Genomic DNA, 47,316 nt, shown 5'->3' on the forward strand with positions numbered 1-47,316 from the left:
CTGGATGTGTTCAGGCAAGAGGGGAAAACCATGGATCGGCGCATCGTGCGATCAAGACAGATGATTATGCAAGCGTTTATTGGGCTGTTGGGAGAGCAGGAATTTGAGAGGGTCACCATTCAAGGGATTGCGGATCGGGCCAATGTCAACCGCGGAACGATCTATTTGCATTTTACAGACAAATATGACCTGCTGGAACAGAGCGTGGAAACGTATCTGATGATGCTTGCTGAGAGTTGTGTTCCGGAGGATGGGCCAACCAATGAACTGTCCCGGGAACTGCTGATTCGTACGTTCACGTATCTGAAAGAGCATGCAGAAATCTATCGCGTTTTGATTACCAATAAAGGTATTCCGACGTTCAGACACCGCATGACAAAGATGATTGAAGCGAATATCACCTTGGTGGTGAACCAAATGAAGCTAGAAACCGGTATCCACAGGGATGTATTGGCGCAATTCTTATCCGTTTCCATTACGGGGTTGATTGAGTGGTGGGTCTTCCAATCTATGCCATATACGCCAGAAGAGATGGTTGAACAGATGGCTAGAGTTTTGGAAGCAAGGCTGCAGCTATGGTAAACGAATTAAATTTGAAGTGGCCGTTGCCTTGCCAGTCACCATGCAGACTACAAATGCCAATCCTTCCGAGCCGTTTCTTGGTATCAGGCTGGATCTCGACTCGAGAAGAATTTCCGAGCTTGTCCTCAAAGTATATGCTCACGGCCTGCCCCCCCTTGGTCAGCGGAGTGCGGGGTACGCCGCGAACGCCGGCTTAAGCATAATGAAGGCGGTGAGCAGACTTCTGGATTGCTTATCCGATCCTGGAGATACGGAATGGATTGCTCCGCTTGTGATGGATGAAATCTTGATACGCATCCTGCGAAGTCCCTTTGGCAAACAGGTCGCTGAAATGGGTTTCGTTGATTCCGGCGTGCAGCGAGTCGCCAAAGCGATTGCCTGGCTCCAATCCAACTTTTCCCAGCAGATGAAGGTCACAGACTTAGCCGATTTGATACATATGAGTGTTTCCTCGTTTAACGAGCATTTTAAATCCGTCACTTCCATGAGCCCGCTGCAATACCAAAAAGCGCTCCGGCTGCATGAAGCAAGGCGTCTTATGTTTTCCGATTCAAGGAATGCCAGCACGGCATCCAGACAGGTTGGATATATAAGCATTTCTCAATTCAGCCGTGATTACAGCCGTTTTTTTGGAATATCGCCAAGCAGAGATATCGCCAGATGGCGGCAGCAAGAACAAGTTCCTCACGACTGAAGCACCAAATGGGGTTGAACATTTCATAGGCGATGTGGATTCGCTTTGGATTTTTCTTCTACCCGCAGCCACAAGCCGTGCGGGTGTTATTCTTCCTGCGGTGAACCGGGACTATCCCATTTTCCAACGGATCTGGCAAAAAGCGGGGCGGAATAGGCAAACCTCCCAGGTGAGACTGAACTAAAATAAACGTATAGCGTTGCTACTTACATTGTGGGAGGAATAGATTATGCGTGTTTTTGTTACAGGAGCAACTGGTTTTATTGGTTCGGCCATAGTGCGGGAACTGATCGGAGCGGGACATGAAGTGATCGGTCTTGCCCGCTCGGAAGCGGCGGCGGCACTCACCGGAGTTGGAGTGTCGGTGCATCGCGGATCTCTAGATGACCTCGACAGTCTGCGCAGCGGGGCGGCGGCAGCGGATGGGGTGATCCATGCCGCGTTTGTTCATGACTTTAGGGATTACGCCGAGGCCAACCATCAAGATAGCCAGGTGGTTAAAGCGCTCGGGGAGGCATTAGCCGGTTCTGACCGACCCTTAGTAGTCACTTCCGTAACTGCGCTCTTAACACCTGGACGCCTGGGTACGGAGATGGATACAGCCGACCCCCATTCAGTCGCACGCGTCGCATCGGAAGAAACTGCATTGGCCATGGCTTCACAAGGCGTTCGCGCATCCGTGGTTCGTCTTCCGACATCCGTCCACGGTGACGGCGACAAGGGATTGGTCCCAACTTTGATCGATGTTGCAAGAAGAACGGGTGTCTCCGCCTATGTAGGCGATGGAACGAACCGTTGGCCCGCTGTGCACCGGCTCGATGCAGCCAAACTTTATCGACTGGCGCTCGAATCTGCATCTGCCGGCACCCGATTGCATGCGATTGGCGATGAAGGGGTAGCGCTTCGCGACATTGCCACCTTAATCGGCCGCCGCCTCAATGTGCCTGTAGTCAGCAAATCTCCAGAGGAGGCGGTTGATCACTTTAATTGGCTGATGCACTTTGTGATGATGGACAATCCTGCCTCCAGCGCTTTGACCCAAGAACGCCTCGAATGGCGTCCCGCTCAGCTAACACTCCTTGCAGATATTGACCGGCAAGCGTATTTCGGAAATTAGGGTTATTGTATATAGCGGCTGGAACGCAGGATCATTCTGCATCAAGCCGCCAGCACAATCCAATCTTAACGACCTCTCGTATTAAATGTTATGGAATAATTAGGGGCTGTCCAGAAAGTCGGCACAAACTGACTTTCTGGACAGCCCCTTTTATCCCCAATTCCTCCGCGATATCAGAAAAGGATGTACGGCAGTAACGATAAATATCTTCATCATTCAATTTCCGATTTATATTGACGACGTGGATATTACTAAGGAACTTTTTTCAATTGATCAATAGTACCAAGAATTTCAAAAATGAATTTTTCAACGATTTCTACTTCATGTCCAGTCCGAGTTGATCTTTTGTATTAAACGGATAATGAGTTCTTACCAAAAAGTCATGAAATGAGGTCCCTTTGTTCTATACTCTTGAAGACATAAAGTGTCAGTTTTTAGAGTAGCTCCTGGATTCCGTCACCGATGGCCGTCAAGCTGGTTTTTGAGGAACCAGAAATGCTAGTCATAATAGCTGTATTTCGCGATTCAGTTCGTTTTGTCTGGACAAAAAGAAAAGCCGCCAACAAGGAGATAGTCCTTATCTTTGTTAAAACGTAGTGAGCCTCTGGGAAAGGAACCAAAGATGGTGACATCTTTGATTCCTGCCAATTCAGCCTAATAAGAAAAAAAGCCTCTTTAACTCATCTTGACACATGATTCAAATAATTTATCAAGCAGCCTGTACCTTAATCTTTATATTTACTGACCCATTCTGATTGCCAAGTTTGAAAGCTCTCTTTACTCAATTCCTCTATTGTCCCTCCAGTTAATGAATACCCAAGACCCGCAGGTATCTCATCAACGTTAGTATTAGTAATCAATAAATAGCCACCAATAATTTGTTCGTCAACGACCAATAATGTTGCTTTTAATTTATCATTTTTTCTCAAGTCGAGCTTGGAAATCAAATTCTTATTTTCTACAAGATAGCTCTTTGAAATTATATCTTTATTTATGTAGGGAGTTACGTCCTTATTTTGCACGCCCCATAACGCCATGTACGGTAATTGAGTTAGCTTTTCTCTTGTTAAGACGTATTGTTTTTCCTCTCCCATTTTTTTAACAACCGTTAAGTCCCTTTCTGACAAGTATTTTTCATACATGTCCGGTTCCTTACTGCTTGTGCAAGCCGAAATTAATAGTGACATAGTCAGGAATGCATAACATATGAGGCAAATTTTAAAGAATCTCATTGCTCAACCCCTTTATAGAATATTGTTTTTCCATACATTCACAATAACATTGGAGTAAACTCCAATGTCAATTCGTTTTTTTCTATTTTTTTCACGCGGTATTCAAGCAATTCTTACAACTATCCTGCCTATCGTAAAGAAGCTGTGGAATAATCCTGCTGCCTCGTATCGCTCAAGTCTACGAAATTAAAATCGTTATTGAGTGCCATACAGATAAAGACGGTATCGATGTTTCGGGATAGGGTCCGTTACAACGTACCACCGTCAGGAAGACGCTCCCTGGCCGGTTTCTGCCTTGCGTAAATACGCACCCGTTATCGAATGCTGAGCAGCAGCAAGCTGGACAGGAGTGCCTTCGAATACAATTCGGCCACCCCGGTGGCCGCCCTCGGGACCCATATCAATGATCCAGTCTGCGCTCTTGATCACATCCAGGTTGTGTTCGATGACCACTACCGTGTTGCCCCCGTCGACCAAGCGGTTCATAATGTCCATCAGACGAGAGATATCGGACATATGTAGTCCGGTTGTCGGCTCGTCCATTACATAGAGACTGCCTTTCTTGTGAAGTTCCCCGGCCAGTTTGATGCGTTGGCATTCCCCGCCCGACAAGGTGCTCAGAGGCTGGCCCAGCGTTACATATCCGAGTCCCACATCCTCAAGCGTCCGCATTTGACGGAGCAGTTCCTTCCCGCTGAAGAACGCCGAAGCTTCCCGTACCGTCATAGCGAGGACGTCACTGATGGATTTTCCGTTCAGTTTATACTGCAGCACTTTATCGCTGAACCGCTTGCCCGCGCAAATTTCACATGTCGTCCTTACCGGCTCGAGAAAGGCCAGATCCGTGTAGATCATCCCCAGACCCTGACAGTTGGAACAGGCTCCCTTGGAGTTGAAGCTGAACAGGGAAGCGCTCACCTTGTTGGCTGCTGCGAACAGCCGGCGGATCTCGTCCATCATCCCCGTGTAGGTAGCCGGATTGGAGCGGATGGACGTGCCCACGGCCGTCTGATCGATGACAATCGCTTCCGGATGCGACGGAAGGAATGCTCCGTTAATCAGCGTACTTTTGCCAGAGCCGGCTACTCCCGTTACCACGGTCAGCACACCGACGGGTATATCGACTGTCACATCCTTCAGATTGTGCAGGCTGGCGCCGGCTATGGTCATCCGACCCTTGGGCACCCTCGTTGAATTTTTCAAGGGCAGACTTTGCTTCAAGTACTGCCCTGTCAAGGTATCCGCGCGGAGCAAGCCCGAAAAGTCGCCTTCGTAGACGATTTCTCCGCCGCGGGTTCCCGCATGAGGTCCGACATCGATGATGTAATCGGCGATCTCCATGACTTCGCGGTCATGTTCGACGACGAGTACGGTATTCCCTTTGTCCCGGAGCTGACACAGCATGCCGTTCAGGCGATGGACATCCCGCGGATGCAGCCCGACGGTCGGCTCGTCGAAAATGTAGATCATGTCGGTAAGACTGCTGCTCAGATGTCGGACCATCTTGATGCGCTGCGATTCCCCGCCCGACAATGTTGCGGTCTGTCGGTCCAGACTCAGATACTCCAGCCCGATGGAGACTAGATGGTTCAGCCGGGTCAGAATCCCGTCAATCATCGGGCCGGCAACGGGTTCCCGAATGGATTCGATCATACGTATTAGCTCTCCAATCTCCATAGCCGCGCATTGGGCTATGTTGTAACCGTTAATCCGGCAGCCCAAGACCACTTGATTAAGCCGGCTTCCCCCGCAAAGGTTACACTCCCTATTGGATAGAAAGCGGTCAAGGGTTTCGCGTTTGGCATCAGACATCTCGCTGCTGTCCCGTTTTAAATACAGGCGGGTGAGCTTGGGTAGCAGACCTTCATAATCCGATTCGATATCGCCGCCTTTGGTGCGGTATACGATCTTGCTTTCTTTGCCGTGGAGAAGGGTATTCCATTCTGCCGGCGTATAGTCGGAGAGCCGCTTGTCGTTGTCGAACAAGCCGGAATGGGTGTACGTATTCAAGTACCAACTTCCTACTTTGAATACGGGGAACAGGATCGCGCCTTCATTCAGCGATTTGGAACTGTCAAGCAGCTTGTCCACATTAAACTGCACCACCTTTCCGACTCCGGAGCATTCCGGGCACATGCCGGCTGGGTCGTTAAATGAGAAAACATGCGAATTGCCGGCAAAAGGTTTACCGATTCTGGAGAACAGCAGCCGGAACATCGCATAAATATCCGTGATTGTGCCAACCGTCGAACGGGAGTTGCCGCCGAGGCGTTTTTGATCGATCACAACCGCCGTGGACAAGTTCTCGATGAGATCGGTATCCGGTTGACTATACCGGGGGAGCCGGTTGCGGATGAATGCGGAAAACGTCTCGTTAAGCTGCCGCTGAGCTTCGGCGCTGATGGTGTCAAATACCAGGGAAGATTTGCCCGATCCCGAGACGCCGGTGAAGATCGTGATTTTTCGCTTCGGGATGCGGACATTCACGTTTTTCAGGTTATTCTCGCGTGCTCCTTTGATTATGATAGTTTCGACGTTCATAGACTCCACCTCGGATTTCCATTTTTTTAGCTTTCACGTATAACGAAATAATCGTAACAGTTTTAGACTAAACCCGATAAATGAAAAAGCGGCGGTCGAAGACCGGAAAATAAAGTCTTAGACTTGCCGCTGTTAATACGATTTTATCATTGGAATGTGCAATATGATTAGTTCCCATCCAAATGATAAATTAGTTGTACAACGCCTGAGGATAACGTTCTTGTATGAACCATTTTTAAATTCAACCTCTGTTTTATATCCACAAACAGCGGTTTCCCTTCTCCCAAAACAACAGGGTGAACAGATAATCTAAATTCATCAACAAGTCCTAAATTGATAAAAGTTGTAATAAGACTTGCTCCGCCATATAGCCAGATGTCTTTACCGGGCCTATTCTTTAATTTATTTACTTCTTCAAGAATATGATCATTTATGAATATTGCTTTGTTATCAGTCCCCTTTTGCGTTCTGGAAAACACATATTTCTCTTTACTATGAACCGATTCCCAGAATTCTCTCTCAGAATCCGAATGTTCAAGTTCCGGAGTAAATTGTCCCCATAAATCATAGCTTTTTCTTCCATACAAAATGGTATCAATTTGATTTAAAAAATGAATAAACCCCATCTCAGAGTCCATTATGCACCAATCAACTTCACCCTTTTTCCCTTCAATAAAACCATCTAAAGTAACCGCTAAATCTAAAATTATTCTTCGTTTCATGATTTGTTACTCCTTTCGTTAATCTACCACCCATTTTAAACCTCAAATACGTCACCTTATGTCATATTTAATAAGAGAGAGGATATCTTTTTAACAATGCTCTGTCCGTCAGAGAGACTCCCTAAAAGCAATACAAGCATTTCTTCTGTCAGCAGAAAATAAAGTTTTAGACTGACCAAAGAAAATAGAACAGCGACAGCTAAGGACGAGAAAATAAAGTCCTAGACTGTCGCTGTTCCATTGAACTAACGTTACCCGTCGTATTGAGAGGTCAGCCCCGTTAACTGATTGGGTAATGCAAACTACTTTACGAGGCAAGGTCATCTAACCGTCTTATAATAGAGACCAATGGCTCCGGAATCGAACGTTTTATTTTCGATAAGTTTAAGCTTGGTCTTCTCTTGAAGTCCTTGAAACAACGGCAGCCCGCTGCTGATCAGGACAGGAGAAACGGTGATTTTGTACTCATCGATAAGATCAAGACCCATCACGTGGTGCGCAAACCTGGGACTGCCGAGGATGACAATATCCTTTCCTGGCTGCTCCTTCAAGTTAAGGATTTCTTCCTTGACATTCTCTTTCACCAGTCTGGAATTGTTCCATTCCACTTTATCAAGCGACTTGGAAAAAACAATTTTGGATGTTTGCTCAATTAAGCTATCGTCTCCAGTTAGCGTAACATCGTATATGAATTTTCATATTACAAATACCGCGACAAAAGAGCCGTTCCTACATCTTGTTTATTAGGATCATTACTAAATGCAAAGATCCCACCCCCACAATCAAACCAACTATCAGGACAAAAATATGCTGCTAAGAAAACTAAAATTGTAGAGCATCCGTACCGCCGATCCGAGTCATTCACTGGATTAGCGGTTTTTTTACTCAACTTGGTCAGTCCGGCGACCGCTCTACCCCATGCACAACCGGAAAGAGTCCAGCCTTAGGGTGTACGGGGCCACGGTGCTCAGCCCTATTTACTGGCCGACCCGCCGCCGAACACCTCCTCGACGAGCCTCTGCGTCGCTTTCTGGAATGCCACTGCCAGGGACATTGCGACGTCGTCCACATAGTTCACGGAGGCGGTCAGGGTCTTGCTGCCGTCAGGCGTGCTGTACATCAGTGCCGCGTAACCCGAAATGCCGCCGTTGTGGGTGATGATGGTACCGTCGCCGTTCGGGCCGGCGTCCTGTACGAACACCCCCAAGCCATAGCCGATTTTGGGATGCGGCTTGCACATCTCGGCCAGCAGCGGGGCCGGGAGTAGCTTGCCGCCCATCAGCGCGGAGATGAACGTGTGGAGATCCTGGGTGGTCGAGATCATGTCACCGCCGGTAGAGATCCAGGAGGGGTTCTGGCTGGTGACGTCGACCGTTTTCTGCTCGCCGCCGTCCTCGTACCGGTAGTAGGCGTGGGCGTGCGGTCCGGGGATCTCCGGCTGGCTGTCTGGCACCACGGTACCTGACAGCCCAAGCGGCCCAAGAATAAGCCGCTGCATCTCCTCGGCGAGCGAGCTGCCGGTGACCTTCTCGATCAGCAGCCTGGCCAGCACGTAGTTGGTGTTGGAATAGCTCCAGTCCGTTCCCGGTTCGAATCGCACCGGCTTGGACAGTGCCAGCCGTACCAGCTCATCCGGCCGGTAGGTCTTGAACCGGTTGTCTACCCACTCCTGGCCCTGCCAGGGGATTCCCGGCACGACGGTCCCGTCTTCGTAGTACTCGCCGGTGAAGTTGAACACCCCGCTGGTGTGTTGCAGCAGCATCCGCACCGTGATCCGCCGGTCCAGCCTGAACTCGGGCAGGTAGTCTACCACCGGGTCGTCCAGCCCGATCCTGCCCTCGGCAACCAATTGCAGCACCACGGTCGCGGTGAAGGTCTTGGTGTTGCTGCCTATCCGGAAGTGCCCGTTTGTAGGCGGCTTCGCCTCCTCGCCCAACCTGCTCACCCCGGCGCTGCCGACCCACTCGCCCTTCTCATCGTGTACGCGCAGCTGCACTCCGAGGAAACCGGAATCGACTATCTCCTGGATGGCGTTCTGCAGCTCCGAGCGATCCTGCCCGGCAGCAAATCTTTTTTCCTTCATCTTTTCTGACGAACTAAAATCTTCTGTTGTTTTCTTTTCCATTTAGTATCCCCTACTTTACTTTTTTATCAGTCCTGTTGTTTTGAACTATAAACTCTCTCCCGGCTTGGCGTGTGACAATTTGGCATCCATGCCTTTGAGAGCAGCAAGTGTCAGTTTATCCATCGTCGCACCGTCAAAGCAGATCGTTTTGATCATGCGATAGTACTTCTTAGTAGCGGGTGGTTATTGTCAATTTCTGATTCATTGCATTCACATCCACACGTTTGAATCTTGATCAATTATTAATACCAACCGTTGGTATGAATAGGCTTAAAAATAAGCTGCCTTTCGGCAGTTTATTTTTCTTTCCTGACTTCTCTAGCTGAGGAACGAAACAATTCCTCGAGTCGTAGAAACATTTGTTCATCGAACAGATCAAGCCCCAGGCCTTTCAGTATTTCATCGAAAAACCTTAACTTGCGCAACATCATCTCGGGCGAAGCTTGGATGACCGCCGGGTTTAGCCATATGTTGGTGAGAATCATCAGCACTTCGCTAAGCTCCCTAGGATAGTCGGTTCGGATCGATCCGTCTCGCATACCCTCTTCGATGATGGGCTGGATGTAGATGGGTACGGCTTTATCGATGATGTTCCCGATCTGTGCCGCCAGCATCTTCGGATTGCGCAAAAGGTTCGGTGCCACCGATGCCAATTCGTCTTGGGCGGGATTGTCGAGAGAGACGTGGGAAATCTTGCGAAGCTTTTCCAGTCCGTTCAGCTCCTTGTCGTCCCGGACACCGGACAGCATATCATCAACACCTTGGAACAAATGGTCGGTGACAGCCTGCAGGATCTCCTCCTTCGACTTGAAGTGATGGTAAATTGCCCCTTTTGTCAGCCCGCCCAGCTCATTAATGATATCTTGAATGGAGGTCTGCTCGTATCCTTTTTGTATGAATAGGTTAAGAGCCACGGTTAGAATTTGGTTGATTGTTTCTTCAGGATATTTATTCCGTGCCATTCGATTCGCCCCCTCTTTTCATACATTCGGTTGGTATGTAACAAATGTATCCGATCATCCTTTTAATGTCAAGACCAAAAAACAAAACCATTTGATTTGGTTTAACCCGTATTTTTAGGCTTTTCTTGAAACGAGTGATCTCATGGATTAGCTCCACTATTCAGGTCTTGGCGTGAGGTATTGCGAATTATTTCAAAAGTATGGACAAGGGTTAGTCTATTGGCTATTGAATTATAAGATACGATCATGCTAAATTTTTGCCCATGTGTACTAAATCCTGCCTATTTATTCGGATTGAGGCTTTCCGCTTCATTGCATATAATGAAGGTACCACCCTTCGGGGAGATCGTTAAGGGAGGCCGCGATGAACGAGACCGCATTTGACGAACCATTATTTGCAAGCTTGAAGCCGGGTTTAACCACGTTTTGTTACCGTATGCTAGGCTCCATGGACGATGCGGACGATGCCGTTCAGGAGACGAGTATTCGGGTCTGGCAGAGCTGGAGCACGTTCAGACAGGATTCCTCGTTCAAAACCTGGGTTTATCGGATTGCCTCCAACCTGTGCTTGGACAAACTGAGACAATCCAAACGCCGCGCGCTTCCCGTTGACTTGTTCGACCCGGCCGTCGCCATCGTCGAGCCGCGCGGTACGCTGCCGGACTCTGTCTGGATCTGGCCGTCTCCCGACTTTGGGGGTAATCCGGAGGATCGGCTCGTCCGCAGAGATACCCTTCAACTGTGCTTCATCGCTCTCCTGCAGATCTTGCCTCCGCGGCAGCGTGCGGTACTCATTTTGAAAGATGTATTTGAATGGTCCTCCAAGCAGATCGCGGGAACGTTGACGATGTCGCCGGCAGCGGTGAACAGCGCCTTGCAAAGAGCCCGAGAGACGATGGACCGGGCGCAGCTTCGCTCGGATGAGCTCAGCAGCATGGTCGTTCAACCGGAGCAGCAGCTGCTGTCCCGGTATGTGGAGGCCTTCGAGCAATTCGATATTGCTGCGCTCGTCGCGTTGTTCCACGAGGAAGGCTGCATGTCGATGCCGCCCTTCGAGATGTGGATCCGCGGCAAGGAAGATTTGTCCGCCTTCTATTCGCTTACTCGCTGGCATTGCGAAGGTTCGCGATTTGTACCCGTTACGGTGAATGGCGGTTATCCGGCGTTGGCCCAGTATATGCCGGACAAAGAGGGCTCTGGCCTGGTACCCTGGGGCATCCATGTCATCGAAACCAAAGAAAATCAAATCCTGCACGTTCAAAACTTCATTCATACGCCATTATTTTTGCGATTTGGGCTGCCTGAGCGAATGGACCAATGAATTTCGTCATTGGCAATCCCGTCGAGTTCCAGCAAGCAGGCTGGCAAGCGATCATGGACAATTTCAAAGCCTATACCGAACAAAACTAATCATCGCGAAGAAGACGCCTGGGAAGATGCCCGGCGTCTTTCTTTTTGAACCCTAGTACGAGCGTGCTCTCCGTTAGCCTTAATCTTGTGCCGCATCTATGTTCATGTAGTTAATGGCCCACAGATGGCCGTCTAAGTCCACGAAGCCCCAATGATACATGAACCCATGATCTTCAGGTTCAGCGTGCAATTTCCCGCCCAAGGAGACCGCGGTATTCACGATTTCATCGACCTTTTCCCGGCTCTCGAAGGCCAGTGCGATTGTCATTTGCGCATACTTGCTCGTATCGACGGTTTCCTTCTCCGTGAGCGTATTAAAGAATGCTTGATTGATCAGCATGACCTGCAGGTTGTCGCCGATCACGATGGCTACCGAATTCTCGTTCTCGGGGAATTGCGGGTTGAGCTCGAATCCGATTCCGGTGAAGAACGCTTTCGATTGTTCTACGTTTTTTACAGGCAGGTTGAAGCTCGTGAATGCGGACGTTAATGCCATTTTCAAAACACCTCTTCGTCAAATTAGTTTGTGTTCATTTATGCCTTCGTTTATATAGACGACATCCGATCTTGGAATTCATCGGTCTCATGGATTCGGAAGCATAAATTTTGAAAAATAACTTGTATTGAGTGTGTTTTTCAACGGTGAAAACACCGCTTATCTCAAATAGAAAACAATGCCTGAAATATGAGAGAGCCGATAACCGCGTAATAGGGTTATCGGCTTTGTGTCTGTACGGCTAACTCTTTGACATCCGTTTATCAGCAACCTCTCGGTTATGTCACTTGTTGCTGGTCTTCTTGATCAAGTCCACGCCATCGTATGCCAGACTTTCCACACTTGCCGCCTTCTGCAGGATGTAATGATCAAAAAATTTCTTCGTATAGTCTGTAACAAGATTTCGCATCTCCATAGCATCCCGTTCGCCTCTGATTTCCTCATTAACACTGGTAAACACGATGTCGCAGTAATCTAAATGCGCAACACGATCAACAGAGAAATAATAGGTTTCCATGCTATTGTTAGCACCAATTATCGCATTCATGTTGTAGTTAGGTTCACAAAACAGTAGCAAGAAGGGTTTCTTAAGGTCGCTGCCCTGAAGGCCGAACGCACCGCTATCCAAGCCAATCCCGCAGGCGAACCGGTCGTCGTCCCGGCAAACAATCGCCGTCGTAAGCCCTCCATAAGAATGTCCGACTATGCCCATGCCGATGTCAAGCAATAATCTGCCCTTAAAGTTGGAATTCAGCTCTCCAGAGTCCAGTTTGTAAAGATAATCGGCTACATACCTTACGTCTTCTGCCTGTAATTCACTATACTCTGTTAACTTGTAAACTATCGGCAGTGTAAGCACGTTATGGCACATCTCAATGGCAGTTTCATCGTCAGGCCGCATCTCCATCTTACCAGCCAACGCCAGCATCTCCGGATCTTCAGAAAACGCCATAATGACATCCGAAAAATCCTTGGATACATTAAACAGGCGCCCATCTTTACGCTTATACATCGTGCTATTCTGATGGCCGATGCTTACCACAACATATCCCATGCTTGCCAAGTCTGTACAGATCACTGTACCCCATTCTGGAGAACCGCCCCCGCCGCAAACATAGAATAACACCGGGTAGCGCTTTTCCTTCCCGGAGAGAGCAAGGTTGTCGTAACACTGGGTCTTGATATCTATAGAGAAAGCATCCTTCAACGGAGTGACAAGTGGCTGCTCATTAAACATCTCGTAGACTTCAGGAAACATATACGTTGATGTAGCCTTACCTTCGCTGCTGTCGGACGGATAGTACACAAACGCCGTCAGTTCTCTTTTGGAGTGATCTGATGCCGTGTACTCCAAATCCATCTGGGTCCGGCCGACAGTATAGCTGCCAATTGGTTCTGGAAATGCGTCATACGTTTTCATTTTCTTGTTCCTCCTTAATTAATAAAAGTGACGAATGTGAAATACATACGTTATAAGCGCTTTTCAAAACAGTGAAACGATTACATCCTATCTTCAGTGAATCCTATCTACTCCTTGGCTTTCTTGAGATCGCTAACCATTTCAGAATATTTATGATCTTCAAGCAGCCCATGACCCATAAAGTCAGCAAAGTATTTGCTAATCTTATGTTGCAGCGTAGAGTCCTTAATATCGAATTCCCTAAAAAACATGACTAAATTAAACTGCATTGACTCAAACATAAAAGAAATCAGGTCGTCGTCAATATCAGGTCGGAGATATCCGTCAACTCTCATTCGGCGTAAAATGCCCTTGATTAAAGGGGAGGACTCGCCCTTTAGCACATTCAGATATACTTTAAGCAAAATGTTCTCAGGAATGTATAAAAATGTTTTAGTGAGTTTGATTTCCAACTCATTCAGTGGCTCGGTCACAATGCCATTAACGTTACCAAATAAGCCAGTAAGGAAAAACTGGAAAAGGGAATCTTCATTACTGTTATTAAAATACGCAGCTCTTTTCTGGGTCACATTACGTATTAAGAGACAATAAAGGTCATCTTTGTCTTCAAAATACCGATAAAATGTTCCGGGGTGCATGGACAAACAATCCAAAACCATTTTCATAGTTATATCCTCGTAAAGATTATCAACAAAAAGATGCATAGCGCTATTAGATATTTCCTCGCGCCTTGCTTCATCCAAACGAAAGAACGAATTTTTTGGCATAGGCTACTCCTTCATGTGAAGTGTGAATTGATTCACACTATATCGATAATCCATTCATGTGTCAAGTAGTATTGAAATATTAATATCATTACATCTGTTTGGGTTATTAAGATACATTTAAGTGTTGGTTTAAAGCCTCCGTAATAAGGTTACCAAACCTTTGAATATCAGATACGTAATCGAACCCATTCTTTCCGCTAAAAGTCCATAGACTATTCGTCATTCGTACAACCACCGCATTGTGTTCAGGGATTACAGTACATGAACAACCAGATGCCCCCAGGGTTTGGTATGTTCCTTCAGGAAGATCTGGTCCAATTTGTTGCCCTTATATTGCTCCCTTATTCAGATGCAAGTTCCCCAGCTTTGGAACGTAATCAAACGGCCAGGGAATGCAAAAAGGACTGTCAAAAATGACAGTCCTTTTTTTCTTTTTGATCCAGTCAATGTCCAGTCAAATCAGGAGTTCGGTAGCAAATGTTCTTGAGAGCATAAGCGGAAAACCTGGTTTTTCCAAGCGTTATTTTGGGGTTTCCAGCATTCGGAGTAAAAGAGCTGCCGCTTCCGCTCTCAACGCTGTATCTTCCGGCACGAACTTATTACCCTCGCGACCGCTGGCAATGCCTAGTGCACGAATCGCTTCCACAGAGCCTTTTGCCCACTGGGGAATCGCTTCATCATCGGCAAAGCCAGTAACCGTATTGGCTTTGAATGACAGTTTGAGCGCTCTTGCGACCATGACCGCCATTTCTACGCGGGTAATCTGTGTATGCGGACGGAAGCTTCCGTCTTCATATCCATTAATAATTCCTGCCTGTACCCCCTGGTCGATTGCTTGCTGCGCCCAGGTGCCGATCTGATCGTTATCGGTGAACGTTACTTTTGCACCTTTCTCTTCCAATTGCAAGGCACCTGTCAACATCACCATAAACTCCGCACGGGTAATGGGATGATTCGGTTTGAACGTTCCGTCCGGATAACCGCTGATAATGCCTTTCGCCGTGGCGCGTTTGATGTAACTTTCCGCCCAATGTCCAGCAATGTCGGTAAACGTGGTCACGGGCGGTTTTGCCTTCTCTGATTCCGGCGTTTTCCGTTCAATGGTGATCGTATACGTTTTTCGGGAGCCGTCTTCTGCCGTAACAATCAGAGGAATGACGTTTTCCCCTTCCTCTAATTCGATTTGGATGCCGTCGCTGAACGCTTTATCCTGCCAAGTCACTTTGGCCGCCGGGTGCGCAGCAGTTGCTCTTACCTCAATTTGTTTCGCTTCCGTTTGGGCTGTATACAAAAACGTATCTTCTATAAACGACGGCGCAAGGGAAAAGCGCTTTCCACCCGCCCGGATTTCCAGTGATTTCAGACTGGCGTTACTGGATAAATACCAGCCGCCGCCTCTCGAACCTCCGTCCGAATCACCGCCGCCGGAGGATGAGCCTGGGAGCGTCGTAGCGGTCTTGCTTAATCCAGGATTACTTTCATTATTCGCCGCATCATAGGCTTTGATGGTAAATGGATAACTCGTACCCGGAACAAGACTTGTCATCGTATACGAATAAACGTTGTCCGTGACCGAGTATTCATACTTGCCGCTTACTTGGTCCACTTTCTTTTCGTCATTCACGTAGAGGCGATATCCAATCACGGAAACATGATCTTGTGCCGCTGGCCAGGACAATCTTACGCTCGTCTGCGTGATGTCCGAAACGGTCAGCTCACTGCCCCCTGGCCATACCGGCGCTTCGGTGTCCGGATCGGGCGATTGCGGCAATGTCTTAGCCGAAGCAGTCAGTGCTTTACTTTCGTTCCCCGCCGCATCGTAGGCCATGATTTTGAATGTGTAGGTTGTGTCTGCCGTCAGGCTGTCAATGGTGGTTACATAGACACTGCCGCTTAGCGTTTCACGCTCCGTGCCATTTACGTAAATCCGGTAGCCTGCTACACCCACGTTATCCGTCGCGCTTGGCCAGGAAAGCTTGACGCTCGTTTGCGCAATGTCCGAAACGGTCAATACACTGCCCTTTGGCCATGTCGGCGCTTCGGTACCCGGTTCAGATCGTTGGGGTGTGACGCTCACTTCATTGGAAGCAGCGCTATCACCCCCTCCCGGGTTGGTTGCTTTGACAACAAAATAGTACGTCGTTCCATTGGTAAGCCCCGTGACTTCGTGCCCATAGACCGAGCTGCCTACCGTAGCGACTTCCTTTCCGTAATGGCCGGATATTTTGCTAATGTATATTTTATAGCCCGTTGCGCCGACTACAGAATTCCATGAAAGCGTGACTTTCTCATCTCCGGCGACAGGATTTTTCAGTACCGGTGCCTCGGGTGACCAAGGTGTCGTATCCACGATCGGAATGACTAGCGTCTGCGGCGCGCCCGCACTGAACGTAAACGTCAAGGTGAGCGTACGGACTGCCTGCCGTGCCAAATATTCCTTTTTGATCGTCAGCATTTCGCCCAACAGCGTATAATCCCCCTGCGCCAGCTCGTCTGAACCATTCTTGATGCTGACCAGTACGTTACCGTTCAGCCTAACGGTCGTCGTCACGTCGGCCTGGTTTGCCGGGTTCTTATCGAAGGTTCCGCTTATCGGATCGACGCTGCTGTCTTGCGGCCTAGGAAGCGTTACGGTCTTACTCTCAATCGGCGTCAAACCCAACGCTTCGAAAGTAAGCTGCGCGCCCTTCACCTCGGCTGCATTTGTTGCACCAAGATCGGTAAAGGTGACGACGCCTGCGCTGGCCGTCGCCGTTGCTGTTCCCGTCAGCGTCCAAGCCCCCGTATCTTTTTTCGATACGGTCACAACGGTGTTGTTGTCGCCTGTGCTCGTATTGCCATAAACATCGAGAAGCGTTAGGACCGGCTGATTCACGAATGTTCCCCCGATGCTGGCTGGAGCCGCAATGTCCGTGGTTAACGACATCGAATCCGCATTTCCTGCTTTCGGTGTGATGATGAGCGCATTGGCTGCCGGCATGGCCACGTCCGCCACGCTCAAGATAATGGTTTGGGCAGCCGCTTTGTTCAGTTTCAAATTTACCGTAGCTACGCCACTTGCAAATTTGACGCTGGCCGTGCTCGACGAGACGCTTAAGGCCATTCCGTCCAGACGGCCATAGGAATTGTCCGGCGCTTGCAAGTACCCGGATATCGTCACATCATGCGCATCGTTAAATGAAGTATCCGTGTTCCCTAGCGAGTTTTTTACGGTTAACGTGATCGCATTGTTGACTCCAACTCCGGGAATGGACGTTTCGGCGGATGCGATGACCGTTTGCCCGCTCAGTTTTCTGATTCGGTTATTTAACGAATCCGCTATATACAAGTCTCCGCTGCCGTCTACCGTGACTCCGAATGCGGAATTGAGTTGGGCGTATGTCGCCGGTCCTCCGTCCCCCGAGAATCCTTGAACGCCCGTACCCGTTATCGTGCTGATCTTCCCTGCCGAATCTACTTTCCGTATCCGGTTGTTTAAAGTATCCGCAATATACATATTTCCGCTGCTGTCCAGCGCCACTCCAGTCGGCCTGTTTAACTGAGCTGACGTTGCGGCTCCCCCGTCCCCCCCATATCCGGCAACGCCCGTACCCGCTACCGTACTAATCTTCCCTGACTCATCCACTTTCCGTATCCGGTGGTTATCATAGTCGGCGATATACAGAGTTCCGCTGCTGTCCACTGCCACTTCAGTCGGCATGTTTAACTGAGCTGACGTTGCGTCTCCTCCGTCCCCCCCATATCCGGCAACGCCCGTACCCGCTACCGTACTAATCTTCCCTGACGCATCCACTTTCCGTATCAGGTTGTTTAAAGTATCCGCAATATACATATTTCCGCTGCTGTCCAGCGCCACTCCATAGGGCGTATGCAATCGAGCCGACGTCGCTGCTCCTCCATCCCCCCCATACCCGGAAAAGCCTTTACCGGCTACCGTGCTGATCTTCCCTGACGGATCCACTTTCCGTATCCGGTGGTTGTAAGTATCCGCAATATACATATTTCCGCTGCTGTCCAGCGCTACTCCAATCGGATGGTTTAATCGGGCTGACGCTGCGTCTCCTCCGTCCCCTCCGTATTCTGTAACGCCCGTACCGGCTATCGTGCTAATCTTCCCTGAGGGTTCCACTTTCCGTATCCGGCTGTTTAAAGTATCCGCAATATACATATTTCCGCTGCTGTCCAGCGCCACTCCATTAGGGTAACTCAATTGGGCCGATGTCGCCGGTCCGCCGTCCCCCCCATATTCAAATTTAGAGCTTGAACCCGCTACCGTACTGATGATGAAACTGCTTGCAGCGTAGGCTTTTCCTCCGTTCAGTTCCGGAACCATTGACGTGATTAATACAAAAGCCAGCACACTGACCATTAACTTTTTTATCTGCTTACAAATGTTTTCCCTCTCCCTTTATCGTTTTTTTCGGCTATAGGTTTTTGCTATACTGTCCAGCTCCACCAGACAATTTTAATAGTATAGGACAATGATCGTAATGGTATCTCATTTTTATCGCACATTCGTCTCAGCTATCATATTCACACTTTAGTAAAGGATTGTTGCATATATTGTCGAATTCATACTGGAAATAGACGCCTCGATGGAGGGCCAAAATCCTAACTTGCCGAATGGAGGAGCATATCTGAATGCAGAAACTCGCCGAAATCCTTGATGTAGAGCGAAGCCGCCTATTTGTAGGTAGAAAATCGGAGCTTGGCCTAGTACAAGATTGGCTTAAGCGTGTGCAAGCGCCAACTGAAGTGCTGTTCCTCTCCGGCATGGGGGGCATAGGAAAATCTGCACTAATGCTTCAATTTACGAGCTTAGCGCGACAGGAAGGCGCAACCACGATCTGGCTTGATGGCCGTTCCTGTGCAGATTCCCCTGCCGGCTTTATGGAGGCTCTGCATCATTCCTATCTGTCTAATCCGCAAGCTCGTCATACATCAGACAGCTCATTTCAGGAGTTTATTACTGCAATAGCAGCAAGGAAGACGATGCTGTGTATCGATAATTACGAAGCCATACAGCGAATCGAAGGCTGGCTTCTCGAAGTATTTCTATCCAGCCTTCCTGCAGCAGACCTGCTGGTGGTAATTGCGGCCAGACAGGACTTGTCGGCTGGATGGGTAGGCAATCTGGCGTGGAGCAGCCGCTGCAGAAGAATTCATCTTGGTGCCTTTTCTCGGGAAGAAGCGGTGCTCTATTTGCGACAAAGAGGCTGGAACGATACGAATGAAATGAATCAGCTTATCAGCCATTCCCGCGGACTGCCTCTGGCTATGGCTCTATTTGTTGAACGCTTGCGATATCCGGAAGCACAACCAGGTTCATTCGCCTGGCCAGTCTCGATGCAGATCAGCGCAGGCATGCTGCGTGAAGCCGCCTCACACGAATTCAAAGATCTGATCGATCTGTTATGTATCGTCCCACATGCGACACCAGAGTGGTTGGGAAGATTTCTTGGCGCTCCGTTGACTTCGGTAGAGCTTCAACGATTCTGCCAACTTTCCTTTATTCGGCCTACGGCCGGGGGAATTGCTCTGCATGATGTTGCGCGTACCTTTCTAACCCAAGACCTTCGGCTTCGCGAGCCCGAGCGTTATCAGGCGTTGTGGCACCGTATCATTGAAGAACTAGCGATAGAACTAAAACATGCGAGCAATCATGAAAAGAGACGCATTGCTTCTGTTATGCTATCGACCTGTCAAGATAGGTTTCAATTAAATTCCGTTTCCGTATTGTCTATCCATAATCTGGATTCCCTGCATATGGAATCTTTTCAGCCCTTTGATCTGCCCCACTTGCATCAAATGATGAAAGAAGAGGCGCAATACTCCTTTTCGGTCGAAATCGATCATGCCGTTATGGATGTCTTATCCGTATATTTTCCAGAAGGTATTCGCGTGTACCGCAACCCGAAAGGGAAACCGCTAGCTTTTACGGCAGGGCTGCTGCTATATAAGGAAACCATATCGTTATTAGAATGCCTTTTTCCCGGTTTGCTTGATACTGTTTTTCCAAAGGAGATCAAAAGACTGCGGCAAACGTCAATTGAAGAAGCCGACACTTACTATCATTTGCGTGCCAGCGCGTCGCCGCACGGTCATATCTATTCCTATCACGAGCTGATCGGTGTCATCACGAAAGAGCTGATTACGCATAATTCTGTAGGAATGCGCTTTGTCATTGTAACGGCTTATGAGGAGACAAACGAGGTTCTGCAAAATGCCGGATTTCGAATGCGTACATTGCCGGATCCTATCAGGGAGCACCTTTTTCAAAGAGCGAAGGCTGCTATTCATGAACAGGATTGGCGCGGTACAAGCTTTGTCGACCAAATCCTTGATCTGATTCATTTTGCTTCGAATTACAAAGAAAACAGAGCCAAACATTTCGAACTTACGGAAAAAGAGGTCAAAGCAGCTCTCTCTTTGATTAACGATCCTGAAGCACTGGCTCAAACCGAGCTTGCGGGAAAACTATCTTGCAGCGGTTTCAAATTACAGCAAAAATTGCACAGGATTTTCTTACATCCCCCTCCCTTTCCGCTTAACGATAACAACCTTGGCTTGCTGAACCTATATGCGGAAGCACCGCAGCTTACCGTGGACTCGGCTGCCGCGCAGATGCACATGAGCCGAGCGACTTACTACCGTGTCCGAAAAGAAACGCTGCTTAATTTGAAGGATGTGCTTACCAGAAAAACAATTTGATCCGATGTATCGATTACTCCCTTTAAAAGGATTTTCCGGATTGAAAAAATCGTTCGGGCCCGAGCCGGACTAACTGGAGGAACGGAGACTCCAAAAAGAATAACCGACTCCTACGTTTTTTCTCTTACTTCATACTCCTTCGTGCGCCTGTTAAACGTAGGCTTAGTCATATTGATTTTCTGCATGGCTTTGGTCGCCGTCATATAACCAACCTTACACTCCTGGTACGTCGCATAAAGACATCGTGGTTCGTTACTACAATGAACAACAAAAAGAGGATCTGCTGCAAATAAGCTCCTCAACTAACGTTCCCATTTGCGTAATGAGGTACCATGAGAGCCAGTCACACAACTAAGCCGAGAAGCGGACATATGAGCATCTCGATCTTCCTCCAAGTGAAAACTCGTTTTAGTTAAGTAAAACCAAGGTAATAGCTTATCCGTTATCCTGCCCGTTTGTAGGATGTAAGAAGGATCCGCCGCGGCGGATCCTTCTGCTGTTTATTGAGTTATCGTACCCGTTAGTTTAACGCGACTGCTCACCAATAGACAGTCCTTTTTGATTTCTGCTCCGGGCACTCTTAATCTCGAACAAATCTCAATGATACGGAGACTTCTACTTCAAGATCCCCCCGCTCTTTCAAAAAATCACCTAGGGAAATGGGTAATAGGCCATAGCATTTTTTAGCTACCAAGTGTCTTGAAATTTCTTTTATCTTGTATTTTTCTTTCCATTCTTTTAACAACTTAACGAGATCGCATTTTTTAGAAATTCAATTTGGATACAAATCGGTCAACAAAGATTATTACTCTATGAAGAAGGACCCTCTATTTTTAGATATAATTATCAGGTAAATCTATACCTAGTAGTTATTATAGAAAAATGCATCTTCTAGCCAATTACCAAATCTATCGTAAACTTGAACAGACCCACCACCACCACTTTTTAACGCTGTAACTAGACCAGTTTTCGATACAGAAATTCCCTCCCGGATAATATATACTTCGTAGGTATAACCCTTTCCATATCCCATTTGATAGGTTTCTCCCATCCTATAAAACGCATGGTCATATTGGATTACCTGTGTGCTAACCTCTTCTGTTGTAGCAGCGTTAGCTGCACCCGAACTTAAAGCAAGCGTGAAAATGACTAACATCGAAAGGAATAATTTTTTCATCACGATACCTCCCAATTTTTTCTTAATTATACATATTATGCATTCAAACGACAAGTTGATTTTTTATGAACAGAAAAAGCATCTCTATAATTCAACTGGACATTAAAATTCGATCGGTGGCATCTGGCGAAGCATATTCTTCCATCAACTCCTTCTTTCCCAGTTGGAATCCATGTATTCACAACGCATCTTTTTACGGAAATGATACATGTTCTTTGTCTTATTCTGCTTTCTGTCCTCCGGTTTTGACACAAACATATATCGTTAAAAAACAAAAAGCCGCAAAGATGCGGCTTTTTGACGCTTACGTTAAGCTCTTTTATTTGCCGAGAAGTTGGGCAAAAACCTCTTCTAATGTTAAGGTCGGTTGCTCGCTATGATCTTCGCAACGCCAACACACAAAACCGTCCGGGCGAACGAGAACAACGCTTTTTTCCTTAGCTTGATAAGCATTCTGCCAGCCAGAATCTTTGTCAATGAAATCTCCATTCTGTCCTACGGAATAAGTATTGATTTTGACATCAAACTGTCTGGATACGTATTACGCCGCATTCTCCCACCCCTCGGCTTTTTCCCCTACAAACAAAACAAATCCTAATCCTAACAAGTCAAGCGTGGAACATTTCCTACCTGGATATTCGCCCCAAATATGAGGGGCCCGTTTACCGAGGCGCCCCTTTAGTTCAAAATGATCGAGCGATGAAGGAGCGGCATCCTGTTTAAGGATGGCTTTGGATTCGTAATGATAGCCAACCGATACAATCAGATCGTCAAACGGAGACGTTCTCTTTTCCGTCTGTTTTTTCATGGCTGAAAACACACCCGTGTCAGCGATTCGTCCGGCCTCTGAAACCGTCATTTGGGCGACGGGACGACGTTCAGTCTCATAAGTTTTCAACAGTTCAGGGTTGATAGCCGGCGCGCATCCTTTTCCCAATGGAACTTTAGCGAAGTTTTTGGAAGATTCTTTTGTCTCTCTTCGCAGTGCAGGAATGGATATACGAACAGCCAGAATTGTTATGCTTACCGTTATTCGTTATACATTTGGCTGTGTGATTGAAGAACAGGCTGACGAGCACAACTGGGAAACACTGCCCGAGCGTACAATAAACAGCGGCGAATTAACAAACATTATGGAAGCTATTCATGTCGGCGGTACGGATGACGAAAATTTCATGACAGGGCTTAAATTAATTGTCGCAGGTGGAAATGAAGCGATGGCATCCGACAAATTTTTTTGAAATACCGTTATCGCTCATTCCCGGCTGCTCCCACTGCCTAAACAAAAAAACCGCCTGTCGAATCGACAGATGGCGGTTTTTTTTGTTCAAAATCAAGCCTCGCAAGGCTTCCCAAAGCTTGAATAAAAGCGGCATGCGAATGCCCCTTCTCCTCTGTTTTGGTTTCGACCATTTACTTATCCAGAGAACGATGGTTAGACGTTCTCATAGGTAACTAACTTCTCCCATTGCGATAAGCTGTGGCACATTGTGGCTCAATACGTCGCTTTTGGAGCAAACTGACCTTGATTCTTTAGAGTATAGTCAAAAAAACGAAGGATAAGTTCATTTTGAGTTTCAATCGCATAATATTTATCGATATCTGCTTTTCTGCCTCCTTGCAACAGATTTGCCAATATAGGCGAGAATAAAGGCAGGTCGGTTAAACTTAGATGTTTTGCGCCTTTAAAATGAACGGTGTATGCACCTTTAAAATTTTTATTCGAAATTCTATTCGCGATATACGAAGAACTGCTGTCGAGCTGTATCCACACATCATCCGAATAGACGTTAAGAAGCGGGATGGTGTAAGCTTCGGATTTTGCTTTTAATTCGTTTGTAACTTTATCATACACAAGCTCGCTAAAGAACGGAGCATCTATATTTACTACGGCGTCAATGTCATCGCGTTCTCTGCTCAGTGCTACGCTTGCCGTCCCCCCCATAGAGTGACCGAACACGCCTATTTTCTGTGTATCGATGCGTTCATATACAAAATCTTTTTTTTGCTCGGCTTGTTCCAGAATCGTATCCATGACAAAATCCATATCATCCGTTCGCAATTTCATCCATTTTTGAGTAAGCTCGAAAAACTCACCAAGCGAATAAACCCCTTTATTTGCATTGTTGAATTCTTGCATGTACTCGGGATTAATCGTCACGATCTTTCCATCCTCGGAAACGGTGTAAAAAGAATGATAGGGATGGTCAATCGAAACGACGACATAACCGTGGCTCGCAAGTTCTGTAAAGGTAGAAGTGTTGCTTGTTTTAATACCGAATGCTCCATGGGAGAACACAAGCAAAGGATAGGTTCCGTCTGCCTGTTCAGGATACCAAAATTCCACGTTAACAAACCGATTGTCTTCCTGATCCGTAAATTCTTCGATACGATTCTTGTCCATATAGCTGTAAGTGGCGGTCGCCACTGCATACGGACCTGTCACTTGTGGCAGCCTATGCTGTGGAAATAGTAAAACAGGAACAAGCGTAACGACTACGGTCAGTGCTAACAAGAGGAATTTCCATATCGTAGAAAAAATTTTGTAACGCGGAGTGTGTGTTTGTTTGCGCAGGAGAGCAATAATTTCCTTGAACGCTAATATAAAGAGCAAGCCTGCAAAAAGCCCCCAAGTGTGCTCCCATACGACAACTTTCCCCAAAATCAGCATCAAGAATCCTATAAACATTGCGATTCTCGTCCAACGCTTTATCTTGCTGCGGCTTTGCTTGGTTATAATAGAATAAACGGCAATTATCAGCTCAAAGCTCAACGTAACAACAAGGATTAAAATCTCCATAAGACTTTTCTGCTCCTCCTCCAATTTTTTATGAGTTCATCATAATAAATGGCCGAGCAGGTGTATACGTATATACGATAAGCTGTAGCTGAGAGCCAATAAGTTGTAAAAAACAACGCAATCAAGTGTACTTACGCTGCGAATAGGACTTTATTTAGGAGCAGTTTGTGTATATCTTCTAAACCTCGTTTTTAAATGTTTTTAGTCTTTCATTGATCTTTTGAGCTTCCTTTTTGTCATTCTTATACGTCAGTAGGCGAACGATAGCGTATACTGCGGCAATTTCCAAAGCCAATAATAGTGTACCGAAAGTGTTGTATACGAGATTCAATATGAAAGCCAGAGAAATTAATAAGGCTTCCAGAAAAAGGAAATGTAAAATCACTCGGATGCGCATTTTATTCTCGCTAATCGCATGCGGCGTATATAAAATGATTCCGGTCAAAGCACCCAGTAGAGAGAAAGCCATAATTGTAAATATCGTCTTTAATTCGAAACTTGCATCAGGAGCATAGATTTGCCGCAAAATAGCGATAATTATAATGATGGAGGCAAATATAAGTAAGAAATTTCTAATCATTTCTTTTATGAGCTTAGAATACTTCATATAGTTCCCCCCTTTTTATAATCCAAGCATATGCTTAAGTATTGGCACATACTGCCGTGATATGACTACCTTTTCCCCGTTATCCAATAATGCTTGAAAACGGCCGCTGATCGACGGGTGAATACTGGAAATCTTAGCTATATTTAGAATGGTCGATTTGGAGGCGCGAAAACAATGTTTCTCTTTGCAAAGTTCCTCCAGTTCATAAAGCTTTTGTTTAACCTCATGGACGGTGTTCTTACCATACGCAAAAACTTTTCCGTCAACAGCTTCAAAATAATAAATATCACTAAGTTTGATGCGGCTGATCTTATCCTCATGATAACCAAGTACAATGAGCGTTTCGGTTTTTATTTTATTAACGAGCTCATGTATTTCGTCGTCTACTTGGTGACACCTGATGCGGATCTCCTCTTCTTCTGTATGGTCTATTACTTCGATGGAAATTTTGATAGAAATCACCCTCGGAAATTCGAATTAAAACTTGTTAACTTTTATAATACGTGAATCATACAATGAAAACGCGAAAGCTTCTATTTTGAATTACCAAATTACTTCATTATCTTTTCTAATCCTGTTACTTTTTTCGACTTCAAGACCTATACTCCTTCTAAGAGAATCATTTTATCAAAAATACAACTAATAACTTCGGACTAAAAAAGTGAGCTATCCAAGGACGTTCTTATCAAAATTTCCTATGAATGAATTTACTACTCTCGCAACGAAAAGCGAAATAAGTTCTCGTCACTGACTTTGACAAGAACTTATTTCGTTAAAATAAAAAAAGCCGCTGTTACGCGACTTTTAAGTTTAGCATTGTCCGACCGTCTGGGGATACAGAGGCGATCGAAACGCCGGATGTCTATGCATCGCGCGGGATACGCTGCCGGGACCGGGATATAATGTCGCCCTTCTCTACGCTTTATTCGCGGAGCGGCTCGCTGGAAGCGAGGTGGAGCTTCCTAACTTCGCCAAAGCGGTGCGGATGCACAGGCTAATAGACGCCATCCGCACGGCATCAGCGACCGGCGTTCGCCAAGCGGCAGATTGAGGCGCTGAACATAAGAAAGCGTTAAAATTAAACTTTGTAATACGTTACATTTACAGTTATGTCAAGACCAACTCTTTCAATTTCTACGCTTAACTCACATCGTTCTCTCTGCATCTTGAGAAAGATCCTCAATTACGGGAAGCACTGTCTTTCTTACGATTCAGCTGCCCCAAACTTAAAATCTGCTGTTCGAATTCTTTCGTTTTTCTGCCGGCAGTATGGCCTCGACGACGTCCCAATGTTCGGCGATCTTTCCATTCTCCACACGGAACATGTCGTAGAAAGCAGTAGGTTGATTATCGAAGAGACCTTCACTCACTGTAAGCACAAAATCACCTTGCCCAATCACCTGATGGATATGAGTATATTCAAATTCAATGTTTTTCTTCTTCAGCGCCTGCAATGCAGCATGGAGACCGGTAAGGCCATCTGCTATATGTGGACTATGCTGAATGTAGTTATCCCCATCAAAATAAGCGGCAAGCAGGCCAGGGTTCTTCCCAAGCAAGATGTTCTCAACATAGCTTTTGACAAATTCTTTGTTGGCATCCGTCTTGTCGATATCCTTTATCGTGACCGGTCCGTCAATCATCGTATGATTGCTGGGTGTCTTTTCCACCATCTCTTGCATATTGTCCCAATGTTCAACGATCAGTCCATTCTCAAAACGGAAAATATCCATGATGATTTTGGAACCAAAAAACTCATATACGGAATGAAGGGCCACATAATCTCCGTCGACCAAAGCACGCTTAACACTTACCTTCGTACCAATTTCCTTTAAATGGCCAAGTGCACCAAGCATGGCCGCACGACCATCGGATAAGCCTTGGTTGTGCTGAATATATTTTTGGGGATGAACGTAAGCCGTAATTGCTTCGGGATTGCCGCTCTCAAAACTTTCCAGAACAGCGATTGCCTTATGGACAAGCTCATTTTGGTTTTTTGTTGTCATTTGTATATCCTCCTAAAAGTTTATAGTCATTAGATAAATAATGAACGTCGTGTTGTTTATTTATCTATCGCTCATTATAATGGAGGGTAATATCACGCTCAATATTCAATATTTTTGGTTTTGAAGGATAACAGACATCTCAACAAATTTTGTCGCTTAACTGCTCTAAAATAAATTGAAGGGAACAGAAAATAATGAACAAGAAAACCGACCTAAGAATACTTCGCACGAAACACTCGATTCGAAAGGCGTTTTATGAGCTTATTCAGGAAAAAGGATATGAAGCGATAACGATTCAGGATATTGCCGATCAGGCTATGATCAATCGCAACACTTTCTATCTTCACTACCAAAACAAGCCTGATTTATTAGATACATGTATGAATGAATTGTTAAGCGAATTAAAGGATGCAGTCGTTCTTTGTCCGATCAGCATGAATCCTTTCAGTATTTCTCTACTCGAGACAGTGATGCAAACTGCACTGGAACATATTTCTCTTAATATGACTTTTTACCATTCCATGTTAATTGAAGAGAATCGAATCCATCAGTTTCAAGTGAAAATGGAGAATATCATTAAAGATAAATTAAACGAGGGGTGGAATCCTGATCTGGTAAATGCTCCTTTAGCGGTATCCAAAGAATTGCTGCTCGAATACCTCGGATCGGCTTTCATGGGGATTGTAATTTGGTGGATTAAATACGAAAAACCCCTTCCTGCAGATGAAGTTTCATCTCAGTTTAGCAGAATAGTTGCCTACGGGCATTTAAGAGCTGCCGGCATCGCCGTCGAGGACGAATACTCACCAGAGAGATAATCCTGAACCGCTTCGTTCTTCTTAGACAAAGGAAAACTCCCCTTCAAGCAGCGGTTTATTATTAAACCGGTCTACTGAAGGGGAGCCTATCAAAATCGGCAGCCTGTTCCGCAATTTATAATAGCTTAGTTACGAATTTCACCTCCGGAAAGCGGCTATCCGGTCCTTTCATTAAGATTCCGCCTTGATTTTTCAGATACATATCGAAGAAATCCAGCATATAGGCATTGATAACGGAGTTCGCTCTTTCGGGCCCATTCTTTCCTGTAACGCCCAGCATTTTGAAAATCGGAGAAATGTACTGTACGTCGGTAAAATTCAAATGTTCCGTATTGTCGACATAGAGGAATTGCCCCCCAGAAGCAACCGTTTCGCGCATCCGTTCAAGCTCTACCTTTTTGTCTTCCGTTACTTGATCCATCCACTCTCTTGTATTGCCCATACGTTTAAGCTCTTCCTCCGTGTAGGTGTGGTTATCCATCACCTTCTTTAATCTTTCGAATTCGCTTTCCGAGTTCATGAACAAAAACGGCTTTCGCAGACCCTCTCTGTCACGCAGCCGATAAAGCCCTCCATCCAAGTCTATTCCAGCCGCGATTCGCGGATCGTAAGAAGCGTCATAGGCCGTCGCTCCGCCGATGGAATGACCGAACACCCCGACATGACCGAGATCAATCCTCCCTTTTAGATGGCTTGGAATCTGCCCCGCTTGGATGAGCTCGAATTGGTCCAGCGCAAACGCCACATCGTCGGTTAAAATTTTTCCCAACTTATCGCGATTTCCGCTTTCCGTCCGGTAATCATGGTCGGGCGAGAATAAGTCGTTGGTTGTGCTGGTCGTGATTCGACCGTCCGGAAACTCGGTTGCAAATGTATTGTAGGTGTGGTCGATCACTGCCACGATATACCCGTGGCTCGCGAGATTTTCGGCTTGCGACGTGTGAAGGAACCTGGAAGAGCCGAAGCCGGGATTCGCAAGGATCAGCGGGTAGGAAGTCTGTGCCGAAGAGAGTTCGGCCCCCGAATAAGCATGACTGGATACGTACTTCAGGTGTTGAAGTGTAAACCCGGGAAGGCCATAGTTCGCGGCCATATAACGTAAAATCCGGGTATCGGGAATAAAGGGAGCGTACTTGCCGGCGCCGGCTTGAGCCGGATACCATACCTGAACCATCAATTCTCTCTTACCCTCTCTGGTTTTGTCGAAAATCTCTTCCCTCTTTGGATCCACGAAATGAAAAGTTTGCGTCCCTACCTTAAATTCGCCTGTCGGTTCAGGAAGTTTAAATACAGGAAAAGCATACATGAGACCTGCTGTTACGATCAGCATGATCGCTATAGCGGTATAAGCTGAACCCAACATGAATCGTGGGATTTTTTTGTGGCCGTTTTTTTTGAAATAGTTATAACCTGAAATGGCTAAAAAAATGATCGTTATGCAATATGCGAAAAATAGCTGAACTCTGCATCCTTCCACCATCCAATGAATGACCAGTAAAAGTGAGGCGATCCCGCTTGCAACGAATACTGAAACTCTACGCCGTCCTTTTTTTAATAGAGCTGTTAAGGCAAACAAGCCGATGTTTGACAAAAAAAGCAGCAGTTCAAACAGCTTCATCTCGATGCTCCTTTTAAAAAAATCTATTTGTTCCAATCTTATCCTGCCGGGCTGGCCTTAGTGATCGATTTGCCTTACATCTACCTTACAATTTTGTAATCCGATCTTGCGGTATCACCCGTTCGAAACTTACACCTTAGAACTATCGCCCATGCCGGGCGCACGACAAACAACCCGAGTGGAGCATTTAGCTGCACTCGGGTTGCAAATTCTGTACGTGAACGCACACGGCCTCAATAAGCGCGCAGAACATGAAGCAAATATTCGTTCCGATTCAACGGATTGTAATCGGTTCGCTCCCTTGTCGGCAAGTCGCCGTTCATCCGGATGAATCCGGCCGGCTCGACCAGCATGACCCCTTCACCATGGGTAAATGTATGCAAGCTTCTCTTAAAGCCTTCAGTGGCGGCTACGGGAATGGTGCCTGTTAGATAAAACGTGTCGTTATGCATAGCCGTTTCGTGTACAACCGCTCGTACGGCGGATAGTTTGAATACCGCTTTGCTCAATATCGCGGCGGGCACCGTTAACTCGAACGCATGAATAGGCTCATATACATCGGTACCCGCTTGCGCCAGCGCCTCCATCAATACTAGGGGTACCAGCTTTCTAAAATCGCCCGCTGCCGATACCGGGCTGAAATAACCGGTTTGGGTCAAGGAGACGACAATATCGGTGACTTCCCAGCCGTACAAGCCTTGTTTCAACGTGGCACAAACCGTCTCCTCAATGGCTTTATGGAAGGCAAGCGGCAGCGAGCCCAACTCGACTTCCAGGCGGTAGTCGATCCCGCTTCCGGGCAAGCCGGGCTCGACTTTTAGTCCGACAGTCGCAAAAAAAGGATTATGGCCCTCCATGATAATCTCCAACGCCTGCCCCGTGCCTGCCGGTTTTTCCAGGCAGATGGTCCTTGTCTCCGAGAACCGGACATCTAATTCATAATCCTCCCGCAAGGCCGTCTCAATTACTTCTTTTTGCACTTCGCCGAAAATACGGATATACAGGTCTTGATGAGAATCATCTTTCACCACTTGGATTAACGGGTCTTCCTCCGACATGCCAATAAGCGCCTGGTACAGCAGATGCGCTTTGTTTGGTTCTACCGGTTCGATTCGCGTCTCCATTTGCGGAACGGCGAAGCTGAAGTGCTTGATCAAATCGGACCGCTCGCCGACGACATCCCCGATCTGCACGTTCTCCAGTCCCCATACTTTGCCCAAATCTCCGGAGGTTACTTTGGCAGCGGGAACTGACTTTCCGTTTATTAGGGCATGCAGTTTTTTGATTTTGCAGATGCGCGTTTCATATTCATCCTGCTTGTTTTTTCGCTGCAGCTTCACTTGTTCCCTAATGTTCATGCTGCCGGAGAACAGTCTGACATAAGCTGCCTTTTCGCCGGACGGCTCCTTCTCGAGCTTGAAGACGACACCCGACAACGGCTCTTTCTCCGCCTGCTCGTTCACCGGAAACCATTCGGTCACACCGGCGAGCAAATGGGGTACGCCCTCTCCCGTCACGGCGGAACCGAAATAAACCGGATATACATTCGCTTGCTTTACTTGCTTACCGAATTTTTCTTTCACTTGCTCTTCGGATATACCTTCGCCGTTAACGTAAGACTCCAACAATTGTTCGTCATACTCTGCCACGAGTTCGATGCATTGTTCCAGAAAAGCCGGATCCGTATTCCAGTCAAAACGGTGTTCGGCAACAGACGCCATCTTCGTTCCTGCATGTTCAACTCGGCAAAGGGGAATAGCGTTCGGCGTCAGTTTGTCGCGGATCCGCACGATCGTGGAATCGAATTGTGCGCCGGTGAGATCTATTTTGTTCACGAATAGAATCGTGGGAAGTCCCATTTTATTCAAGACGGAAAACAGTATTTTGGTTTGCGCTTGTACACCTTCCACCGCCGAAACAACCAGTATGACGCCGTCTAATACGCTCAGAGATCGCTGCACTTCCGCGATAAAATCCGCATGGCCCGGCGTGTCGATTAAATTGATCTTCAAACCATGGGCGACAAAAGAAACGACGGACGCCTTGATCGTGATGCCTCTTTTTCGTTCCAATTCCATTGCATCTGTCTGGGTATTTCCTTGGTCGACCTTTCCCAGCTCGTTGATGACATGCGTATCGAACAAAATACGCTCAGTCAAACTCGTCTTCCCGGCGTCTACGTGCGCGAGAATCCCTATATTCATAGTATGCATTCGTGAAAATCCTCTTTTCTTTGTTCATGTCATAATGTTCCTTTCGAATGTGATTGAGTTGCCGCATGTTAATCACTCCTATTTAAGATTTGTGCCCTTTTGTGTTGGGCTTCGGCTTCATTTTACAAAAAAAGGATCCATAGAAGAGAATTCGATCCCATCAAGATCTTATAAATTTGGTTTTACGGCCCGTGTTGCAATAAAGCTATTTGTATAACGATCTAATAGTTTTTCTCCTCCGAAGGTATCTTCATAAAACCCGGCAATGAGAAAGCCGGCATCGATTTGGCCTTGCAATTGCTGCTCCAACGTGTGGCCGAATTCAAGCGGTATTCCATTCTTGGCAATCTCTTCTTCTGTTGAATAATCAAGTTCCCTATAAGGGATGGAATGTTTCACTTGAAGGACCCCTTCTTCCTGAAGGTCCCAATCAAATAAATAAAATACGGGATTCATAAATCCGCTGATTAGGCTGCCTCCGGGCTTCAGCACACGAAACGCTTCTTGCCAGACCGGCTGAATTTCAGGCACATACAAATTGGATACCGGGTGTACAATTAAGTCAAAGCTGTTCGCGGCAAACATACTCAAATCTGTCATCGAGCCGAGAACGGTCCGGATCGATAATTCATCGCGTCTCGCAACCAGTGCGTCCTGCTCCAACTGCGATTCCGAAAAATCCAATACGGTTACATCGGCACCAGCTGCCGCGAGTATCGGTCCTTGCTGTCCGCCGCCAGAAGCAAGGCACAGCACTTTTTTTCCAGGAAGCTCAGGAAACCATGCTTTTGGTACAGGTTTTACTGAGGTTACCACTATGCTCCAATTACCTGCTTTCGCCTGTTGAATGTCTTCGCTGGATACAGGAACGGTCCAACGGTTTTGCTGCTTTACTTTCTCTTCCCAAATGTTTTTATTGTGCTCCATACTTTTCATATGCTTATGCACTCCCCTAACTACGATTAAAATGAAGCCTCCATTAGTTTCAAGACCTCGAACTTTATTTAAGCTCGGGGTCGTTTCTTATGTCCGCCATATGAAGTTAGGCGAGGAATCCCCTGAGCCTATGTAATGATTTTTTTGCCGCATGCATGATCAATTATTGGAACTAGAAAATATAGAAGATGAGACCTTTGCCCTCGGCTGCAGTTTGGCTGTAGAAACGCCGGATTTCGTTGAAATGCTGAAGCATGTAGGCAAAGAACGCGTCCTCATCCTCGTCTGAAACAGTGCCTGCCTCAAGAGGATACACCTCTTCCTTGACCATGGCCGGGAAGTCATACCGCAAGCGGAGCTGCGCTTCATCCAGCTCAGACATAGCCTGAACCGCTTCTGCAACTTGCTGGGCGCGTAAGGAAAACGCCCCGAATGAGCCGAAATCGATGCCTTTGTCTGACGTCAAAGGAACAACATAGCCAAGAGGGGGCTCTCCATCGGAAATATCTCCACAAAGCAAGTAGTGGATCCCCTCCCAGGATCTATCAATGTCCAGTCCGGGATACTTGTCTATTTTCAAACTCTTCAATGCAAGGTCGCCTGCCGCGATTTGCTGCACCAGATTGTCATCCAAAGCAAAGTAATATCCACGCATTCCCATGTCGTCAGCCTTCTTTCCATTTTTAGTAGTAACTATACGGTCCTATTAAAATGTAACATCTGGGAATTGTGTATTTCAAGGAACATTATATAACCAAAGTTTGCGGTCAGGCTTCTTGCACTGAATGTATATGTACTAAACAAAAAAAGAACCCCGCAATTAGGGGTTCTTTTTTGTTCGTGTTAAATTCAATCCTTTTTGATAATAGTGCCTCCTCATATCTTCAGGAACCATATTACCGCCAGTCCCCCAAATAATGTGAGCGCCCTTACTCATTTTTTCCGTTAAATTATGCTTGCGTAAATAATCGGTTCCTTCTTGACTTAATTTAATGGGTCCTATCATACCTGCCAGTGCTGAAGGCTCTAAATGAATTCCCTCCATATCCACTAGTTCCTTTAATAACGTATACAAGTGTTCATCGCTAACCGTATAATTACCACTCAGAAACGGTTCTATGGTTTTACCCACAAATCCGGATGGTCTTCCAACAGCAAGTCCGTCAGCATCCGTTACATTATCAAGCCCAATATCTTGTACGGAAATTTTATCGTGAAGTCCGGTCATTAAACCAAGTAACATACATGGAGAATGGGTAGGTTCTGCAAAGAAACAGTGAACATGATCTTGATACAATAGCTTCAAACCGAAAGCTATACCGCCAGGACCGCCACCTACTCCACATGGAAGGTAAACAAACAAAGGATGATCCTCATCAATTGTGATGTCTAACTCTTCTAATTGTTTTTTTAATCGAGATGCGGCTACTGCGTATCCTAAAAACAGATCATGAGAATTTTCATCATCTACAAAATAACAGGAAGGGTCCCTATCTGCTTGGAGCCGGCCTTCCTCTACTGCTTTACTATAATCCGATTCATACTCAATTACATTCACATTTTTGTTTCGGAGCAAGTCTTTTTTCCATTGTTTTGCATCAGCCGACATATGAACGGTCACATTAAAGCCTAACTTCGCACTCATTATGCCTATACTAAGTCCTAAATTTCCAGTCGAGCCTACTGCGATTGAGTATTGGGAGAAGAATGTTCGAAACCGATTACTATCTAAAATGGAATAGTCATCTTGAATCGTCAGTAATTGATGTTGAAGAGCTAATTCTTCCGCATGTTTGAGAACTTCATAAATCCCGCCTCTTGCTTTTATAGACCCCGATATAGGAAGGTGACTATCACACTTAAGCAATAATTCACCTAATATAGGCTGCTGATAATTTTGCTCTAAGGCTTGTTTCATGGATGGAATTCTCTTTAAAGGCGATTCTATTATTCCATTCATCGGTTTTGTTTCCGGGAAAACCTTGGCAATATACGGAGCAAAACGTTTCAACCTTTCCTCCGCATCCCTAACATCCTCTTGGGTAAGGGGGGATTTTGTGATACCGGTTTCAAACTTTTCAAGTTTAGGATTTAACCACAATAGTTCCTTCGTGGAGATGAGTTGGTTTAGAAAAGGCAGCTCGCTGAATTCAAACTTTTTCACTTGATCCATCCTCCTTATTGACTTGATTATCGTCATCAAAACCAAGTAAAATGTAATTTATTAATGTTAAGTACAGTTTAACACGAATGACTTTGAATGTTAAGTTATATTTAATATTGTTTAATTAGATTTAATGACTGATGATCAAGGGGGCATTGGAATGGAGAATATAGATATCGGTAAAAAAGTTGAAAAATATAGAAAAGCTAAAGACTTTAGCATTAGAGAACTAGCAAAGTTAGCTGAAATAACGCCTTCCATGTTGAGCCAAATCGAACGCGGCTTAGCAAACCCTTCTATTCAGACCCTTAAGGTTTTAGCGAAAACTTTAGAAGTTCCTACCTTTAGTTTTTTCATGGAAGAAACAAACACGGATGATTTGGTGGTTAGATCCAATAACCGAAAGAAAATGGTCATGGATAACATCTCTTATGAGCTGGTTTCGCCTGATTGTACCGGAAACCTGGCAACAGCAATTATGAATTTGCCACCTAACACCGCTTCATCCGAGAAACAGATGGAACATAAAGGAGAAGAAGTTGCTTTTGTATTGGAGGGAAAAATTAAAGTGTTTTTAGACGATGAAGAATACGTATTGGAACCTGGCGATAGTGTAAAAATACCGGCACAAATGAAGCACAAATGGGAAAACAATTTTAACGAACATGCTGCCATACTTTTTTCGGTGACTCCGCCAGCTTTTTAATTTGGCTGACACGAATACGCGGTGCTCATAGATCCTCTCATTGGTATTTATCTTTAAGCGCGTAGAAATACATTTGGAAGGAGATGAGGCACCATCTTATTGTTTTAGACGAAAATGGTCGCAGGCTCATATCGTAGTTCAAGGCCATCATGGAGACTCGCTCTACTTTTCGGCATATGCTATACAAAAAACAAGAGGTGAGTCCCTTACCAATGAACTATAAAAGCAGCACCATGCAGAGTAAGTGGAAGAAAACTCAATGGTTGCTTAAAGATTCCTATTTTCGAAAATACGTACCGCACACATTACTGTTTAACAAAAAAAATCTGTCCGCTATGCTGGACAACTATAGCAGCGTCTTCTTTAAGCCGACCCATGGATCAGGCGGAACAAACATTATCCGTATCCGCAAAACAGACAGGGGCTACCTGAGCCAGATGAATGGTACCAAAACGTCGTACTCAACTACAAATCAATTGTATCGTGATCTGAATCGCTTTGCAGGGGGCAGATCTTATCTCTTGCAAAAAGGAATTCGCTTAGCCAAAAGCAATGGCAAGCCGTTCGATATCCGGGTTATGGTCCAGAAAACCAGACAGGGAAATTGGGTCAGCACCGCCCTACTCACCAAAATCGGCAACCCCGGCAAAGTAACCACCAATTATAGTCAAGGCGGCACCGTCAGAACATTCAGCGAGACGATGAACGGTACCGATTTCAGCTCCACCTTCACCCCACAGCTGGAGTCGAAACTCAAAAAACTTGGCGTTGCCGTTGGCAAAAACTTTGACCGCCATCACAAAGGATTCCAGGAGCTCGGCTTGGATGTGGCTCTCGATTCAAAAGGGAAACCTTGGATTCTGGAAGTGAACACGCGGCCGCAAATATACCCGCTTAAAGCATTAAAAAATAAGTACTTATATGATAAGATTTTGTCTTACGGGAAGCATTATGGCCGCTTTAAATAACCATGCCCGCTCAACGCCACTTCGCCTCCGGCCCTGTAGGAGACATGTCCCCGCCGAACTTGCTCGAGGGCACAAGCGGCATAGTTCGTTTGCACCGCAAATCCCTCGATCTGAGTTACCTTCTCCGGATGTCTAAAGGGTCCGTCTACTTTACGCAGACGGACCCTCTATTCTTAATCTTGCCGCTATTGTGTTCATGTTATTTATACGCGGAACCCCCGTTGATAGCGTATAAATTCTTGTCATCCGCATTCTTTTTCGAAATAGCCTGTCACGTAGATCACTCTCCACGGCTCCCGCAGCCGTTCACCTACTCCGTCACTTTTTTAGCCCAATGCGAGGATACGTTCTGCAGAAATTTCAGAATAACGTGTAACTCCGCTTCCGCAAACGGTTCGAGTAATTGCATAAACCTCTCTTCCTCCAGTTTGTGAAGCCGTTCATGAAGTTCAAAAATCTGTCTGCCCTTCGCCGTCAGACTGAAGTAGATTTCCTTCTTATTGTCGTTCAGTTGACTTCGCTTTATTAATCCTTCCTCCAGCAGCCTCGTGCTAATTTTCGTAATGTTAGCCTTGGACAAGTTCATCTTCTCGGCAAGCGCCGTATTGTTGATTTGCTTGTTGTTGCCGATGCAGTCAATCACGTGCACGCTTGTCAAATGACGCGGAATCGACGGCAATTGCAGCTCCTTTGCATAGTGAAAGATATTGCCTTGCTCTGATTCGATCATTTGCTCGCTCAGATGCACATAATTAAGGACCTGATCATAAACCATCCGTTTGATTATCTCCAGTGAATTCATCCTCTTGCACCTCATTAACGCGGATTATTGTTAACCTAGAAACAAATATATCATATTCCGGCGCCGGAGGAGTATCGTATTCTACTGAAGATAAGAGATGGTTAACGCACGGGATCGCTCAAAGCGCCGTCCATTGCCCGCTCCTTCTTCCGTTTAGAGGGAATTGCAAAAACAAACGGCAGAGCCAGAACGACAATAAGCGTGGTTAAAAGGTTCAAATCGTTGATGCCCATCGTTGTGGACAGGTGGGCTAACTGCGGTCCGGCGTCCTCATTCGTCAGCCTAGCGGCGTGATCTGCCGTGCGTGAAGATAGCAGCGTGGTGAACAGTGCCACACCGAATGATACGAATACATTGCGCAACCAGTTCTGAATGGAGGAGGCATGGCCGATGTACTCGCGGGAAATCTCCTCCATCCCGGCAGTCGTCGCCGGCATTAGCACTAGAGCCAGACCTATACTGCGGATCGTCATCCACAAGAGCGTATAAGCAGATGAGCTGTCGATTTGAAGCCAAGCCAGCGGCAGATTTCCTGCGATCATCAACAGTACGCCAACAAACAATAGCGGCTTGGGGCCAACCACTTTGTACAGCCTACCGACTATCAAGGACATAATGGCCATGGCTAGCGTAGACGGTAATAAAATGATCCCCGTATCAAGCGGCGAATGCCCTTGAACATTTTGCAGGAAGACGGGAACGAGGAGCATGCCCGAAAAAAAGTTGATCATCACGATACACAGTAATAGGAGCGTCGACGTGAAGCGTCGGTTTAGAAACACTTTGAGCTGCAGGAGCGGAGACTCGATGGACAGCTCGCGCCAAAGAAAGAGCGCCAGTGCCAATAGCCCGCTTCCCAGACAAATGAGCGTACTGACCGATCCCCATCCCCAACCGGCCCCTTGCGACAACGTGATCAGCAGCAGTGAGCTTGCGGCGATGACCGTCAATAGCCCCCACAAATCGAATCCCTTCGGTACTTTCAGACGATAATACGGAATGAAGAAAAAGGCAAAAACGATGGCAAGCAGCCCGAGTGGCACATTGGTCCAGAAGAGCCATTTCCAGGATCCGTGCTGGATAAGCCACCCTGCAAAACTCGGTCCGATAGCCGGCGCCACGATCGAAGCGGCAATCCAGATGCTCATGGCGGCAGACTGTTGGTGTCGCGGTATGGTCTGGAATATCATGGTCATCGACGCGGGCACTATAATACCGCAGAATGCACCCTGAATAATGCGGAATGCGATCAGCATCGGCGCGTTCCAAGACAAGGCGCACAGCACGGAGGCGACCGTCATGCCGAGCAAGGCGAACATATACAATCGCTTGTAACTGAAGCGTTCACCGAAATAGCCGGCAGTAGGCGCGAAAGTGCCAAGCGCCAACATAAAGCCTGTCAATGCCCACTGCACGACGCTCAGGTCGGAAGCAAACTCTTTTTGCAAAACCGGTAAGGCAATATTAATCGTATTGCTGTTCAACAGCGAGAGGAAATTTCCCATGAAAATCGCAATAATTATGGGTACGAGCTTCACGGGCTTCTGTGTTTGCTGCTCTTCCGTGTTGGTTAAATTCGTGTTTTCCATAGCAGGTGTTACCGTCCGTTCAATGATATTATTTACTTGTTAACAAAATAACTATTCAGACGCCTCGGCCGCAATTTCATTCCAAGCTTTGTTTAGAAGCACTACAACGGTAACGCCATGGGTGGTCCGCGGTGGTTGCCAAGATCGCCACTGCCGCATCGCACAACTTATTTGTTTGGCCCGGTAACCTGCTTGATCTTACTCTCTATACGCTTTTCTCGACCGCTGCGTCCTTGCAGCCGTTATCCGATGCTGCCTTCCATCTCCAGCTTGATGAGTCTGTTCATTTCAACCGCATATTCCATGGGCAGTTCTTTCGTGAACGGCTCGATGAAGCCCATCACGATCATCTGGGTCGCTTCGTCTTCAGACAAGCCGCGGCTCATCAAGTAGAAGAGCTGATCCTCGGATACCTTGGAGACGGTCGCCTCGTGTTCCAGCGTGACATTATCGTTCATGATCTCATTATAGGGGATCGTATCTGACGTGGACTCGTTATCGAGAATGAGTGTATCGCATTTGATGTTTGACTTAGCCCCGGAAGCATTGCGTCCAAAAGAAGCCAGGCCGCGGTACGTGACCTTACCACCGTGCTTGCTGATCGACTTCGATATGATGGTCGATGTCGTATCCGGAGCCAGGTGAATCATTTTGGCCCCGGCATCTTGATGCTGCCCTTTGCCGGCGACCGCAATCGAGAGCACACTGCCCTTGGCTCCGCGTCCTTTTAACAATACGGAAGGGTATTTCATCGTCAGCTTGGAGCCGATATTGCCGTCCACCCATTCCATAGTCGCGTTTTCTTCGGCAACCGCCCGCTTTGTCACCATGTTGTAAATATTGGGCGCCCAATTTTGAATGGTTGTATACCGCGCGCGGGAATTTCTCTTACAGATGATTTCCACAACGGCACTATGCAGCGAGTTCGTGCTGTAAATCGGAGCCGTGCAGCCTTCTACATAATGTACAAAGCTGTCTTCATCCGTAATAATAAGCGTCCTTTCGAATTGTCCCATGTTCTCCGAATTGATGCGGAAGTAAGCTTGCAAAGGGACCTCGCATTTTATCCCTTTGGGCACATAGACAAAGCTTCCTCCTGACCAAACCGCGCTGTTAAGTGCGGCAAATTTGTTATCGCTTGGCGGAATAATGGTGCCAAAATATTGGCGCAGCAGCTCGGGATGTTCGCGCAGCGCCGTATCCGTGTCTGTGAATATGACCCCTTGCTCCTCCAGCTCCTTTTGAATGCTGTGATAGACGACTTCGGATTCATACTGGGCCGACACGCCGGCAAGAAACTTCTGTTCCGCTTCCGGTATACCGAGCTTGTCAAAGGTTTGCTTAATTTCAATCGGCACTTCCTCCCAGGTTTTCCCCTGCTTCTCGGAAGGCTTGACATAATATTGGATATCATTAAAATCCAGCTCTCGCAGATCGCCGCCCCAAGCAGGCATCGGCATACTCTGGAACAATTCCAGCGACTTCAGTCGGAAGTCGAGCATCCAGCCGGGTTCCCCCTTCATCTCCGATATGGTGGCAACAATCTCACGAGTCAGTCCTTTGCCGGATTGAAACACCGCTTGATGCGCATCTTTGAAGCCATACTGATAGTCTCCCAGCTCCACCAATTCCTTGGCCATATATGGTCATCCTCCTTATTCAGATAGGCTTGCTTGATCGGATTTCCTAATTTGCCCCAGCTTTTGTTCCACGAGCGCTTGCATCTGAGCGGCTATACCTTCCAGCGGTACTTCGTCCACAACGGGAGCGAGGAAACCATACACGATAAGCCGCTCGGCCTCTACGCGGCTAATTCCTCTGGACATCATGTAATACAGCTGTTCCGGATTGACTTGACCGACGCTGGCGGCGTGTCCGGCTTTCACATCGTCTTCATCAATCAACAGGATCGGATTGGCATCGCCGCGTGCATGAGGATGCAGCATCATTACTTTTTCGGTCTGCTGTCCGTTCGCCCCGCTTGCTCCCTTCTCAATTTTGGTGATTCCGTTCAATATGGCGGTTGACTGCTCTCTCATCACCGCTCGGATTACCATATCGCTTGGCGAATTCTTACCGATATGGATCGTCCGGGCTGTAATATTCATGGTCTGACGTCCGGATCCCACCAAGATGGACTTTAGATCCGAACCGGCCCCTTCGCCTTTAAGGATGGATGCCGTATCGCTCATCGACTTGCCCCAATTCATTTCGCCAATCAACCAGTTCATTCTTCCGTCTTGCTCAACGATTGCGCGCCGGTAAGTCAGGTCGATCGAGTCGCTTTCCAGTTGGTGCAAGGACACGACATTGACTGCTGCCCCTTCGCCCACGAATATTTCCATAACGGCTTGATTCACCGTCTCGCACTTATCTGACGAGGACATTGTATGTTCCACCAGCGTTACGGAGCTGCGCTCCTCGGCTACCACTAAAACATGCGGCATAAAGAGCGTATCGGATTCGTCTACATAAAAAAGCGTCTGAAGCGGGGTCTCTATATGAACCCCCGCCGGAACGTAAATAAAGGCTCCGCCGCTCCAGTGCGCGGCATGCTGCGCGGTAAGCAGGTTCTCTTCAGCCTGTACCGCTTGCATGAAATAAGGCTTTACAAGTTCCGGATACTGCCGAGCTGCTGTTTCCAAATCGGTCAGAATAACTCCCTGCTTCTGCAGTCCTTCTGTCAGGTGCTTGATTAATGGGCCCGAATTCCGCTGCACCAGCACATCGTCAGAGTACACCCATTTCTTGAGAGATTGCGGCAATTCGTCGAGCGACATCATCGGCTCCGGCTTACGGCAAATGCCTTGCTGCCGTAAAGGCCAGCGCTGCAGATTCGTCTTTTCCAGCTTGGGCAGTTGCAAGATGCTAACGGCATTCATGGCTCTCTCCCTCAATATGGACAGCCATTCCGGTTCCGCTTCATATTGAAGCTGCCCGGATATCCGGTTCTCTGCACGGTTCATAGTCATGTTTCGTCTCTCCCCTTTCAGATACGCGGTGACTTGGTTTGCATCGGAATTTGAAACGACTCTTCTTCGTCCGGCGCCGCAGCTTCCTCTGCAATCCCCAGCTCTTCTTTGATCCATTCATATCCTTCCGCTTCCAACCGCTCCGCTAATTCCGGCCCTCCAGACTTTACGATGGTTCCCTGCATCATGACATGTACGAAGTCCGGCTTGATATAATTAAGCAGTCGCTGATAGTGCGTAATAATTAAAAACCCGCGGTCTGCACTGCGCAAAGCATTGACCCCTTCAGCAACGATACGCAGCGCATCAATATCGAGACCGGAGTCGATTTCATCCAGAATGACCACAGACGGCTCAAGCATCATCATTTGCAAAATTTCATTTCGCTTTTTCTCCCCTCCGGAAAAGCCCTCGTTCAAGTAACGATGCATAAATTCCGGGTTCATCTCCAGCGTCTGCATGCTTGCTTCCATCATGCGTACAAATTTGATGAGCGAAATTTCCTGGCCTTCTTCACGCTTTGCATGGATCGCACTGCGCATGAAATCGGAATTCGTCACCCCGGTGATCTCACTCGGATATTGCATAGCCAGAAACAATCCGGCCCGTGCCCTTTCATCCACTTCCATCTCCAGCAGATCTTCTCCGTTCAGTGTAACCGTCCCCTCCGTCACTTCGTACTTGGGATGCCCCATCAAAGCGGAGGCGAGTGTACTCTTTCCTGTTCCGTTCGGTCCCATCACGACATGAATCTCTCCGCCGTTTACCGTAAGGCTCAGACCTTTCAAGATTTCTTTCCCTTCTACTGCCGCTTTCAATTGTTCAATGCGCAGGCTCACTGTCATTTCATCGCCACTCCTTTTCATATGCGTTGTTAACCCGTACTCTTATAAAAACTACCGATCAGATCCCTATCAGTTTCATCGAATAGGTTCCCTTGCTTCCTCCAATCATCATTATTTTGTTCACTAGTAAACATAATAAATGATAATGATTCTCAATGTCAACAACTGTTTGAGAAAGGACCCTGTATCGCCCGGTTATGAAAAGCAAAAGTCTCGAGATTTACTAGACGTCATATGCATGTAGTAATCCCTTCCGCACCCGCTTTTGGAGCAAGTTTAGAGCAGATATACGAATTGTTCCCGGCAGTCGTTGACATGGGAGCCTAGTTAATCTTAATATATGGATTAATCCATCTTTGATTGTGTTCGGCTTAATTTGAAACCCATGGTTTTTGCTTCATTCTTCTGTAAAGGATGTGTCGGCAGATGATTACCTTTAGAGACAAAACATATCGCTGTACCTCGGAAATTATACTAGGCTTAGTCAGCGGGAAATGGAAAATATCTATATTAAACCATTTAGCAAAAGGCCCGGTAAGGTTTAATCAGCTACAGCGGCTCCTTCCTGACGCGACCCAACGTATGCTTACGATGCAGCTAAGAATGCTGGAAAGCGACGGACTCATTATTCGCAAGGTTTACCCGGTTTCGCCCCCGAAAGTGGAATATGGCTTGTCCGAGTTGGGCGAACAATTGGCTCCCATGCTCACGATGTTATGCGATTTTGGCACCACCTATATCGAGAGTTATCCTGATGAAGTATCCTACACCGACCCACAGCATGCCTTAGGAGACACTTCAAAAAATTAAAGAGGTACCTAGGGTGGGTACCTCTTAACCTCATATTCCTTCCTCCTGCTCTTATCCGGACGGACCGTGTATCTAGTTTGGTTTAAAGACTTACAGCACTAAAAATTGCGTTCCGAACCCCTTGCCGGATACATAAGCCGCCTCCAGCTCCTCCTTATCCCCTTTGTCCAATAAAACCACATTTTCGGGATACAGTTTACCCAGCAACGCCCATACCACGAGTTCATTCCCGCCGGTTGGAATGAAATGAATGCCATCGGTATTCGTCACCAATCCGGAATGCGCGAGAATGTCTGCCGCAAGGTGCAAGCTGAGGGAGTCTCGCTTCGCAGCTGCAGCACCGGCATTGTCGTTTCCATACGGACGATATAAGAACCGGTGTCCTCTAAAAAGCTGACCGAGATCTACCGTAAACTCGCGGCCTTCCATTTCCAAACCGAAACGCAGGATGGATCGACCGGTTTCGGCATTTGGCAGCAACCGGGCGATGGATGGTTCATCGTAATGCTCCCCCGAAACAAGAAGCGTTTCTTTGTCTCCTGGTTTACCTGCTCCCGCCTCGTTACGGGGCGCGGCATAATAATCTTCGTACTCATAATCGAAGGAAACCGCAGCCCCATCTTGTGCTTCATGTGCCGCTATAGTTTGTACCGGATGCCACTTCAACAAATACCGCGCAGCAGTCCTTGCCGACTCTCCCAAACCCGCCGGCAGGACGGTTCCCAAACGATATTGGAAGCCGTAACCGGTGTTAATCAGACCGGAGCTGACGACACTTTGCGCATATTGAACAATCGATTTGTGAGTCAACTTCTTCCCGAGCAATTGCGTCAAAAAAATCTCCCGGACCGGCTCCAGAAAACGGAGTCCTTTGAACCCCGTATGTTCCTCGACTTCAAACGGAACTTCTTCCCAATTGGCGAACGGAAGCAAGGCATCCCGCAGCAGAACGAATTGGTGCAGGTATTCATTATAAATCTGCATGATCCTTGGGCCGCCAAAGGGTCCCCATACCTGAGCAACGGCTTCCGGGGTCAGGAGATGACCGTAGCAGTGGCTTCGAAATTCCAACTTTCCAAGCGTTTCCGTCCCATACTTGTCGAGCCCCTTTTTCTCGGAATTCATTTCACGGGCCCAGCTCACCAATTGCTCGCCGATGCGCTGCGCCTGAGCCGTAATCTCGGCGCCGGCTTTATCCTGAAGAGCCAATGGCCCCAGCGGCAAAGATGACAAGCGTCCGGAAATCGACAAATTGGCTTGAAGACTGTCCAAGAGCACAGCCGGATCGCCGTTCACCGGTTCGCCAAGCTGAACCAGTATCGCCTCGAGCATCTTATCGAGCTCCCTAACGACCTCTTTTGCCCGATATATACCGGCAGGCAAATTCCAATCCAAGGCATCGTTCACGCCCTGTCTGATGGAGTCGCTTGGATACTTGCCAATAAGAGACTCAATATCGATAGCCTTCCCCCATACAATTCGTTTATCTTTCAAAGTAAGTTGATATTCCTGCATATCTTCGCACCTCACCTTTGATTTTTTATAACGACCGTATCGCTCAGCGAAATCTGGATCGATCGTTCTTTATATTAAGTTATCAGCTTCCCCTACGCCTGAATAGTACGCACTTTTTTGTAGGATCCGATCATTTTTGTAAGGTAGGATACTTTTTGATACTGGTTTATGGGTGTTGTCATTGTGTTGACAGATCTGTATTGGATACGTATATTGTAGTTACCGACTAAATAGTCGGTATATGCGATAAGAACGGGGTGCATGTCATGGAAAAAAATTATGGGCTCGAACCGCCGATACCATTCAGCTTCAAATCTTTCGCGGGGTTTATCGTCATTTTTATTATTTGGCAAGGAGGCGCTTTATTAGGGGTACATCTAATTCATGCTTTGATTCCCGCTGCTCGCTCAGGATTACCTAGTTTGATCACGCTCTATTTGTCCTTTGTTTTCCTGATTCTCGGAGTCTACATCGTTACGAGATATTTTTACGGCATTCGGTTTAGAGCATTTTTGTTTGAAGGTAAAAGGCCCCATTACCGAAAATTTGCGACTTATTTTTCACTGTACCTATCGGCACTTATCCTGTATTTACTTGTCGATATCGCCGTGCATCCTCAAGCCTTTACGCTTCAGTTCAATCCGCTTCCGTGGTTAGGGGTACTCCTTGTTACTGCACCTTTGATTTTGATTCAAAGTGCTGCAGAAGAGATTTTGTTCAGAGGGTATATGTACCGGATGTTCCGAGCATTAAGAGGCGGTGTATTCTGGTCGATCTTCCTCACTTCCCTGATATTTGCCCTGGTCCACGGACTGAACCCCGAAATGCTAAACTACGGAATTTTTGGTCCGCTGTATTACCTGCAAGGAGCATTCTTTTTGGGAATCGTTGCTTATCAGACCAATGGGCTGGCCGCTCCCATCGGGATTCATTTTGCCACGAACATTTTCAATACATCTGTTTGGGGATATGGATCATCGGCTTTGAATAACATGGGGCTGCAAAGTATGGTTTACCGCCACACGTTGGATATGAGGTTTGCATTCTTTGGGATTTTTGCTATCGTTATCTCGTACAGCGCTTTTCAATTTTTCAAACAGAAGAGGAACCGTTTGTAAGGTTCCCTGGAGGAGCTTATGAGCAGAAGGCGATTGCCGGCAGAAGAAGCAAAAACGATTATTTTAAACCAGGCCAAGTTGTTATTTATAGAAAAAGGTTACGATCGGGCCACAATGGACGACTTATGTGTCTTGACACAGATGAGTAAAGGCAATTTGTATCATCATTTTAAAAACAAAGAAGTGCTCTTTCTCCAACTGCTTACCCAGCATTCGGAACAAATGTCACAAAAGTGGCTTCATCTGGCCGAGCAATCCAAATCTCCCAGCCGGCAGTTGCTTGAAATGGCTGATTTATTCGGAAGAGATTGTGAAAGTCCGTTACTCCGCGCGCTCGAAGAGTATGCCAGAACCCTTTCCAGTGAATCCGAAGCATTGGCCACATTGAGAGAGATCACAGATGCAGCCTATCGTGCAATCAAACAGGTGCTGCAAAAAGGGATCGACGAGGGTGTTTTTATTCATGAAGATATCGAAACGTTGAGTTTCGGTGTAATGTCCACCATGGCTGGGGCAACGCAGCTCTGCCTAACGATGCCCAAATTAAGCGGGGAAGAATATGCGGCGCTGCATGTCAAGGCGATCCAACTGCTTTTGAAAGGAATATCGGTTGAGGAACCGAGCTGATATGTCAGCAGACAAGACAAAGAACGGCAGCCGGTTATGGCCAGCCGCCGTTTTTTGAGTTATAGTTTCCCGTTCGTTTGACCGGCTCCGACATAGTTTAAACTTCTATTTCAATATCCTCGCCTTGCCACTAGCAGAATTAGCCTATTTGCCCCTCTAGTACAGTGGCTGCAAACAGGCTATTTGATTCCGCTTATATCATGATATGTTTTTGTTCAATCCCAGCTACTGCAGCGCCAACTCGAA

Annotated in this window: 39 protein-coding genes and 1 pseudogene; 12 read left to right on the forward strand and 28 right to left on the reverse strand. The window is 46.9% G+C overall.

Annotated elements, in window-relative coordinates:
- From KVT34_RS28065 to KVT34_RS28075, 3 genes are all read left to right on the forward strand, one after another.
- On the forward strand, positions 1–582 hold a 582-nt coding region (locus KVT34_RS28065; RefSeq protein ID WP_254635208.1), incomplete at its 5' end, for a TetR/AcrR family transcriptional regulator.
- Positions 536–1,276, forward strand: a complete 741-nt coding sequence (locus KVT34_RS28070) for an AraC family transcriptional regulator (RefSeq protein WP_254635209.1) — start codon at positions 536–538, stop codon at positions 1,274–1,276. The genes KVT34_RS28065 and KVT34_RS28070, both read left to right, overlap by 47 nt.
- 229 nt (positions 1,277–1,505) lie before the next feature.
- A complete protein-coding gene (locus KVT34_RS28075; RefSeq protein WP_217563003.1) occupies positions 1,506–2,393 on the forward strand; it encodes an SDR family oxidoreductase in 888 nt (295 codons plus the stop codon).
- Positions 2,394–3,118: 725 nt separating this feature from the next.
- Here KVT34_RS28075 and KVT34_RS28080 read toward each other — a convergent pair.
- The 6 genes and pseudogenes from KVT34_RS28080 to KVT34_RS28105 all read right to left on the reverse strand — a co-directional run bounded on the left by KVT34_RS28080 (position 3,119) and on the right by KVT34_RS28105 (position 9,975).
- Complete coding sequence (locus tag KVT34_RS28080; protein ID WP_217563004.1) at positions 3,119–3,535, reverse strand: hypothetical protein; 417 nt, start codon at positions 3,533–3,535, stop codon at positions 3,119–3,121.
- Between the two features lie 354 nt (positions 3,536–3,889).
- Positions 3,890–6,166 carry an ATP-binding cassette domain-containing protein gene (locus KVT34_RS28085; RefSeq protein WP_217563005.1) on the reverse strand — a complete coding sequence of 759 codons (2,277 nt, stop codon included), beginning with the start codon at positions 6,164–6,166 and terminating at the stop codon, positions 3,890–3,892.
- Positions 6,167–6,333: 167 nt separating this feature from the next.
- Complete coding sequence (locus KVT34_RS28090; RefSeq protein ID WP_217563006.1) at positions 6,334–6,888, reverse strand: dihydrofolate reductase family protein; 555 nt, start codon at positions 6,886–6,888, stop codon at positions 6,334–6,336.
- Positions 6,889–7,208: 320 nt separating this feature from the next.
- Positions 7,209–7,541: pseudogene (locus KVT34_RS28095) on the reverse strand (dihydrofolate reductase family protein); the annotation flags it as partial.
- A gap of 320 nt (positions 7,542–7,861) precedes the next feature.
- Positions 7,862–9,013 carry a serine hydrolase domain-containing protein gene (locus tag KVT34_RS28100; RefSeq protein ID WP_217563007.1) on the reverse strand — a complete coding sequence of 384 codons (1,152 nt, stop codon included), beginning with the start codon at positions 9,011–9,013 and terminating at the stop codon, positions 7,862–7,864.
- Between the two features lie 296 nt (positions 9,014–9,309).
- A complete protein-coding gene (locus KVT34_RS28105; protein WP_217563008.1) occupies positions 9,310–9,975 on the reverse strand; it encodes a TetR/AcrR family transcriptional regulator in 666 nt (221 codons plus the stop codon).
- Positions 9,976–10,339: 364 nt separating this feature from the next.
- Here KVT34_RS28105 and KVT34_RS28110 point away from each other — a divergent pair, with 364 nt between their 5' ends.
- Positions 10,340–11,296, forward strand: a complete 957-nt coding sequence (locus tag KVT34_RS28110) for a sigma-70 family RNA polymerase sigma factor (protein WP_217563009.1) — start codon at positions 10,340–10,342, stop codon at positions 11,294–11,296.
- A 168-nt stretch (positions 11,297–11,464) separates the two neighbouring features.
- Here the strand turns inward: KVT34_RS28110 and KVT34_RS28120 are convergent, their stop codons facing one another.
- The 4 genes from KVT34_RS28120 to KVT34_RS28135 all read right to left on the reverse strand — a co-directional run bounded on the left by KVT34_RS28120 (position 11,465) and on the right by KVT34_RS28135 (position 18,437).
- Positions 11,465–11,881 carry a VOC family protein gene (locus tag KVT34_RS28120; RefSeq protein WP_217563010.1) on the reverse strand — a complete coding sequence of 139 codons (417 nt, stop codon included), beginning with the start codon at positions 11,879–11,881 and terminating at the stop codon, positions 11,465–11,467.
- A gap of 283 nt (positions 11,882–12,164) precedes the next feature.
- Complete coding sequence (locus tag KVT34_RS28125; protein WP_217563011.1) at positions 12,165–13,301, reverse strand: alpha/beta hydrolase; 1,137 nt, start codon at positions 13,299–13,301, stop codon at positions 12,165–12,167.
- Between the two features lie 107 nt (positions 13,302–13,408).
- A complete protein-coding gene (locus tag KVT34_RS28130; protein ID WP_217563012.1) occupies positions 13,409–14,068 on the reverse strand; it encodes a TetR/AcrR family transcriptional regulator in 660 nt (219 codons plus the stop codon).
- A gap of 520 nt (positions 14,069–14,588) precedes the next feature.
- The gene (locus KVT34_RS28135) at positions 14,589–18,437 is read right to left on the reverse strand and encodes an NHL domain-containing protein (protein ID WP_217563013.1); all 3,849 of its coding nucleotides are present in this window, start codon (positions 18,435–18,437) and stop codon (positions 14,589–14,591) included.
- Positions 18,438–18,709: 272 nt separating this feature from the next.
- Between KVT34_RS28135 and KVT34_RS28140 the strand changes: the two genes are divergently transcribed.
- Entirely contained in the window at positions 18,710–20,779 is a 2,070-nt protein-coding gene (locus tag KVT34_RS28140; RefSeq protein ID WP_217563014.1) for an ATP-binding protein, read from the forward strand.
- 862 nt (positions 20,780–21,641) lie between these two features.
- Here the strand turns inward: KVT34_RS28140 and KVT34_RS28145 are convergent.
- The 3 genes from KVT34_RS28145 to KVT34_RS32065 form a co-directional block, all read right to left on the reverse strand.
- Positions 21,642–21,956 carry a hypothetical protein gene (locus KVT34_RS28145; RefSeq protein ID WP_217563015.1) on the reverse strand — a complete coding sequence of 105 codons (315 nt, stop codon included), beginning with the start codon at positions 21,954–21,956 and terminating at the stop codon, positions 21,642–21,644.
- 319 nt (positions 21,957–22,275) lie between these two features.
- Positions 22,276–22,470, reverse strand: a complete 195-nt coding sequence (locus KVT34_RS32790) for an aromatic-ring hydroxylase C-terminal domain-containing protein (RefSeq protein ID WP_369016297.1) — start codon at positions 22,468–22,470, stop codon at positions 22,276–22,278.
- Positions 22,471–22,497: 27 nt separating this feature from the next.
- A complete protein-coding gene (locus tag KVT34_RS32065) occupies positions 22,498–22,764 on the reverse strand; it encodes a hypothetical protein (protein WP_254635210.1) in 267 nt (88 codons plus the stop codon).
- A gap of 100 nt (positions 22,765–22,864) precedes the next feature.
- On the opposite strand from KVT34_RS32065, the gene KVT34_RS28155 reads away from it, so the two are divergent.
- Entirely contained in the window at positions 22,865–23,197 is a 333-nt protein-coding gene (locus KVT34_RS28155) for a TetR/AcrR family transcriptional regulator C-terminal domain-containing protein (protein ID WP_254635211.1), read from the forward strand.
- 254 nt (positions 23,198–23,451) lie between these two features.
- Here KVT34_RS28155 and KVT34_RS28160 read toward each other — a convergent pair whose 3' ends face one another.
- The 4 genes from KVT34_RS28160 to KVT34_RS28175 all read right to left on the reverse strand — a co-directional run bounded on the left by KVT34_RS28160 (position 23,452) and on the right by KVT34_RS28175 (position 27,369).
- A complete protein-coding gene (locus KVT34_RS28160) occupies positions 23,452–24,756 on the reverse strand; it encodes an alpha/beta hydrolase family protein (RefSeq protein WP_217563016.1) in 1,305 nt (434 codons plus the stop codon).
- A 178-nt stretch (positions 24,757–24,934) separates the two neighbouring features.
- On the reverse strand, positions 24,935–25,363 hold the full coding sequence (locus KVT34_RS28165; RefSeq protein WP_217563017.1) for a DUF3021 family protein: 429 nt from the start codon (positions 25,361–25,363) through the stop codon (positions 24,935–24,937).
- A gap of 15 nt (positions 25,364–25,378) precedes the next feature.
- Complete coding sequence (locus KVT34_RS32655; protein WP_309244141.1) at positions 25,379–25,825, reverse strand: LytTR family DNA-binding domain-containing protein; 447 nt, start codon at positions 25,823–25,825, stop codon at positions 25,379–25,381.
- 764 nt (positions 25,826–26,589) lie between these two features.
- Positions 26,590–27,369, reverse strand: coding sequence for a nuclear transport factor 2 family protein (locus KVT34_RS28175; RefSeq protein WP_217563018.1), 780 nt, complete (start codon positions 27,367–27,369; stop codon positions 26,590–26,592).
- A 194-nt stretch (positions 27,370–27,563) separates the two neighbouring features.
- On the opposite strand from KVT34_RS28175, the gene KVT34_RS28180 reads away from it, so the two are divergent.
- Complete coding sequence (locus KVT34_RS28180) at positions 27,564–28,187, forward strand: TetR/AcrR family transcriptional regulator (protein WP_217563019.1); 624 nt, start codon at positions 27,564–27,566, stop codon at positions 28,185–28,187.
- Between the two features lie 115 nt (positions 28,188–28,302).
- Here the strand turns inward: KVT34_RS28180 and KVT34_RS28185 are convergent, their stop codons facing one another.
- The 5 genes from KVT34_RS28185 to KVT34_RS28205 form a co-directional block, all read right to left on the reverse strand.
- Positions 28,303–29,805, reverse strand: a complete 1,503-nt coding sequence (locus tag KVT34_RS28185) for an alpha/beta hydrolase family protein (protein ID WP_217563020.1) — start codon at positions 29,803–29,805, stop codon at positions 28,303–28,305.
- Between the two features lie 233 nt (positions 29,806–30,038).
- Positions 30,039–32,018 (reverse strand): elongation factor G, encoded by a 1,980-nt coding sequence (locus KVT34_RS28190; protein WP_217563021.1) that lies wholly within the window; start codon positions 32,016–32,018, stop codon positions 30,039–30,041.
- 168 nt (positions 32,019–32,186) lie between these two features.
- A complete protein-coding gene (locus KVT34_RS28195; protein ID WP_217563022.1) occupies positions 32,187–32,954 on the reverse strand; it encodes a class I SAM-dependent methyltransferase in 768 nt (255 codons plus the stop codon).
- Between the two features lie 172 nt (positions 32,955–33,126).
- Positions 33,127–33,615 carry a YfbM family protein gene (locus KVT34_RS28200; RefSeq protein WP_217563023.1) on the reverse strand — a complete coding sequence of 163 codons (489 nt, stop codon included), beginning with the start codon at positions 33,613–33,615 and terminating at the stop codon, positions 33,127–33,129.
- A 159-nt stretch (positions 33,616–33,774) separates the two neighbouring features.
- Positions 33,775–35,118 carry a D-serine ammonia-lyase gene (locus KVT34_RS28205; protein ID WP_483311459.1) on the reverse strand — a complete coding sequence of 448 codons (1,344 nt, stop codon included), beginning with the start codon at positions 35,116–35,118 and terminating at the stop codon, positions 33,775–33,777.
- Positions 35,119–35,278: 160 nt separating this feature from the next.
- Between KVT34_RS28205 and KVT34_RS28210 the strand changes: the two genes are divergently transcribed.
- Together KVT34_RS28210 and KVT34_RS28215 are read left to right on the forward strand one after the other, a co-directional pair.
- On the forward strand, positions 35,279–35,824 hold the full coding sequence (locus KVT34_RS28210; protein WP_217563025.1) for a cupin domain-containing protein: 546 nt from the start codon (positions 35,279–35,281) through the stop codon (positions 35,822–35,824).
- A gap of 212 nt (positions 35,825–36,036) precedes the next feature.
- Complete coding sequence (locus KVT34_RS28215; RefSeq protein WP_217563026.1) at positions 36,037–36,792, forward strand: YheC/YheD family protein; 756 nt, start codon at positions 36,037–36,039, stop codon at positions 36,790–36,792.
- A gap of 310 nt (positions 36,793–37,102) precedes the next feature.
- On the opposite strand, the gene KVT34_RS28220 is transcribed toward KVT34_RS28215, so the two are convergent.
- The 5 genes from KVT34_RS28220 to sufC form a co-directional block, all read right to left on the reverse strand.
- Positions 37,103–37,594 (reverse strand): MarR family transcriptional regulator, encoded by a 492-nt coding sequence (locus tag KVT34_RS28220; protein ID WP_217563027.1) that lies wholly within the window; start codon positions 37,592–37,594, stop codon positions 37,103–37,105.
- Between the two features lie 101 nt (positions 37,595–37,695).
- Positions 37,696–39,183 carry an MDR family MFS transporter gene (locus tag KVT34_RS28225; RefSeq protein WP_217563028.1) on the reverse strand — a complete coding sequence of 496 codons (1,488 nt, stop codon included), beginning with the start codon at positions 39,181–39,183 and terminating at the stop codon, positions 37,696–37,698.
- Positions 39,184–39,425: 242 nt separating this feature from the next.
- Positions 39,426–40,823 (reverse strand): Fe-S cluster assembly protein SufB, encoded by a 1,398-nt coding sequence (sufB, locus tag KVT34_RS28230; RefSeq protein ID WP_217563029.1) that lies wholly within the window; start codon positions 40,821–40,823, stop codon positions 39,426–39,428.
- Between the two features lie 15 nt (positions 40,824–40,838).
- Entirely contained in the window at positions 40,839–42,155 is a 1,317-nt protein-coding gene (sufD, locus tag KVT34_RS28235) for a Fe-S cluster assembly protein SufD (protein WP_217563030.1), read from the reverse strand.
- 17 nt (positions 42,156–42,172) lie between these two features.
- Positions 42,173–43,000: a Fe-S cluster assembly ATPase SufC gene (gene sufC, locus KVT34_RS28240; protein WP_217563031.1), complete on the reverse strand. Its 828-nt coding sequence runs from the start codon at positions 42,998–43,000 to the stop codon at positions 42,173–42,175.
- 426 nt (positions 43,001–43,426) lie between these two features.
- Here sufC and KVT34_RS28245 point away from each other — a divergent pair, with 426 nt between their 5' ends.
- Complete coding sequence (locus KVT34_RS28245) at positions 43,427–43,810, forward strand: winged helix-turn-helix transcriptional regulator (RefSeq protein WP_217563032.1); 384 nt, start codon at positions 43,427–43,429, stop codon at positions 43,808–43,810.
- Between the two features lie 90 nt (positions 43,811–43,900).
- Here the strand turns inward: KVT34_RS28245 and KVT34_RS28250 are convergent, their stop codons facing one another.
- Entirely contained in the window at positions 43,901–45,325 is a 1,425-nt protein-coding gene (locus tag KVT34_RS28250; RefSeq protein WP_217563033.1) for a hypothetical protein, read from the reverse strand.
- A gap of 266 nt (positions 45,326–45,591) precedes the next feature.
- On the opposite strand from KVT34_RS28250, the gene KVT34_RS28255 reads away from it, so the two are divergent.
- Together KVT34_RS28255 and KVT34_RS28260 are read left to right on the forward strand one after the other, a co-directional pair.
- On the forward strand, positions 45,592–46,443 hold the full coding sequence (locus KVT34_RS28255) for a CPBP family intramembrane glutamic endopeptidase (protein WP_254635212.1): 852 nt from the start codon (positions 45,592–45,594) through the stop codon (positions 46,441–46,443).
- Positions 46,444–46,461: 18 nt separating this feature from the next.
- Entirely contained in the window at positions 46,462–47,070 is a 609-nt protein-coding gene (locus KVT34_RS28260) for a TetR/AcrR family transcriptional regulator (protein WP_217563034.1), read from the forward strand.
- Positions 47,071–47,316 lie beyond the last annotated feature (246 nt).

Source organism: Paenibacillus sp. GbtcB18 (assembly GCF_019091125.1).
GTDB lineage: Bacteria > Bacillota > Bacilli > Paenibacillales > NBRC-103111 > Paenibacillus_F > Paenibacillus_F chitinolyticus.

Coding starts and splice junctions, on each gene's coding strand:
- KVT34_RS28075 (WP_217563003.1), top strand. CDS start 1,506: ATGCGTGTTTTTGTTACAGGAGCAACTGGTTTTATTGGTTCGGCCATA.
- KVT34_RS28080 (WP_217563004.1), bottom strand. CDS start 3,535: ATGTATGAAAAATACTTGTCAGAAAGGGACTTAACGGTTGTTAAAAAA.
- KVT34_RS28085 (WP_217563005.1), bottom strand. CDS start 6,166: ATGAACGTCGAAACTATCATAATCAAAGGAGCACGCGAGAATAACCTG.
- KVT34_RS28090 (WP_217563006.1), bottom strand. CDS start 6,888: ATGAAACGAAGAATAATTTTAGATTTAGCGGTTACTTTAGATGGTTTT.
- KVT34_RS28100 (WP_217563007.1), bottom strand. CDS start 9,013: ATGGAAAAGAAAACAACAGAAGATTTTAGTTCGTCAGAAAAGATGAAG.
- KVT34_RS28105 (WP_217563008.1), bottom strand. CDS start 9,975: ATGGCACGGAATAAATATCCTGAAGAAACAATCAACCAAATTCTAACC.
- KVT34_RS28110 (WP_217563009.1), top strand. CDS start 10,340: ATGAACGAGACCGCATTTGACGAACCATTATTTGCAAGCTTGAAGCCG.
- KVT34_RS28120 (WP_217563010.1), bottom strand. CDS start 11,881: ATGGCATTAACGTCCGCATTCACGAGCTTCAACCTGCCTGTAAAAAAC.
- KVT34_RS28125 (WP_217563011.1), bottom strand. CDS start 13,301: ATGAAAACGTATGACGCATTTCCAGAACCAATTGGCAGCTATACTGTC.
- KVT34_RS28130 (WP_217563012.1), bottom strand. CDS start 14,068: ATGCCAAAAAATTCGTTCTTTCGTTTGGATGAAGCAAGGCGCGAGGAA.
- KVT34_RS28135 (WP_217563013.1), bottom strand. CDS start 18,437: ATGGTCAGTGTGCTGGCTTTTGTATTAATCACGTCAATGGTTCCGGAA.
- KVT34_RS28140 (WP_217563014.1), top strand. CDS start 18,710: ATGCAGAAACTCGCCGAAATCCTTGATGTAGAGCGAAGCCGCCTATTT.
- KVT34_RS28145 (WP_217563015.1), bottom strand. CDS start 21,956: ATGAAAAAATTATTCCTTTCGATGTTAGTCATTTTCACGCTTGCTTTA.
- KVT34_RS32065 (WP_254635210.1), bottom strand. CDS start 22,764: ATGAAAAAACAGACGGAAAAGAGAACGTCTCCGTTTGACGATCTGATT.
- KVT34_RS28160 (WP_217563016.1), bottom strand. CDS start 24,756: ATGGAGATTTTAATCCTTGTTGTTACGTTGAGCTTTGAGCTGATAATT.
- KVT34_RS28165 (WP_217563017.1), bottom strand. CDS start 25,363: ATGAAGTATTCTAAGCTCATAAAAGAAATGATTAGAAATTTCTTACTT.
- KVT34_RS28175 (WP_217563018.1), bottom strand. CDS start 27,369: ATGACAACAAAAAACCAAAATGAGCTTGTCCATAAGGCAATCGCTGTT.
- KVT34_RS28180 (WP_217563019.1), top strand. CDS start 27,564: ATGAACAAGAAAACCGACCTAAGAATACTTCGCACGAAACACTCGATT.
- KVT34_RS28185 (WP_217563020.1), bottom strand. CDS start 29,805: ATGAAGCTGTTTGAACTGCTGCTTTTTTTGTCAAACATCGGCTTGTTT.
- KVT34_RS28190 (WP_217563021.1), bottom strand. CDS start 32,018: ATGCATACTATGAATATAGGGATTCTCGCGCACGTAGACGCCGGGAAG.
- KVT34_RS28195 (WP_217563022.1), bottom strand. CDS start 32,954: ATGAAAAGTATGGAGCACAATAAAAACATTTGGGAAGAGAAAGTAAAG.
- KVT34_RS28200 (WP_217563023.1), bottom strand. CDS start 33,615: ATGGGAATGCGTGGATATTACTTTGCTTTGGATGACAATCTGGTGCAG.
- KVT34_RS28210 (WP_217563025.1), top strand. CDS start 35,279: ATGGAGAATATAGATATCGGTAAAAAAGTTGAAAAATATAGAAAAGCT.
- KVT34_RS28215 (WP_217563026.1), top strand. CDS start 36,037: ATGAACTATAAAAGCAGCACCATGCAGAGTAAGTGGAAGAAAACTCAA.
- KVT34_RS28220 (WP_217563027.1), bottom strand. CDS start 37,594: ATGAATTCACTGGAGATAATCAAACGGATGGTTTATGATCAGGTCCTT.
- KVT34_RS28225 (WP_217563028.1), bottom strand. CDS start 39,183: ATGGAAAACACGAATTTAACCAACACGGAAGAGCAGCAAACACAGAAG.
- sufB (WP_217563029.1), bottom strand. CDS start 40,823: ATGGCCAAGGAATTGGTGGAGCTGGGAGACTATCAGTATGGCTTCAAA.
- sufD (WP_217563030.1), bottom strand. CDS start 42,155: ATGACTATGAACCGTGCAGAGAACCGGATATCCGGGCAGCTTCAATAT.
- sufC (WP_217563031.1), bottom strand. CDS start 43,000: ATGACAGTGAGCCTGCGCATTGAACAATTGAAAGCGGCAGTAGAAGGG.
- KVT34_RS28245 (WP_217563032.1), top strand. CDS start 43,427: ATGATTACCTTTAGAGACAAAACATATCGCTGTACCTCGGAAATTATA.
- KVT34_RS28250 (WP_217563033.1), bottom strand. CDS start 45,325: ATGCAGGAATATCAACTTACTTTGAAAGATAAACGAATTGTATGGGGG.
- KVT34_RS28255 (WP_254635212.1), top strand. CDS start 45,592: ATGGAAAAAAATTATGGGCTCGAACCGCCGATACCATTCAGCTTCAAA.
- KVT34_RS28260 (WP_217563034.1), top strand. CDS start 46,462: ATGAGCAGAAGGCGATTGCCGGCAGAAGAAGCAAAAACGATTATTTTA.